Raw genomic sequence first — 57,671 nt, 5'->3', positions numbered from 1 at the left:
TTGGATGGCGGCTTTCTGCTGCATTATATGGATCATCGCATGAACAAACCCGCCGAGGGGGAGACGCGAACGCAATGAGCGACAGCCTGATAGGAAAATCGGCACTTGTCACCGGTGCGGGAACGGGCATCGGCAAAGGTATTGCCATCGAGCTTGCAAGTCGTGGCGTTAAGGTTGCCATTCATTACAATTCCAGCGATGCCGGGGCTCGAGACACGCAGCAGCGAATCGAGGAGCTTGGCGGCCAGTGCATGATCGTGCAAGCTGACGTTGCCGATCAGGGACAGATCATACGAATGGTAGAGACGGCCGCGGATGAGCTTGGCGGCATCGACATTTTGGTCAACAATGCGGCGCTGCAGCTAAACATCCAGTGGTTCGAATATACGGAAGAACAATACGACCGCGTCATGAACATCAATCTTAAGGGGTACTGGCAGTGCACGCAGGCGGTGATCCCTTATATGAAGCAGCGGAATTTCGGCCGTATTATTAATATTTCCTCTGTCCATGGCAAAAGACCGACCGACTTCGACGCTGTCTATTGCATGTCGAAAGGCGGCATCAAAATGCTCGGCAGAGAAAGCGCTCTTGAGCTGGCGCGATATGGCATTACGGTCAATACGATCGCGCCCGGCGCAATCGACGTCGGCAAGTTCAAGGCGTCGCACCGGGAGCCTAACCGCAAGAAATTTCCGCTTGGGCGCGTCGGACTGCCTGCAGATGTTGCAGCACTTGCCTGCTACATCGCATCAGACGAAACCTCGTTTATGACAGGCGCCACTATCCGTCTGGATGGTGCCGGCATGTTGATATAACCGCAAGCCAGAACTCATTCCATCCCATAATCCGCAAAGGAGCAATGCCCGTGACTCAAGTAGAAAACTATGAAAGCACGCTAGCCTACGTCAACACCAACTCCAAGCCTTCGGAGCTTCGCATTACCGATATTCGTTTTGCCGATATTGCAGGTGCTCCGATGCACTGCAGCTTGATCAAGGTGTTCACGAACCAAGGCATCGTTGGTTTCGGCGAAGTACGCGACGGCGCCGACAAACAGTTCGCCCTTCAGCTCAAGAGCAGGCTGCTCGGCGAGAATCCGTGCAATATCGACAAGCTGTTCCGCAGAATCAAGCAATTCGGCGGACATGCTCGGCAAGGCGGCGGCGTGAGCGGCATCGAGATCGCCCTATGGGATATTGCCGGCAAAGCCTACGGCATGCCGATCTATCAAATGCTGGGCGGCAAGTTCCGTGACCGAATCCGCATGTATTGCGACACCGACGTCGACGGTAAAGATACGGGGAAAGCAATGGGCTTAGCGCTTCAGAAAAGGATGGAAAAAGGCTTCACGTTTCTCAAGATGGATCTGGGCATCAATCAAATTATTCATGAGCCCGGAACGTTGAGTGCCCCGCTTGGTTTTCTCGATGAAATGAAAGCGTTGTCCAAAGCTTGGTATTCCCGCAAGCATTCGAACCTTACGGAGCATGAGCTGCGGGATGCGCGCAACCGCCACTACGACATTTATAACATCGCGCATCCGTTTACGGGCATTCATGTTACCGAGAAAGGCCTCGATATGCTGGAGCAATACGTCGCCGACGTTCGTTCGGTCATCGGCTATGAGGTACCTCTGGCCGTAGACCATTTTGGCCATATCGGCTTACAGGATTGCATCAAGCTGGGCCGGCGCATCGACAAATACAATCTCGCTTGGATGGAAGATATGGTTCCGTGGCAGTACACGAAGCAATATGCCCAGCTGGCAAGCAGCGTGACGACTCCGATCTGCACCGGAGAGGACATCTATCTGAAGGAGAACTTCAGGCCGCTGCTCGAATCCGGCGGCGTATCCGTCATCCATCCCGACGTGCTGACGACCGGCGGCATTCTGGAAACGAAAAAAATCGGCGACATGGCTCAGGAATACGGCGTCGCAATGGCCATCCATATGGCGGAGAGCCCGATCGCCTGTATGGCGGCCGTCCATGCCGCAGCTGCCACGGAAAACTTCTTGGCGCTCGAATACCATTCCGTCGATGTGGAATGGTGGGACGATCTGATCGTCAGCAAGCTGTCGAAGCCGCTCGTCCAGAATGGATTCATCCACGTGCCGGATGCGCCGGGCCTTGGCATCGAAGCGCTTAACGACGAGGTTATCGCCCAGCATCTGCACCCGCAAATTCCCGGCCTGTGGCTACCTACTGACGAATGGAACGACTATTACTCCAATGACCGGCTTTGGAGCTAAGCGATAAGTTAAATGGCAAGCGGGATCTACAATCATATAATGCGAGGTGTCCATATATGAAATTTAATCATGCGGAAGATACAGTCCAGCTGTCCCCGTTGTGGCAAGGCGAGCGTTTCCCGGATGGTCGTCCCAAAGTGCCGTCCAGCGTGCTCCAGCGATTAGGCAGAATTACGCTGGAGGAAGCGTGGGGACCGCTCTGGTCGAGAGGTTATCACTATCAATTCGAGGGCGATTTCAAGATCATTCATCCGAACAAAGTGATGGTTGGCCGCGCGGTTACGGCAGTTATGGTGCCTAAACGTCCGGACTTGCATGACACGCTGCTGAAATACGGTCATGAGCAAGAGGATCGTAGAGGCTTCTTCAATCAATGGGTGATCGATTCGCTGGAGGAAGAGGACGTCGTCGTCATCGATATGTTCGATAAAATCTATCAAGGCACGTACGTAGGCGGCAATCTGTCCACGGCTATTTCCACTCGAACCAAAACCGGCGGCGCCGTTATTTGGGGCGGCATTCGGGATAATCAGCAAATTGCGCAGATCGACAATATTAATGTTTACTATCGCGGCAGCGACCCTACTGCTATCGGCGATGTCACAATGGTCGGCATGAACGTTCCCGCCCGCATCGGCCGGGCCATCTGCCTCCCTGGCGATGTTGTGCTCGGCACGCCGGCAGGCGTCATCTTCATCCCCGCCCATTTGGCGGAATTGACCGCAACTCATGCGGAGAAATCGCAGGTACGCGACGTATTCGGCTTCGCCAGACTGAACAGCCAAACATACTCCACGGCGCAGATCGACGCAGCCTGGACGACGGCCATGTGGCAGGATTTCATGGAATGGTTCGATACCGACGCGGCAGCCGCGCCTTATCGGCATTTGACATGGGAGCACGAGCTCGAAGAAGCGCGCCGCAACGAAAGCAGCGGTCCTTCCAGCGATGTCCGGTTGTGAGAAAACCTCTATTGAGGCTATACAGAATCGGCGGTAACAGTTGCCAGTCTTTCATTCCAATGATATAAAAGACATGGATGCTATAAAGTGGAAAAAGGAGCTGCAACGATGGACAAAGCGACATTAGGCCGTACCGGATTGCAAGTCACCAAGCTGAGTTACGGCGCCATGGAAATTCGCGGCCCGCGCGTTTGGAGCGGTAGACCGCTCGAGGATACCGACGCGGATCGTATCTTGAATGCCGTGCTCGATTCAGGCATCAACCTGATCGACACCTCCTACGATTACGGGCGCAGCGAGGAATTGATAGGCCGCTTCATCAGCCATCGCCGGGACGAGTTCATCCTAGCGACCAAATGCGGCTGCTGCGTTACCGACCGCGGCGATCATGACGAGACGTCCCACATTTGGACACGCGATAATTTGCTTCATAATATCGATACAAGCTTGCAGCGTTTGAAAACCGACTACGTCGACGTCTGGCAGCTGCACGGACCAACACCGCAGCAAGCCGAAGAAGGCGCGCTGGTCGACGTGCTGAAGGAAATCCAAGCAACCGGCAAGGTCCGTTACATCGGCGTCTCCTCGTACCTTCCGAACCTTCCTCCGTTCGTGGACTGGGGAACGTTCGATACGTTCCAGTTGCCCTACTCCGCGCTGGAACGCGAGCACGAGGATTGGGTAACCAAGGCTGCGGCTACCGGAGCCGGCATCATCGTCCGCGGCGGCGTCGGCCAAGGCGAGCCCGGCATCGGGCGCGGCTCGGAGGATCGCTGGAACGCGTGGGAGCAAGCGAAGCTGGACGATCTTCTGGAGCATGGCGAGCAGCGAACCGGGTTCCTGCTGCGCTTCACCTTGTCCCACCCTTCCATGACGACAACGATCGTCGGCACGAAGAACCCTGTCCACTTGGCGGAAAATCTCCGCTACGCGGAGCTGGGCCCGCTTCCGAGCGATGTATACGAGGAAGCGAAGAAACGCCTGGACGCGATTGGACGGACGGCGGTTGGGATTTAATGCCTTTGAATGAACGAAACCCAGTACCTTCAAGGCACTGGGTTTCGTTTTATATACATGTATTTATGTTCATACCGTACCAAGCCGCAGCTCATAAAAATATTGAACAGCGGGATGCTTCAACTTAATCTTATCGCTCATGTTCAGAATCCGCTTCTTTCCAACCCGTCGGTCGACCAATGCAAGGATATTTAATAAAATATCATTGCTCTCTAAGCTTTCCTCGATCGAAAGGGAGAGAAACTTATTCGCTGCAACTACAAAGTTTGATTTACTTAATGCGGATTGCGCTGACATAAGTTCTTTCGCATATTCACCTATTTTTCTACCTCTTGCAATGACAACTAAACGATCCTCAGGAACTAGCCCCTTTGTATCTTTTCTGACCGCTTCAACTTCTTCATTCCGGATAGGAATTTGGATCGATGAATCATTCTTGATCTCCAGCTCCGACTCGTACCATCTGATTGACGTCGTTGCATCACTCATATTCAGTACATTTTTTTTATCCACTGCAATATAACAAAGTCCCGCTTTGTCAGGTAAATAACGGTAGCTGGTTGCACGGTATTCAAACCGCCCAACTAATGCAGGACTAAGAAAACTTTCCAGCTGCTGCTTCAATTTGCTCCAGGACAAAATGTAATCCTCCGATGTTCTATAAGATCTCCTTATTAAGGCGGTCATTCTATTATCCATCATACAATATCCAACAATAAAAAAACCAAACGGAATTTCTACCGTTTGGCTTAAGCATTACCATAAAGTTGATTTAACTCTAACCCTATCCTTAGATTAGAGTTCCCCCTACCCTTGGCTCGAATCATTCATGTCATTCGTCTTCATGCCGTCCGGTAAGGGCAGACGGTCGAGCGTCCGATCTACGTACGGCTTGAAATTTTTCGTTCGAATAATGGTGGCTCCTTTAGAAGCGAGCAACCGCCGCTCGGGTACCTGCCAAGTATGCGATCGTCGATTCGAGCGGCGATATGCGGCGAAATTATAAGATGAGGCCGTGTATACTTTGAAGCCTCGCTTCAGGCATCCTAGAACAAAACGCACATCGGACCCAGCAACCACCTTAGTCGAGAAGGCAACGCTTTTGAATACTCTCTTCCGAAACATAATGGTAGAGCCAGCAATTTTTCTGCACCGATTGTATGGCTTTACGGTTGTTTTGCGAAGCAGCAGCAAGGAACGATGAGGGAAGAAGAAATAACAGGATCTTTTGCCGACGACATCAGCTTTCTTCTTATTAAATAGGAGCATCGATTCATTCAGATATTGGGGCGAATAGTAGTCATCGTCATCGAATTTGGCAATATAGTCGTAACGGGCGCGGGCAACCGCGTAATTCAGACATGCGCCAAGATTGTTACGCCCATTCACGCGAAAGACACGCACGTTGTCATATTGCCGTGCAAGCTCCTTATACGGACGCATGGCAATGCCGTTGTTATTGATGATCACAATAAGCTCTTTGACGGGCCATTCCTGACGGTCGTAATTGTCGAACAAATTGCGCATAAGATTTTTTCGAATCGTCGAGGTAATAATCGTTACGCCTGCATCCGTATTCGCAGACATTATTTGTGCCTCCTAGATCAAAGGTCACGACTAGTTTACATAACGGCTGAAATACTTCGTTCTGCGAACAAGCCTGCATTGCGACATGTAGCGGCGCGTCGATTTCTTCTGTGTATGACTGTTGTTGTTTGCTCGTCGAATGCAGACATAGTGCCGCTTGGACAAGGAATAGATGCGGATACCTCTGCGGAAGCAGCGCCCTAGCCAGCCGGAATCGGTACCAACCTTTTTGAACTCGGGAAAAGGGACACGTTTCCAGACCGATTTCCGGAATACCAGCGTGCCTCCTTTGATGCTGCGCGTGTATTTCCATTCGCCACCGCGGCGGAACACCATCAGCGCATGCTTCCCTTTGAAGTAAAGGAAAGCGGCATTTTTACCGACGATGGGCGCTTTGCCTCTTTTGATTGCGCGGGCGGCTTCCCTCAGAAACTTAGGGCCGTAATAATCGTCATCGTCAAACTTGGCGATAAGGCCGTCCTCTGCTGCTTGGATGGCGTAGTTCAGACATTTACCGAGTTTGTATTTCTGAGGAAGCTGGAATACACGGACTTCGTTCTCAGGATATTGACTTGCCCGCTCTTGATAAGCCTCGATGTCCATTTTGTCGTTGTTCAGGACGATGATCATTTGTTTATTCTTCCAGAGCTGCCTGTCGTAATTCTCGAATATGTTATCCATGCAGGAGGATCTCATCGTACAAGCGATCACGGTGATCATCTTAGTTGTCCTCTCCATTTGGCTTAGGTTGAAGCTTGGCTTTGCGTCGGTTCCATAGTGTATTTTTTTTGATTTTGTACAGGTTGTTGTCGAGTACCTTTCGATACAGCTTCAGAAAAGAGTCCGTCATGATGATGTCGGAATAACGGGTTCTGGCATAACGCCGGAGCTTTCGCGCTGTAGGCAGCCGCTTGCGGTTCTTGACCTTCGCCGCCATGCCGGAGGTCGTACGGCACAGCAGCTGCGGCATGCCCCGAAGCACTTCGGCGACACCGCCTTTCCGGAAGCCGAGCACGGGCGTGCCGCTTGCCATCGATTCGACGAGGACAAGACCAAAAGGTTCATTCCAAGTCGAGGTGAACAGAACGCAGCTTGCGTTAGCGAGCAGTTCGCGTTTACGTTCACCGCCGACAGTGCCGACATAGCGGATTTTTTTGCCCAGATGCGGTTTGATTTTGGCGTTGTAATACTTCTTGTCGTTCAGTGTCCCCGCAATAATGAGCCGCTTGCCCGTTTTCTTAGCAACCTTGATGGCTAGGTGAACACCCTTCTCCTTGATCAATCTTCCCAGGAAGAGCATGTAGTTCTGCTTGTCGGTCCTGAACGTGTAATCATCCATACGGATCCCGTTGTATACGGCGTAGCCTCTGCTCTTCCCGTATTTGCGCAGGATGAATTTGCTGACATATACCGGAATCTGAACGCGGCTCTTAATCCCTTTGGAATGGGATTGGCAAATGGTCGGAATCGGCGGATTCGCCTTCGCGACGATACCGTAGTGATCATGAATAATATCAATATCCGGCGGGAGGTTTTTAATAATGAAATCAAGCTGTTCTTTCGGATCGTTGGATTCATATTCAAACGTTTGGGTCGCTTTCGAGGTCGAGCCCTTCTTGGCGAATAGAAATACCTCATGTCCCCGTTTGACCAGTTCTTCTGTCAAGTAATGAACGTCTCGCTGCGTGCCCCCGTAATCCTTCGGCGGGACAGGAATCGTATTCGTCGAAATTTGAGCAATTCTCAAATGTCCCTCAGCTCCTTAGGCCCTTATCCTTCATAGGCATTCTTTGTAGGATATGAGCGGACATCTATGCAGGTCACGGCACATTTATCTATATTCGACGGTATTATTGACACGCTTAGCTTAAGGCCTATACCAAGTGAAAGCTATCTTCATAGAATACTAGTAGTAGATGAAGAGGGGAGAGAGGCTGTTGAAAGGATTGATTCTCTGTGCGGGGAAAGGTAGCCGGTTATATCCGTTTACCTACAATCGGCCGAAAACACTCGTACCTGTTGCAAATACGCCCCTGCTGCAGTTATCGATCGTGAAATTAATGGAGCTTGGCATAGATGAAGTCGGCATTGTCATTCATCCATCCCAAGAAACGAGTATCCGCGAGAAATTTGGTGAAGGACAAGCACTGGGCATATCGATCTCGTACATCTATCAACATGAGTCGAAAGGAATTGCGCACGCGGTCAAGCAAGCGCAGGCCTACATTTCGGACGAACCGTTTCTGCTCCTTCTAGGCGATAATTTGATTTCCGCCTCGTTATCCAGATTGAAAAATGATGTCGAGCTTAACGAGGCACAAGCATCCCTGTTACTTGCCGAAGTCGAGGTTGCGCAGGATTACGGCATCGCGGAAATTCAGGACGAGCGCATCGTCGGCATCGAAGAGAAACCCGTGAATCCCAAGTCCCAATTGGCGGTACTTGGCGCTTACGCGTTCACAAAGGACATATTCAACGCGATTGACGAAATCCGGCCTTCCAAACGGGGAGAATATGAAATCACGGATGCGATTCAACGGTTGATCGATCAACAGAAAATCGTATCGTATCACGTTACCGATCAGTTGAACATTGACGTCGGTACAATGGACAGGTGGCTGAAGGCTAATCAAAAATTGCTCAGCTCGGACGTGTCCATGAATCGGATGCATAGCTCCGTCAGGCTGGAGAACTGTACGATCGTGGAGCCGGTATCGATCGATAAGGACTGCGTATTGAAGGATTGCCAGATCGGCCCTTATGTGTCGATTGGCGAAGGCTCCAAACTGGAAAATTGCCAGATTGAGAACAGCATTATATTAAACGGAGTATATTCCAAAGACTTGCCCTTCCTATTGAAAAATGTCATTATCGGCGATCATTCGATTATCACCAGTGTACAAACCGACGAAGGAGTAAATGAACCTTGAACATTTTAATCATTGGTACGGGTTACGTTGGGGCCACGACCGCTATGGTATTCGCCGAATCTGGCTGGCAAGTCACCGGACTAGATGTTGACGCGGATAAAATCGAGCGGCTGAGGCAGGGACGCCTCCATTTTCACGAGCCCGGCCTCGAAGACTTGATAGCCAAACATGTTCACAGCGGGCGTTTGCTCTTTACAACGGATAAAGAAACTGCCATCGCAGGGCACGATGTCATTTTTATTTGCGTTGGAACGCCTTCGCGCCCGGACGGAAGCGCGGATCTTCGCTATATTCAACAAGTGGCCGAGGACATTGGCTACTTGATGAACGGCTATAAGCTCGTCGTCACCAAAAGCACCGTCCCCGTCGGCACGCAAGAGCAGGTCAAAGCATGGATTGAAGCAGCGCAGCGGCAGCCTCATCCATTCGATGTGGCTTCGAATCCTGAATTTCTCCGGGAAGGCAAGGCTGTGGAGGACGCCTTACAGCCGGACCGTATCGTAATCGGCACCGATAGCGCTAAGGCATCGGAGCAGCTGCTGACGCTTTACCAGTCGTTTCAGTGCCCTAGAATTATAACGACCCCAAGAACTGCGGAGTTAATCAAGTACGCGTCCAACGCCTTTCTCGCCACGAAAATATCGTATATGAATGAGCTTGCAAAACTGTGCGACGAATTCAAAGTGAACGTCAATGAGGTGGCCGATGGAATGGGACTCGATCCTCGGATCGGGCCAAGCTTCCTTCAAGCCGGTCTTGGGTACGGAGGCTCCTGTTTTCCGAAAGACGTCTCGGAGCTGGTCATGACCGCAAGAGCACAAGCAGTGCAGCTTCATATCTTGGAACAGGTCATGGAAGTGAACCGCATTCAGCCTACTTACTTGCTCGACAAGGCCCGGTCGCGCTTGGGAGACTTTGCGAATAAGAACATTGCGATGCTTGGACTTGCGTTCAAGCCGAATACGGACGATATTCGGGAAGCGCCGGCTCTTCGGATGATCCATCAGCTGCTGCTCGAACAGGCCAACGTAAGGTTGTTTGATCCTGTCGCGACATTGCCGGCACACTCTTCTTCCTATGAGGCGGTGACGGTTTGTGCCTCGGTAGAAGAAGCAATACAGAACGCGGATGCGGTCATCCTGTGCACGGAATGGGCAGCGTTTGGACAACTGGATTGGGAAAACCTGAAGGGGCTTCTCAACCAGCTTAATTTCTTTGATGGGCGCAATATGATGGATGCTCGGTGGATGCGCGGAATCGGATTTTATTATCAAGGCATCGGCAATGATTAATAACCATTTATAAGGTGTACAACAAAAGAACTTTATTTTCCCTCGGTCTTCTTGGAGGAGAAATAAAGTTCTTTGACGTGCATGCTTGCTTGCATCATGCTCTGCTAGGCTCTAGCAGCCTTATAGATTCCCATTAATTTCGTTGCAGTTATACTCCAACTGAATCGATGCAAGACGTCTTCTCTGGCACGCTTGGATAAGAGGGCTTTCAGCTCCGAATCCTTCGCGAGCTTGGCAATGTTGTAGGCAAAAGCAGAAGGCTCGCGGAATTCCTCAACGAGTAGGCCATTTCTTCCATGTTGGACGATTTCAGGGATGCCGCCGATCCTTGAAGCAATAACGGGCAGTCCGCTAGCCATCGCTTCTACGTTTACCAAGCCGAATGCTTCATGCTTTTGTGAAGGACATACGAAACAATCACCTGTTCGATAGAACGCCGGCATTCGCTTGCGAGATAAATTTCCCTTGAACTGTACGGGCACACCCAGATTCCGTGCCATCCGTTTCAAATAAGCTTTATAAGCTGGGCTCCTTGTTCCACCCGCTACCGACAACCGAATGGACGGAACGGATTTACGAGCTATTCGAACAGCTTGTAGCAGTGTAGGCACTCCTTTTCTTGGTATAAGCCGGCCTGCAAAAAGAACGTGGAACGATTTTGAAGCCGAATTCATTCTGGGCCGAAAACTGTCCGTATCCACGCCAAGATGGACGAACTTTATTTTTTCTTTGTGAGCAGGAAACCGATTTTTCAAGGACAATTGAAGCGACTTGCTGTTACCGATTATTAAATCGACATTCCTCAAGTCCTCGTTCGCTAGCTTCCTTGTCGTCATCGGGCTGGATACGAAGGTCATCGAATGCATGAAGATGGAGATCGGCGTATTCGGAAATGCTTTTCGAACGGCTGCGGCAAATCGGGGGCGGTTATCAATTTGGATCATATCGAACGACTTCCCCTTTACCAAACGCAGCACATTTTTCAAATAAACCTGCTTCGAGCCTCCGGAAACGCGGAGAATGGTCGTATTGTTCATGACCGATTTGCGAGGCATCTTATTGCGTAACAGACTGACGATCGTAATCTGATGCTCGTTCGACACTTGCCTGGCAATTTGATAGATGCAATTCTCAACGGATCCACCAAATGGAGGCGGTACAGGAATTTGCTCCGGGGCAATGATAAGCAGCTTCATTCCATGCTCCCTTTCGAAAAGTATAAGTTGTACTTCAAACTATTCAACGAACCCCTATTGTTGCTAGGCAGCTATCGATAGGAAGTGCGTATCCATTCCGAGGTTATGCCGCTAAAGTTGATAAATGCGCCGTGCCCTGTACAGGAGTCCATTCATATTCTACAAAAAATACCTAAGTAAGATACTGACCTTAGGATCTGCGGGATGCTTGAGAATTGTCTCCACGACGTTCGAGTTCCACTCGGGCGATTAGATAGACCGATGCTATGCTAAGCTTCAACCTAAGCCAAATGGAGATGACAACTAAGATGATCACCGTGATCGCTTGCACGATGAGATCCTCCTGTATGGATAACGTCTTCGAGAATTATGACCGGCAGCTCTGGAAGAATAAACAAATGATCATCGTTCTGAACAGCGACGAAATGGACATCGAGGCCTACCAGCAGCGGGCAAATCAATATCCGGAGAACGAAGTCCGCGTAATCCAGCTCCCCCAAAAATTTAAACTCGGTAAATGTCTAAACTACGCTATCAAATTAGCAAGGAACGGCCTCATCGCTAAGTTTGACGACGATGATTATTACGGCCCTAAGTTTCTGAGGGAAGCCGCTCGTGCGATCAAAAGAGGCAAAGCGCCCATCGTTGGCAAAAACACTGCTTACCTCTACTTCAAAGCGAAGCAGGCGCTGATGGTGTTCCGCCGCGGCGGCGAATGGAAATACAAGCGCAACGTTAAAGGCGGTACGCTTGTATTCCGCAAATCGGTATGGCGTCGGGTCAAATTTCCGACGAATCGGAAGGCAGGCTCAGATGCTAGATGGCTCTCGAAATGTATTCGCCGAGGCATCCGCGTCTATTCCGTCTCCAAACGGCACTATGTCTGCGTCCGCAGCAAAGACTGGAGCGGTCATACACAGAAAAAAAGCACGCGTCGTTATATGAGGCACTGCAAGCTTGTACGCCGGACGAAGGATTTCACCCGCTACGTTAAATAGTTTTCGATGCGATGTGCTTACAACATGCGGTCAGGGAGAACACTAAAAAGTCGTTGTTTGTTGCCTCAAGCAACAAAACAACGACTTTTTTGTCATTCCGTCATAAACCAATTTTCTCGATGCTTGCCAGTTGGATACAAATGCATAATACATCAATTGATTGCTCTAGTTCTTTCAGAGATGGGAATGTAGGGGCTATGCGTATATTACGGTCGCGCGGGTCTATGCCATAAGGGTAAGTCGCTCCTGCCGCAGTCAATGTAACACCGGCGTCGGTTGCCATTGTAACAACACTCGCGGCACAGCCGTCCAATGTATTCAAACTAATGAAATATCCTCCGTTTGGTTTGTTCCAGGTTGCGACATTCATTCCGCCTAGTTCTGATTCTAGTTTATTCAGGACCAACTCGAATTTGGGTTTAATAATAGCAGCATGTTTAGTCATATGACTTCTTACATGATCCATATCCTTCAAAAATCGGACATGCCTTAACTGGTTGATCTTATCGGGACCAATGGTCTGGACAGCAATCTGTTTCCTCATATATTGGATGTTCTCAACGCTTGCTGCCATTGCAGCAATGCCAGCCCCAGGGAAAGTAATCTTGGACGTAGAACAAAAGATAAACACACGGTCAGGATTTCCCGCTTCTTCGCACGCACTTCGTACATTTTTCAATCGATCAGGTTCTTCAGACAAATGATGTACCGTATAAGCATCATCCCAGATGATTCTAAAATCTCCGGCCTTCGTTGTCATATTGGCAAGTCGGTCAACAACCTCATCTGAATAAGTGATCCCATCCGGATTACTATACTTTGGAACACACCATATCCCTTTAATCGTATCATCCTGACTGACAAGTGCTTCAACCGCATCCATATCCGGGCCATCATGAAGCATATCTACTACGATCATTTCAATATTTAACAGTTCACATATCGCAAAATGTCTGTCGTAGCCTGGGCTAGGGCATATGAATTTAACCGTTGAATGTTTGCCCCAAGGCTGTTCGCTGCCGTAAACACCGTGAAGCATCGCTCGGCTTAGCGTATCGTGCATCATCGTAAGACTTGAGCTGCCACCGATAATAACCTCATTTGAACTTACCCCAAGTATTTGCGCAAAAAGCGCTTTCGCTTCGGGAATCCCATCAACACCGCCATAATTCAGACAATCCGATCCGTCCGACGCTTTGAAACTGTCACTGGATGTGACGATATCAAGCATGCTTGTAGATAATGCAAGCTGCTCAGAACACGGTTTTCCTCTGGACATATCCAATTTCATATTCTGCTTCTTATAGTCTTCATACCTATCTTTAAGTGAGACGTAATGATTGTTTAACTCGGTTATATTCATGTTCACAAGATCAGTTCGATTCCCCATGGACCAACTCTCCCGTCAGTGAAAATATGATAGACATCGAAGGCGATAGTCTGCTCGTTAGCGCTTAACTTAAGCTAATTATATCCAAGGAGATCATATAGATAAAATTAATATTTGTGATGTCAGATATTAATTGAAGTTATGGATGGATGTCACGCACCGGAAGCCCATATTGCCAGTCGAACTGTCCGGTGTATTGGAGCTTCGCGCTGCTACCCGATATCGGTTGCAATACGATTTATGGCATAAATAGGAGCCTCCGCGCATGACCCTGCTCGTTCCCGTTGCAGGTCCTTTTGGGTTACGGAACTCCGAATGTTTGGCAGCAGAAGGGGAGAACCAATCGGAGCACCATTCCCACACGTTGCCGACCATATTGTATAAGCCATAATCGTTTGGGAGATATGATCTTGCCGGTGCTGTGCCAACGTAACCATCAGCAGCAGTATTTTTATACGGGAACTCTCCCTGCCAAATGTTGCATCTATGCTGTCCGTCCGGTTTCAACCGATCTCCCCAAGGATATCTTTTTTGAACCAGGCCGCCACGCGCAGCATATTCCCATTCCGCTTCGGTCGGCAGCCGTTTACCGGCCCATCGACAATAAGCAACAGCATCGTTCCAGGAGATATGAATGACGGGGTGATCCATTCGGTCCTCGACGGTGGACTTTCCACCTTCCGGCCTTCGCCAATCCGCGCCGTTGACGGCCAACCACCACGGGGTTCCAGGAACATTACGGCTATTGTTTTTCTTCACCTCGTCTGTTGCGAGCAAGTGGAACACAAAAGACCAGCCAAATCGCTCTGCTTCCGTCACATAGCCAGTATCCTCGACAAATTCAGCAAACTTTTTGTTTGTGACCGTTTCAATGTCGATGTAGAAAGGCGCGAGCTCAACCTCCCTTACGGTTCCTTCCCCATCTGCTGGGAACCCTTCTTTATCATCGGTCCCCATTAAGAAGACGCCGCCTTCCAAATACACCATGCCATCCTTGCTCTTCAAACCAACTCGAAGCGGCTCGGCACCAAACGTCGTTAGCAGCCTCTGTTCCCTTCCGATACTGCAGCACGAAAGCTTTTGCTCTTGCATCGTTGTCCCTCTCTTTTTATTCAATATTTAAAATAAATTGCACAGACCTATTCAAAAAAATAGACGCAGCTTTCTCATGTAAGAAAGTGCGTCTAAGAGAGCTTTCACTTCGCGTTCCATAATAAGCTGCCATTTAAAACAATAGCTTACTCAAGGAGGTTATTCCGACATAACAGCTTCCGCGAATGAATCTCCAATCTGATTCAACCAACTTCTTAACTCTCTCTCCAGCCCTTCCTGAATCGAATCGTTTCGTGGACTTACGATAATTGTAGGATGAAGCTGATAAGGATCGGCGACGTTATCGTACAGTAAACGGGTAACGGAAGCATTCGTTACAGCGAACTCTCTTATGACAACATAGGTATATCTTATTGTACGAATCCCTCGCCAACCGAAAGCGTTCACGTCCAACCCATATCGGCGGGCCTCCTCATGCTCTCGCAGGCCACCGGGATAGTGACAGATGAAAGCCGATGCCGGCTTCTCTATTCGTTCGTCTTTGAACTCGGTCTTTAGATGATCGGATAGATCTTTCCCTTCCATACACGCCGGTTTGGGAATACCCATTAACCCAAGTAAAGTTGGCGCTTGGTCCACGCTGTTCAAGAGCACATCCTCTCGGCCAATCTTGACTTGACCGGGCCAGCGGATCAGGAAAGGCACACCGATCGCTTCCTCGTACCATATGTTTTTGTGCTCCAACCAACCGTGCGCCCCCATCGTCTCTCCATGATCGGACGTCAGCACGACGATCGTATTCTCTACGATGCCTTCTTCTTCAAGAACGGTGAGAAGACGGCCGAATTGCTCGCTCATTCCCGTCACAGCCGCGTAATAATCGTGAAGATACCGCTTCGCCTGCACCTCCCCTTCTCCGACGACATTCGGGTTCAGTTCGAGCTCAAGGTCCGTGTACAGGGTACGGTAGCGCTCGGGCACCTGCTCGAACGGCTGGTGAGGCGGGTTCCAGGAGACGTACAGGGCGAACGGGCTGCTTTTGTCACGCTCCCGAATAAAGCGGGTCGCCATGTCCGTCTCGTGCTTCAGCGACCATTCGTTCACCTGAATCATATTCGGTGAATCGCTCCAATAATGAGGAGCGTGATGAACGTCGTAAGCACCGTAGGAGTACCAGAAGTCGAAGCCAAGCCTCTGGAGACCTGGAGGCGTATAGGCATCCCAATGCCTAGCGCCAGACTCTGGCTCCGGAACTTTGTTCTGCTCCGGTAGATCGAGGTGCCACTTGCCGATATAACCGGTGGCATATCCCGCTTCCTTCAGCGTGTTACCAATGCTGGTCTCACCTGGCTTAATCGCAACCGGCAATCCCAGTTTGCAATTCGTTGTAACGCCAGTCGTAAGCGGATAGCGTCCAGTCAGCATAGAGGAACGATTCGGCGAGCATAGCGGAAAGCAGCTGAGCGCATTATCGAGCGTCAGGCTTGACTCCGCGAACAAGTCGATTTCTGGCGTCAGCACCGGGTCCTCATTCCGATATCCCGCTGCCTGCCGTCGCCACTGATCGGCGAATACAAACAACAAGTTAGGCTTCATGTTCTCTCTCCTAATATCATTCTTCGCTTACAAGCTTAAACTTCGCATGATAGCTCCGGCCCATGGAGCCATTCACATGAATGATCAACTTCATGCTCGCTGCCAACTGCACGACTTCGATCTGCGGACAATTGCATGTCGCATCCTATCACTCAACCCCTTGTGGATAAAAAATACAACAAACCGTATCAAGCACTCGCCAAGCTGCATGACCCATCGCTACCGCTTGCTTTTGTCATAATAGCGAGAATAGATGTCCAGCAATTCATTGAGGTTCATTTTCTCTAATTCCTTGACATAGCTGTCCCAATCCTCCTGCGTAAAGCCCTTGACGATAAACTGAGCCTGCTTCTTGTCGATGTAGCTGTACAAATCCGTCTTTAAAATATTCAGACGTTCTAAATCTGCCGCGTCAAACACCACTAACGGATAAATCTCTTTCGGCTGATACGGTTTGTAGAAATTCCACAATGCGATTTTGGCTAAGTTTGTTTCGCTTTCATTGATTTTTGCAAACGTCTCTCGCAGAATTGCCCGCGCGGATTGATTGCCCGGGGCCTCAGTATGACGGAATTCCCCATACGATTTCCCTTCAGGAATCGGCGCGTAATCATATCTATCGCCGTTCTTAATCAGATTCACCCCGATAGGTCCCGAGCTCCACTGCAGACTCTCTTCTTCTTCATATTGCGCATCGATCCAGCGAATGGCGACTTCCGGATACTTGCTGGCCGACGTGATGGAGAAACCCGACCTTGTAAAGCTGGAACCATGATACTTATTCCAAAGCTGATTACCGTTCGAATCCTTCAGCGGTGCGAGCGCCACGTAATCAGCGGCTCTCTCGGGTCCCAGTACATTGGCTGCATTCCAGCCAACAAATGCTCCGAGAATAGGGACACCTTCGTTTTTGCCTTTGGCGGTTATAACCTGCGTATCCTGCGTGAAGCTCTCTGGATCGATCAGCCCCTCCTGGTACAGACGGTTGAAATATTCCACTGCTTCCCGATACGCCGGCTTATCGGCAGTAAATACCAATTGGCCGTTCTCGATAACCAGGTGATCAGGGTTGTCCAATCTACCGAAGGAGCCGAACATAGAGTAGATACCGTCCTGACGCGCCCCGCCATAAATAAAGCTGAACGGAATTTCATCAGCGATGTTGTTTCCATTGGGATCCTTCTGCTTAAACGCTTGCAGCACCTGTTCGAATTGTTCCACCGTAGCAGGCAGAGGCAGACCAAGTGTGTCTAACCATTTTTTATTAATAAACAGCGCATCCTCCTGCGTTAGCTGATCCTGCTCATGGATGGTAGGAATCGAATAAATATGGCCGTCCGAAGAAGTCACCCCTTCTTTGTATTCCGGACGCAGCTCAAACAGTCGCTTAATATTCGGGGCGTACGCTTCGATCAGATCCTCAAGCGGAATCAGATACCCTTGATCGCCATACAACGTCACATCGGCATCGTCCAGCGCATTAATTCCATAAAAAGCATCGGGCAAAGATCCGCCGGCAAAAATCAGGTTTTTCTTTTCCTTATAGGATTCGGATGGTACCGCGTCCCAATCGATATGTACGTTTGTTTTCGCCTCAAAATCCTTCACCACCTGAAGATCGGCATATGGCTTTTTCTGCAAAGGAGACATTGTGGTAACGAATTGCAACGAAACCTTCTCCTTCACGATAGGCAGCCCTTCTTTATTGATATTACTGTCTCTCTCCTCCTGCACTGCCGAACTCCCGACTGAATTCGCATTAGCATGACCGGATCCTTCTTCGTTTCCAGCGTTATTCGCATTGCTGCAAGCCGACAATAGTAAGCTTATCGCCATTAATATCGTGATTTTGCCTTTATAGCTTCTCTTATTCATGCTTTAACAACCTTTCTTCCTCATCAATTTTTAATCGAACCGATCATCATACCTTTAACAAAATGCTTCTGAACAAAGGGGTAGATCATCAGCATCGGCAAGCTAGAAACGATAATGACCGCGTTCTTCATTAAACCCGCCAGACGTTGCATATCCGCCAGATCGTCAGCGTCTATAGCTGCCCCTTGCTGCACTTCGTTCATAATCAACATTTCCCGCAAGATTAGCTGCAACGGATATAGAGATCGATCGCGCAGATAGATTAGAGCAGGGAAATAGGAGTTCCATAGCGAGGCGATGCTGAACAAAGCCAATACCGCAATAATTGGTCGCGAAAGCGGCAGGACGATACGTGTAAAAAAACGAAAATCAGAACTCCCCTCTACCTGGGACGCTTCCAATAATTCCTTGGGAATATTGGTCTCAAAGAAAGTCCGTGCAATGATGAGATGGAAGGCCGACACTGCATTGGGAATGATAAGCGCCCACATCGTATTGGTCATTCCCAAATCCTTGACAACGAGATAGGTCGGAATAATGCCTCCGCTGAAAAACATCGTCAATACCACAAACAAACTCAGAATGCTCCTGCCATCCAGGTCATGCCGCGATAATACATAACCTCCGCAAAGCGTTAACGAAGTGCTAAGCAGTGTGCCGATTACCGCATATTGGATCGAATTCAGATATCCAAGCCATAATCCCGCATCCGCGAATAGTCGGATGTATCCCTCAAACGTCACATGGCGTGGTAACAGCAAGACGTTGCCGCTCGAGACCTGATCTGGATTACTGACAGAGGCGATGACAATAAAGTAAAGCGGATAGGCAACACTCAGTAAAATAAGCAGCATAATAAATAGATTGAGAACGTCGAAAATCTTATCCGAACCGACCCGTTGCTTGGCGTTCATAAGTTCACCTTTACCATAAACTTGTTTGTTTGTACTTTTTGGCTACCTGATTGACTGCGGCTAGCAGCATAAAGTTAATGACCGCATTGACCAGTCCGATTGCCGTCGAGTAACTAAACTGCGCGCCAAGCAAGCCCGTCTTGTAGACATAGGTTTGTATCACCTCAGAGGCGTCAAGATTGAGCGCATTTTGCATCAAGTAAATTTTCTCGAAACCGACCGACATGAAGCTGCCGATATTCATAATGAGCAAGATAACAATGATCGGCTGAATGGACGGTAGATCAATTCGCATAATCCGTTGCAGCTTGCTTGCCCCATCCATGACAGCCGCCTCGTGCATGTCAGGATTTACGCCGGACAATGCCGCCACATAAACAATCGAAGACCAACCCATATTTTGCCAAACACCTGAGAATACAAAAATGGATTTAAACCAGCCCTCACTTCCCATAAAAAACACAGGCTCAGCCCCAAACAAGACAAGCAGATGATTGAGCATCCCGGTGCGAGGCGACAGGAAAATATGCAGCATACCTACTACGACTACGATGGAAATAAAATGTGGCGCATACGTGATCGTCTGCACGGTTTTCTTAAATCTTTCATTGCCGATCTGATTCAGCAGCAACGCGAACAGAATCGGAATCGGGAAGGCGACCAGCAGCTCATACACATTGATAAGCACAGTGTTCTTAATAATGATCCAGAACTGTGAAGACTGGTAAAACCGTTCAAAATGCGTCCAGCCTGTCCATGGACTGCCCCCAATGCCACGTATAGCGCTGTACTCTTTGAAAGCTATTTGCAATCCATACATAGGCCAGTAATGAAAGATAACAAAATAAATAAGTACTGGCAGAAAAAGCAGATACAACTGATAGTTCCTTCGCAACCTGTGCAATAATTCGTTCATTCTTGTCGCGGATATTCGTCCATCATCCTTCCACCCCTCTCGTTCGAATTACCACTAAATCTATAGGGATTGTTTGATCAGGACAATGGGCGAAATCTGCTTCGATATGCGAATTAATTGCCGAACACCATCCGCATTGCAGTCACTCCCGACCGGCATGATGTTTGCGATATTCTCCCGGTGTCAAAAAGGTACTTTGCTTGAACTTGCGTATGAAGCTGGAAACGTCATAATAACCGACTTCGCATACGATATCTTTAATTGGCATATCGCTCTCTACCAACAGTTTCTTGGCCTGTTGTATGCGAACCTCATTCAGCTGCTCCGTAATGGTGCATCCGGTGCGTTCCTTGAATATACGCTGTATGTGTGATACAGAGAGTTCGAAATGTGCTGCCATAGAGGGAACAGAAAATTCTGCACTTTGAAAATGTGTCTGAATATATGCCATCCAGCTTGTCACCTGTTGATCGGCTTTTTGCTCGCTATCATCCGCTTGGCGCGCAGCATAACTGCAAAGCTCTTCCATTAATTGAGCAAACTCCTGCATCGTTTCAAATTTGGTCAGTTGCAGCACATCAGGACTGTCCGGCACAATGAGTCTGCCATCCTTTAGAAACAGCGCCTTGATCACGGTATTAATCATGTCGTAGCAAATACATCTGGCGATATAGAGATTCACATGCTGCTCGTTCATTTGATTCAGCACATCGGTTACAATTCGCTTGATGCCTGTCAAATCGCCGCGAAGCACATATGCTTCCAGCTGCTCGATCGCATACTTGGGGTACCAATGCGCCCCTGATTGCTCCAGTCCTAACGCATGAAATGGGATCAATTGATTAAGGCCTTTGATCAAACGGTAGTTGATCGCAGTTGTCGCCTCGATATAAGATTTGCCGATATCGTTCATATCCTCGTACAAATTGCCCATCGCAAGAGCAACTTCGCCATCCGCTACCTTCGCAATCGGTGCAATCAATTGCATGAGGCGATCCTCGATTTCAGCACGAGAGCTGTCTGTCACGCCGATATAGACGAACCCGTCCTTGTCGCTTAAGTCCGCCTTATATGCGGTCAAGAACGCATTCATGATTTGCTCTATCGATTCCACTGCAGCTTGTCTCTTGGCGATAGGCATGTTATTCAACCGATGCACATGGATTAGCATCACATAATAAACAGGGCCTTCCAGCATCAGGCCAACCTCTCGCCCCTGCTCGATAAGGCTCTCCGATGTTCCTCCTCGGCCTTGCAGCAGACTCAAAAGCAAATGCTGTTGAATGGCTGTCCGGCTGCTCTCCAGTTTCTGGCTAAGCTTTTCCCGATCCTCCGATATAACCTCGATGCCATCCGTAATCTGCTGTATCGATGTGAGCACCGTTCCTAATCGGCCGCGTGCAAAAGCAAACAGTTTTACAATTGGCGCGTAGTTGTATCGCATGGAGATATAGATAATGAACAACCCCAGCACCAATACAAGACTTATAACGATCAACGATTGTTTTTGAGCTTGTATTGCCTTGCTCATTACGGCCATATAAGGAGTTGTTGTTACGTATTCCCAGCCAGTCTGCCCGGATTGTACAGTAGCAACCACATAACGTTGTCCATTAATTCGCATAATGGAGCTGCCTGCAGAATCTCCGTTCCTCTGCAGAGCCTGGAACGCCTGGACTGCCCACTCCTCGTTAGCGTTATAGGCCGTAAGCAGTTGCCGCTCCGAATTGACTAGCATGACGGATCCCTCTGAATCCTGTACAGCACCATGCAACAATTGTTGTATCGTGGCATCCTTAATTAAAAACAACACAACGCCGTAAGGCTTTGGACTATTGACCGGGATGGGGATCATATAAGTCAGGATTCGCTCTCCATGAAGCGAAGCATGTGATGAGGATGTATTCTTAATTTTCTCCGCTGGCCTAATGGCCGGCATGCGCAACTGCTCCAGATTGCTTACGAAATTTTCCAGCGTCCAATTTTCATACGGTACGATCTGATTGATGAACATTTTCTTACTATACGTGCTGGTAGACGAATATAAGTAGGAGCTGCCCTTAATATAGAGCAGCACATCCTCCAAAAAACCATTGGTAAGTGTATAATTCAGCTCCTCTTTGGCCGTCATCGCGTCATACATGTCCGATGTTATCCGATGTGGCAGCAGATTTGGATTACTGGATATTTCGACTGCAATACCGTTCATTTCACGTAGTTTGTCATCCAACGTCTGTTGAACGCTTTGCAGAGAATGTTCATTGTTTTGTACAGCTACCTCCTGCAGGATCTGGATAAAATACTGATTAAGAAACAAGGCGATCAACAATAACGGAATAATCAGTACAAACAAATAGGAAAGTAAGTACTTATAAAAAATAGGATTTCGCCAAAAAACTGCTTTTGAATTCACTCCATCACCTTCCATCAACATCTCTGCTCATATCCGATTATTAACATCTGTTTTTAGGGATTATAACAAGACTCTATATAGCTATCAATTGATATCTTTTGAGGCAATAACGAATCAACTTCCCGGTATAAGCCACATTTCTAACCCACATTCAAAATAGCAACTGCTTTTATTTTATTATTCTTATATGTTTAATAGGGTTTATAGCAATATGCGAGTTCTGTTTACCATATGTGAATCACGCCAACTTGCTTATAGCGGCTCTTCGGGGACGTGAACAAATAAAAAAGGCATGCGGTCAACCGCAATGCCTCATGTACTTGCTTTCATTGTCCGGGAATAAGTGCTTCGATTAGCCTTGAATGAACAGGAATCGGCCTTAATATAATACGTTTCATTCAGCCTTCCGTCTTTGAGCACCAGACCATTCAACTGGTATCCGAAAGCGCAGCCCCCGTCTATGCCGATCTTATCTTCGCCTTCCCAAATATCCGGGACGCCATGAATATCCGGCGTAATCGTATGGCCGAATATGACAACCTTCTCCAGATTCGTTTTGTGGTTATAGAACGCTTCTTTGATGTACAACAAATCCTGTAGATCCTGCTCTGATAATGGGCCACCGTTCGGGTTTACACCGGCATGTACATAAATGTAGTCACGATCCTCGTAGTAATAGGGAAGCCCTTTGAGGAATGCGATATGCGACTCGAATTGCCCCATATAGCTTCTTATTTCATCCAGGTGCTCCTGGTTGATCGTTATATCGTTATTACAATAACTACGCAGTGTTTCCAATCCGCCAAAATCGAAAAATCTTGCCGTTTCTTTCTCGGTGGCTTCATTCTCCATAACTCTCACGAAGCGATGGTCATGGTTCCCTTGTAATGCAATTGCGCCATGCTCCTCTACCAGGATCATAACAAGCTGTACGACTTCTCTGCTGCACGGTCCCCTGCTTACATAATCGCCAAGAAGAATAAGCCTGTCGTTGATCGGGTTATATTCCATTCGTTCAAGTAGCTCGACGAACTCCCGATAGCAGCCATGGATATCGCTTATGACTAACGTTCTATTGACTATCATGCTTTTCCCTCCTGAATCCGCTAACACTTATTACATTTATATACCGTGCGATCGTTCCCAACTTGCTCCGTTGAGATTATAAATTATCATTTTCCGATTTGATCTTGAACCAACCAAAGTATATTTTAAATTGTAATAATTTAATAATTTGTAAATACACGTATCTAAATTTGAACATAAAAAGATCCTTTACAATAGATATGGCAGGTATCCCTGTCCATCATCCATTGAAAGGATCCATCGCATAGTCATACATGAGAGAACAAACTGCTGCTTAAAGAGACAGCTTATTCAATGGTCTCACTGCAGCTTACCCTCTTCCGCCAATCGGAGATCAAACCAGAAGACGACGCCACCATTCGTATTGTAGACACCGTACGACGTCCCATGCATATCCATAATACCTTTCACAATGGACAATCCGAGGCCTGTTCTGTTATCGGTGCGTGTTCTGGCTTTATCCGCCCTGTAGAAGCTTTCCCAGATCTGCGGCATTTCGTCTTCGGGTATGCTGTTCCCCGAATTAAATACGGCGACCCTAGCGCTGCCGTTATGCTCCGTCATGGAAACGCTGACAACTCCGGGTTTTAGGGTGAAATAAGCCGCATTCGTCATATAGTTATTGATGACCTGATTGATTTTAGCTTCATCCCCAATAACCCAACCTAGACCCGGCTGAAACTCGAACTCGAATTGAACCTGCTCGGGGCTGTATAGCTTCCTCAACCTTTGAATCGTCTTGAGAATGCTTCCCTCGAGATCGAATGGCTCTGGATAATACGAGGCTTGACCGGCTTCAAGCTGGGAGAGAAGCAGCAGCTCTCGGACAAGCTCGTTCATTTTCCGCGCTTCGTCTATGATGACCTCGCTGTATTCCGTCCGGCTTTCCGCATCGTCGTTTACATTCTGACGCAAGCCTTCGGCGTATCCTTGAATGAGCGCGATCGGGGTTTTCAGTTCATGCGAGACATTAGAGACGAATAGTTTGCGGGTTTGCTCCAGACGGTCCTTGCGTTCGAGCTCAGCCTCCAACTGCTCGTTCTTTTCTTTCAGTTCACGGGTAAAGCTTCCGATAATATCCGACAGCTTATTCATATCTTCGCCCAGCTGTCCAAGCTCGTCTCTCCGATGCTCCTGCCAGCCTCGGCTGAAGTCAAACAAGGTCATCCGGTGAGCAAGCTGCTGCAAGCGTACGATAGGCTTGGAGAAATAGGTCGCAAACCGGATTGCCGTTACCAATGCAACGAGCAGGAATAGTCCACATACGATAAGCAAGAAACGGTTCAGAATCCCTACGCTTTTCTCACTGGCGGCAAGGCCGGTCGTTATAGCGATAATATTACCGTCCGGCAGCTTCCGGTACACCGTCAGGTTTACGGTATTATGTTCGAACTCTTCATGGACCTTGGTTACCGTCCCGCCTTTATCGAGCTGGGACATTTCCTTCGAGCTGAATGGCTCCTTCATTAATCTCCGGCCGTGCCCCATCTCTTCTCCGTCTTCCTTCGAGTTGAATAAACCGTTCCCATTAGTGTCAAAGATGTCGATGCTCGCCTGGTAATGGTATTCGGCTTCTTCTACAAGCGCTCCGAACGCCGTGCCCTCCAAATCGTTTTCTTGCACCAGCTTATTGCTTAATTGTTCGAGCTCGCGAGTCTGCGTCCAGATATAGAAAGGTTTAAGCAGCACCAGATTCCCTGCAGTCATACAGAGAATGAGCAATATCATAAATGATAAAAAGACAAGAATGAATTGGGTTCGAATCGGCTTATTTCTCATCGTTCACCTCGAAGCGGTAGCCTTTGGCGCGGATCGTCTGTATATAGCTTTCATAAGGAGACAGCTTCATCCGCAGTCGGTTAATATGTGTATCCACCGTCCGCAAATCCCCGAAATAATCAAAGCCCCAAACCTTCTCCAGCAGCTGTTCGCGGGACAACACAATGCCTTCATTACGTACAAAAAATACAAGCAGATCGTATTCCCTTGGACTAAGCTCAATCATCGCTCCGTCGATATAGATGCGGCAGGCTGCGAAATGGATCGATAATCCCGCCTTTGTCCATTCACCTCCGCTCTCTTCCTGCTTAGGATAGGAACGCCGAAGCAGCGAGCCGACCCTTGCCACCAGAATAGAAGGATTAAACGGTTTGCCGATATAGTCGTCAGCTCCAAGCTGAAAGCCGAACAGCTCATCGTATTCTTCTCCTTTGGCCGTCAGCATAAGAATCGGGACAGAAGACTTCTCTCGGATCGTCCGGCAGACTTCCCAGCCGTCCATCTTGGGCATCATTACATCCAGGATGATCAAGTGCAGAGGACTTATTTTATGAAACATCTCAATCGCGCCGCAGCCATTGTCAGCTTCGTATACGGTATATTGCTGACGGACAAGAAAGTCCTTTAACAGCTTTCGCATCCGGTCGTCATCATCGGCAATTAGAAGTTGATACATGAATTTCACCTCGAAACAAACATACCGAAGGAAAAGTGCAATAGCAAGGTCTAGTCCCAATGTTTAACCGGCTGTGACAAAACGGTAACATTACGCCTCTACGATGATTCAAGCAACCATTAGTCACAGGAGGAATCATCGGATATGAAACCTATTAACATCGTAAAATACCTACTAGATCTCATCATGGGACTCGCTTTTGTATTTTTGTTTGATACGCGCGGTACCGGCCTTGCCTTTCATGAAATAGCTGGTCTGTTCATGGGAGGAGCTTATCTGACGCATATTGCATTGAACTGGCGCTGGGTGGCGAATGTCACCATGAGAATGTTTGCCCCGAAGCTGACCGCCAAAATCCGAATGGGATATATCCTTAATTGGCTGCTGTTCGCATCTATGACCTTAACGATTGTGAGCGGTATCCTTATTTCCAAGGTTGTCTTGCCGCAGCTTAATATGGGAAATCACGTTTGGTTCAAAATGACCCATACAACGCTTCCGTATTTGCTTCTCATCCTTGTCGGCATTCATATCGGGCTGCATTGGCATTGGGTCATCAGCATGACGAAGCGGTTGTTTAAACGACGCAAAACCTCGGTTTGGGCAAAATGGGCCGCAAGAGCCGTTGTTCTGGCGCTCCTGGCTTATGGCTGCACTACGGTCTATTCCAACAATTTGTTCAGTCGCGCTGCATCCTCCGCTCAAATTATCGGCATTCAGACCAGTTCTCAGGGATCGTTTGAGAAAGGCGATCGTAAAGGCTTCCCTGAAGGCCAAATCTCGGAAGAAGGGGGACAAGCAAGCGGGAACTTCGTTCCGAGTGACGGGGAGAAAGAAGGCTTTGGAGAACGAGGCGGTCATGATGGAGAAGGAGGCGCAACAACCTTCTCAAGCTTTATGAAGGCAGGATGGCTGTTCTTTGGCATGTTAGCTGTATTCGTTATTCTAACTTACTATCTGGATAAATGGACCAACCGTAGAAGACGATCTGTACAGGAAGCGGCAGTGCCTGCTGAGAGCATGCTTGCAGCAACAATTGCTTCGGAAGCGGAAAAGGTTACGGTCGTATGGGCTTCTCAAACGGGCAACGCAGAGAAAGCGGCCAAGCTTGTGGCGAAAGAGCTGATGCAGAGCGGTTTTGCCGTGTCGACAGTCAACATGGATGAAATGACGGTTACTGCCTTATCAGAGTTAAGTCGAGTCGTATTTGCCGTCAGTACGTATGGCGAAGGCGAGCCGCCGGATAACGGCTTATCCTTCTGGCAAGCGCTTTGTTCAACAGAAGCACCACGCCTAAATGAGTTAACGGCTACCGTATTTGCGCTTGGCGATTCCAGCTACTCCCGGTATTGCGGATTTGGCTTTGGATTGGATGCTCGGCTGGAGGAGCTTGGAGCAAAGAGGCTGCTGCCGGTCATGGATTGCGATGGAAGCTTTATGCCTCAGTTGAAAAGCTGGATTCCAGTCTTGTTAACAGCACTGGGTAATAACAAACAGCCGGAACAACCACCGCTTGCAGCAGGGGCTGAGGATGGGTATGAATCGGAGCGGCCGGTTCTGGCCAGACTGAAGGAAAACCGGAAACTGAATCGAAGCGGCTCGGAGAAAGAAACCCGTCATATCGTATTCGAATGGCCAGGGGCGGCTTATGAAGCTGGTGATGCGCTGGGCGTATTTCCTGTCCAATCTCCGCATCTGGTGAAGCAAATATTGAAGGCTGCTAAGCTTAACGGTGAGGAGATCGTTAAGGTAGATGGGCATGGCCAATTGACGTTATTCGATGCCTTGCTTCGGCATTACGAATTAACCAAATGCTCGAGCGGATTGCTCGGGAAGCTTGCCACTATAACAAATAATGAGAAGCTTAGCCTCTTATTGCAGCCGGAGAGGCAGGAAGAGTTAACCGAATGGCTCTACAACAGCCAGCTCATTGATGTATTGCAGGAATTCCCGACTGCGCTGACCTCTCAATCGTTGCTTGCGATGCTTAGACCGCTGCAGGCCAGATTATATTCCATAGCATCCAGCCCGAAGCTCCATTCCAGCGACATTCATCTGACCGTATCTGCGGTCCGGTATGAGCGCAGCGGGGAGCCGAGGGAAGGTGCATGCTCGATCTATTTGGCGGACAGAGCAGAGCTTGGCGCAGAAATTCCAGTCTATATTCACAAAGCACCACACTTCCGGCTTCCTGCTGATTCTTCCCTACCAATCATTATGGTTGGAGCGGGTACAGGCATTGCGCCGTTCCGGGCTTTCCTTCAGGAAAGACAGGCTTCGCGGGCAACAGGGGATAACTGGCTAATCTTTGGCGAACAACGGGAAGCCAGCGACTTCTACTATCGAGATGAGCTGATGGAGCTTCAGAAGACAGGATATCTTCATCGGTTAAGTCTCGCCTTCTCCCGTGATCAGGAGAAGAAAATATACGTCCAGCATAGGATGAGGGAAGAAGGCAAGGAGCTGTGGAGCTGGCTTGAGCGCGGCGCATACTTCTATGTGTGCGGGGATGCGTCAAGAATGGCACACGAGGTCCACTCGGCTCTGAAGGACATCATCCAGGAGCATGGAGGCATGAATGAAGAGCAAAGCGAGTCTTACATTCAGCAGATGATCCGCTCCAAACGTTATAAGCGTGATGTCTACTAAATGTTCATAAATCAAGCCCCGGCCTGTAGGGGGCAAGACTCTTATTAGCTGTAAGAAAACCTCTTTTTTGCGAGCTGGCTCTGATGTGTACCATGGTCAGCTTGTACAACTTTGTTTCGCAGATCTATGGATTGTACTTCCGTTCCTTTTGTTGTTATTACAAAAAACACCCCTTATAGTATTACATCGGCATAAACACTAGGATGTCTTTGCAATGTCCACTATAAGGGGTACTCTACACAGTACGGCCGAGGCTTATTAAATATCTTCTCCTGCTAGGCATGCTGACATTATTAATAGTAGGCTTTCATTTTATGGATATAAAATTCATTCACTACTCACTTCTTCGCCTTATAAAACTCATGATACAGCTTCATCAGCGCCCGCTTCTCAATCCTCGAAACATAGCTCCGCGATCTCCTCTGCGCCCGCTCTTCGCCGCCGTGCTCCAAGCCGAACCTGCCCACGACGACTTCCTTCTCACGGTCATTCAATATCGAGGTTCCGATAAATCTTGCTTTTCTCGATCTTCAGCTATAGCTTCTCGACCACATCGTAAGCCTCCGAGCCGAGGATATCGATCAACGGTTTCCTCTTTTTCCGTTCCAATCAGGTCATGCAGGAAGACATCTTTTTTGGTCTTCTTTAGTGACCACAAATGCATCAGGATCTCGATACACCGCGTGCAGCGAACGTCGCGCGCTTCGTGCCTTTGCCCTGCTGGAAGCTCTAGATTGCCTTGATGAGGCCGATCGTACCGATGGAGATAAGTTCCTCCAGATCCTCACCAGTGTTGTTGAATTTCTTGAGGTTGTGGACACAACCTCAAGAAATAGATAAGCAGCGGTAATATTGTGGCTATATTGAATTTTTATTCAATCAACTTATTACCTACTATTCGGACGTACTCGCTGCTTCTCCTTCTGCTTCCATACCTGATTCTAAATATCTGATGATTCCGATGAACTCCCTAAAAGAACTTAAATGGTCTGTAGAATCAATTCGTTCTATCATTTGAAAAAGAAACTGTGGATTTTGAACTGCTTTTGACCCTTTTCCCTTGGTGTATGAAGCATTCCTTTCCAGAAGCATCTTGCTTAGATAATATTCGTGGTATTGTGCAACAGTTGTTACCTGTGAAACATTGGTATCAATCCCCATTAATTCTGGATCATTTTCTAGAATTGAATAGAATCTGCTACATTCAATAAACTCAGATGTCTGAGGGTTTCTCGAGAACACTTTTTGGTTTCCTAAACACCATGTTTCTATACAGTGATTTTGTACTACTATAAGGATCTTAGCTGGATCAAAACCACAGTTTTGCACCACACTTAGAACTTCTGACTTTCTGTCTTCAACCGCAACATCATCTGAATCTAATACAATCATCAAATAATCAATGTTTGTTCTAGTTTTTATATCAGATATTGCATTTGGAATATCCTTAATAATACTAGGGTATCCATCACAACTAAATAAATAGTAGTTATTCGAAGTAATTAAATCTAAATGTTTTACTTGTACTAGTTGGGGTAACAATTCAGATAACCATTTGGGATAAATATGCTTTTCAGATTTCCCCTCGACTAGGATATATAAATTCACTCTTCTCGCCCCTCGGTGTATGCGTCTAAATTCATCAATTGCTTAAAGGCTTCATGTTTCGAAGCACCCAAATGATAGTCTGAGGCGCTGCGAACAATAATGCCACCGGGAACTCTACTAACAATTTTCCAATTATTCATAGAAATATTATTCACAATATATGGATGATGACTCGTTAATATAAATTGCATATCTGAGTTTTGATTTGAGAACAATAGATCTATACAGTTAATCCCCAGACTATTCTCAAATTCATCTATCAAAATAACACTACTTGATGAACTTAAATATGTCATTGAAATAAATAACAAAGACTTTAACATACCTGAAGAGATATCAGATAAAGATATCCAGTCTGTATCTTCTTCTTTTAATTGTATTACCCAGGCTTCAGAATTATCATTAGATATGTATCTAACATCATTATTAAGTCTTACATCTTCTACAAAATCAAAAATATTTATAAAATCTCTTTTTATTTTTTCGAAAATGTTAGGAAAGTATAATTGAGTAAATAGCAACTTTAAGAAGATAGGCATATTCGTTTCTTTTAATGCAAGCAGTGCGCTTTCATACTGGCTGTCATCAATTGTTTCAAGTATATCAACTCTAGGGTTGTTAGAAACTACTACTTTTCTTTCTTCTTCAAAAATAAAAAAGATCATTTTTTCAAAAGCACTCTGTATTGGTTTAATCGAATCTTCTTCGGAAAAAATATTAATACAACTTTTTGAAGCAGTAACTTTAGGTACTATTCCATCATTTATAAAAGAGACGGTTGATTTATTTCGTTCAAAAATCTGTGTTACGGATATATTATTGTTTTTCGTTGTTTCTAGCTTTTCATAAATGAACTCAATTCCCGGAGTTTCATTCGAATTATTTTTATATAAAGACTCTATATCTCTTTTTATCTCTATTTCTCCGGTCCAAGTATATGTGTCACCGTTTTCTGTGAAAGTAATACTCCAATTCAAAGAGGGAGTATGTTTTTCCAACTCCTTTCCTTCCGATAATCTTTTCAAATTAGATAATGCCTTAAGAATCTTTGTTTTCCCTACACCTGATGCACCAACAAATAAAGATAAATTATCGAATTTGATTTCTGGCAAATTCCAGTTTGTCTCTATTTCTTTATATCTCAATGCTAAAAGCTTCATATTCTCACTACCTTCATATATTTCTTACTTTATGTATTTAATAGTAACAGAAACACTCTATGCGTTCTAGGAGGTAAAGAAAATATTGGCTATCCTCCTAAGACTTCGCGTTGTTATTTTGATGCTTCGTGCCTTTGCCCTACTGAAAGCTCTCAATCGCCTTGATGAGACCAATCGCGCCGATTGAGATCAGATCCTCAATATCCTCTCCGGTGTTATCGAACTTCTTAAGGTTGTAGACACGATGTGATGTCAACACATGATGGACCTTTATGTGAGAGATAAGTTACGTTTACAGTTTACAAAACAAAATTAAACGGCCTCAGTCCAATAGAATCAGGACCCAGGCCGCCTAAACTTAATTTTGGACTTTAACTTTGCTCAAGCTCGTTCTTAAAGATACTCGCTCTGCGATACAATTGTCGCTGACGGCGCGAGACAAACGGCAATGCCTTCATCTTCATCTTCGCTGTCATCCAAGAGCAGCGCATAACTGCCGTTTCGTTTAAACAACAATGTTCGAGGGACGAATCGATTAGAGGCATCGCCATTAGCGTAATCGATCAGCAGCTTTTCTACCGTTGCTAAACGGGCCCGTTTGTTGTCGCCAAAATCAACAAATGCTGTTTCTTGTTCAGCGGTAATGCCGTCTTTCTCAAAATAAGCTGCCGCTTTGACGGTCACGCTATGAACGTTGTTAAACAGGGAAATATCCGTTGCTGCTTTCCAACCGACGTTGAATACAAGTTCACCAAATACCGAATTGTTCATTAGGATTCACCGTTTCCTTTCTTAGCCTCAGATATTCCGCCGCTATGCGTAAAATTGGCATGAATTTCGTTAGGAACCTTCTGCATTGTCTTCATGTCTCTACATTCGTGCCACGTGTAATTATTGTCTTTGCGCCATTGGGCAACCTCTTCCGGCGAACAGCCCTTCTGGTTCGCTAACTCAATATCCGCTTTATCGAAGTTATCGGAGCGTTCGGTAGAGAACGATTCAATCTCGACGTTCCCTTTACTAACTTCACTAAAGTCAGGCTCGCCATCGGTGTAGATAATCCCGTCTTCCAAGCCGTATTTGTTGAGCAGTTCTTCCATTGTTAGGCCGTCGGGGTTAGAGCGAGTTCTACCTTTCACTTCAGGCGGTACATGGTCGGGGGCAGGCACCCATTTGGAGTCGCCGCGCTCACCCTCCCAATGTCCATTACTTCCTTCAATCGGACAGTTTTTGAGATTCTCACACACGAGGCCTATTGGTTTATCATACTCGCTTATCGGTTTGTCGGAGGTCCTGCCTTCCGCCATCCTGCCGAGCGGAGAGTCAGAGAGCCGCTTGTCTACAACCTCCGTTACTTCCTTAAACGCAGTAATACTCATCGTTTCGCCCCAACCTTTCCGACAGCCCGTTCTTTGACATAATCGATCCATTGCATATAAATCCGCTCACGCACTTCCGATTCCTCTTGCTGAACGCTTATGTCCTTCATCAAGCATTGGCTTAATGTTAGGATTACTTCCTCGGAGACATTGGATAAGAAGCGGTTCACAAGTGCAGCAAGCTTGTCGGTGAGCTCCTCATTGCTAACGGAGGTGGAGACGATGTTCTCGACCTGTGCACGAACACCAAGCAAGCCCGTAATACGACGAGAAAGCTTTATAAATTCGGTATCACTCCACAAAGATAAGCGTCCCTCGGATGTATACTCAGCTATTAGCTCCTCGACGAATTCCCTATTCTGGGAAGATAGACGAAGCGCTGCTAAATGACGTTCGATTTCGGTTGTACTGAAGTCCAACCGTTCGCGAACTCTTCCCTGTATAAGCAGCGATATGAGCTGCGTCCATAACTTCTGGACATCTGCAGCCATGTACGGAGCGTTGCTGTCGTACTGCTTCTCACCGATATTGCATTTATTCACTTTCACTAGAACAGGCTCAACCCAGTCGTTCTGGTAAATAGCCGCAACACCACGTTCAAGCTTGGATAGCTCACCAATCTGTTCTTCGTTCAGATTTGCGGCGAAACCGACTAGCTCGCGGTCGCTTCGTTCCGGCAAACGCAAAATAATTTTGGTGTTCGTATTGCGAATGACCGACATATCCAACAGTCCAGGGGACTGATCGGCGATAATAAAGCCTTCTCCATACGTTCGCATCTCAGCGATTGAATTGGCTAGCAGCTCTACTGATTTGCCGAGAAGATTGGCGCTTTCAGCGGACTGCTCTGTCGAGGTGCGTTTTAATAAGACATGCGCTTCTTCAAGCACGGTTATATGCTTAAGCGGACTATTCGTTTGGCCGGAGGTCATCCGGTATTCGTTAAGCTTCATAACGAGCAGCCCCATAATGAGCGATTTTGTATCTATGGCCCCGACACGGCTCAAATCTACAATAACGTTTCTGTCGAATAGCTCGGCATCGGTCAGATCATCACTTGTGAAGATGAGGCCATTCAATCCATTCGTCAGTGAGCGGACGCGGGTACACAAGGCGCCAGCGTAGTCGCCCTTGCTGTCAGCCGAATATTGGGATTCATTAATGACGTTCTCGATCTGCTCCAACAAGTCTGTAAAGTTCGGATATACGTTGCCTTTCGGATTCTCGGAAGTGCTCAAATTCCAGCCTGCCGCAATATACGCTTGTTCCATTGCCTCCTTCAGGATGGCAGGCATCGCAGCATACATCGACCAACATACGTTAAACAATTCGACAAGCCTGTCCAAATGTTCCAGAACGTGAATATCAGGCGGGAAGCGGAACGGATTTATCCGAAGCAAATCCGACTTCTTAGGATTGGTGCCATAAACCGATACATCGGCGAATTGCCCGAACATATTTTTGTATTCACCCTTAGCCGGCTCTACGACCAGGAAAGGAATGCCGTACACGTTCCGCAGTTGGTTGAGTATTTCGTACACCGTGTTGCTTTTGCCGGAGCCGGTGGAGCCTGTTACAAATGTGTGCATCGTCATCGAATCACGATCAAGCCGCACATTTGTAGTCGTTTCGCTTCCCATCGTGAATACATTACCAAGCGTAAACCCGTTGTTGTTATTGCGCTGATTATAGGTGACAACTTCTTTCCCGAAGTCAGCATGTTCAATGACGGGGAACCCGCACACGGACTTGCGGGGAAGACCCATCTGAATCGCAAGCTCGTTGCCGCTTACTAGCGATGAAGCTGTTACGGGCAGCGTGGCCGATTCCGTGCGATACGCGAAGACCGGATGGATAAAATTCGTAATATACTCCCGCAGCATAGGAAGCTGTGCGGCATTGCCACGCCCCCAGAAGTTGATCGCCGACGTCTCAACACCGGATTTCTCGCCTTTCATCAGCGCTTTGTATGTACCCGCCGCCATCTCCGCTGTTTCTTGGCTGTCGGATAAGAAATAGGCAGCGCATTCCCACATGCCGAGACTTTCGCATTCGTCAATACGTTGCAGCTGCTGGTCAATCCGCTCCAGCGTGTTGATTAGCGTCTTATTCTGCATCGTTAGCTGCATATTGTCAGATGTTCCGGAGGTTAAGCCTTTTGTCCGGGTATAGTTATCACTCGTGCTTTCATTCGTGGTGTCTGATTCACCGATCGTTTCGGATGAAGTCTCGGTATTGTTCTCGCTCGTCGATGTTCCTTTGGTTACCGATTTCGGATTGATAGCACCAAGACCAATAGAGCCCGCCATTATTGCCCCTGCAGCGACGATACTTGCACCGCCAGTCATCGGAGCGGTAACAATGCTCGCTACACCAAGTAAAGCTGCGCCGGCGCCTTTGGCGATCATTGCGGCCCTATTGGTCTTCGTCTCGGACTCATTAATCGTAAAGCTCGAGGAACGGCTTGTGCCGGTCTGCGTCGAGTGGTTGGTCGAATGGGAAGAGCCTGTTGTCGTTCCTCTTGAGAAAGCATCTGAAATGTTCAGAGCGGTATTCGTACCATAACTAAGCTGCATATTCGCAAACGGCGAAAGCTGCGTATACACGTTCTCGTATGCACGGCGCGTTTCCGCCAACTGCTCGTTTGGCGTACTCTTCGCCAATATGACAGCTGTATAACGCTGACCCTGCATGGCTAGCACTAGCTTATCGAGTCCTTGAATAAACCGCTCGTTGTCGGTGAATTCTGCATCTTTATTGTTAGCCACGCAAGAAACGGCCGCAATGTTCTTCGACTGAACGCCCGCCAGAACTTGCTCTGCGCCAGAGTCGAGAAGGTCTTCCGTCTTTACGCCGGGGAACTGACCGCGAAGCGCATTTCTTAACGTATCTTTTAGCGATTTCGTTGTCCGCTTGTCGTCGAGTGCGCGAACGCCCATATAAAAGTCGGTTTTGTGACCATTGCTGTCGGCAATAATAAACACACCGCAATTTAGGTTTTGCACCGAATTAAATACAGAAGCAAACTTGTAGGTTGAATATTCGTCATTTTGATAGACCATTTCGGTTATTTTGAACAGACGAATATCGCTAATTTCCTTCAGGCTATCAGGGAGCGGAATAATATCAAGCTCTGTGAGCTTCGTTAAATAATTTTTGAGCACGATGTCGTCAACAAGCAAGCTTGCCTCGGCAAGCTGACTTTGCAGTACTTCATAGCTTGGAACATTACTTATTGGGAGGGCGGAGGTTGTTAACTCGCTCTCGACATTCAATGCCACAGTGCTCTTTCCGCCAGTCAAGTCTACTATGTCACTCATATGACTACCTCCTGTTGGTTGCGGCCCAGACGACGGCTCCGACGATAACCGCTCCTGCAGCGGCGCCTGCGACAAAGGAACCTCCGGCGACAACGGTAGCGGTGCCGACGACGACTCCGCCTGCCACAGCACCGGCTGCGATTCTGGGGATGCGCAATTGATTGTTTCGCGAGACCATCCGTTGTTGGGGGCTGGGGCGCCATGGCTGCGAGGGTCTGCTAGACGATTCGCGAAAGGGATAGTCACCGCTGTTGCTATCATCGATTCTTCTGCTGTCGGCACCTCTGTTGTTGCCGGTTGATACACTTGATTGTGCTCTAAGAGGTACCTGAACTGGGCGTAGATAATTTACAACTTCCTTGAGATGACGAAGTCGTTCGTGTGAGAAGTTCTCGACAACTTGAACCTTTAATTTATTCATATAGTCGTCATCCCAGGCGCTTTTATTTTCAGGGTCTTGTCCATCATGATCATCATAAAGCCCTCGCATGTTTCGAGTGTAACGCTCCATTTCGCTGAACTCAGTAAATGTAGGGTCAACTAGCAGACTGTCTTTCATCATAATACGGATGCCTATGACATTCCCGGTTGCAACTGCGTTTCTGAATGCATTCGTAATCGCCATGATACTGTCCTCCTTTAGATTTCTATGATTGATACCACTTTGGATCTGATCTGCTCCAGCCAGTTCAACTTACGTTCCGATTCCTTAATCCGTTCATCGGCTTTCTCTTTATCGGTGGCATAGCTCTCCAGTTCAGAAAGCTTTGCCTTGAGTACATCGTCCAGCCGCGCGAATTCTTTATTGAAACGTTCTGCGATACGTGTAGACTGCTGAAGCGAATATTTACGAGCAGCCTCACCGTTGTTGTATAAACTTTGTTGTACCGGGCTTAAAAACTCTTGCGCCAGTTCATCGGCTCTAACATAGTGAATCGTTTTGCGAATGTCCCGGTACTTAGTCACATATTCACTCTTAGGCCAGAAAGCAACACTGCTAAACCAACCTCTAGTACGCTCTTTGACTTCATATTCTTCTTGACCGACAACACGTTCTTCTTCACGTACAAGATGCTTTACTGAGTAATCGAGCACTTGTACACTGCCTGACATTATTTTTAGTGGATCAATGGTTACGTCATTAAGATCCTGGGTACCCATTTCATCAATCAACGAGCGGAGTTTATCCCTATATTCTTTTAATAAGGCGTCTCCTGTTTCTTTCAAATCATTTCGAATAAGATCATCAAGATCTTCTTCGAAATCTGGCTCTAACTTCTTTACAAACTTCATCAACCGTTCAACCTCGTCCTCGACTTCTTCAAGTGAAAGTTCATGACCTCGAGAGTCATCGATACGTTTTGTGATCCGGTTTTCGAATTTCTTTTTTATGTCTTGTATCGCTACTTTGGAGGAATTATTTACCCTGACAACTGCATCATTGACGTTGTTCTTAAAGTTCTTCGCATCGTTCGCATTGTCTATTTTTTCACGGATTACATTAATCGATTTGACAATTCGTTTGCTTTCGTTGCGGTTGTGGGCAAGCTCACGCTTCGTTTCCTCGAAGCAACCGACTTCATCTAATTTGTGCATAAAAGTATCGACTATATTTTTGACTTTGGCCGTCTTGGCATATTTCTGCACATACTGACGAATCGCAGCTTCAATAGAAACAACGCCGGTGTGAATTAACGCTTCATTCGCATTATCAATATCTCTGCCATTCCACGTCTCCTTCGCAGCTGCAAGCTGGTCGTTGATTTCACCGCGAAGGCTTGGAGGGAGCGAAGCGTACGTTTCAAGATGCAGGGTTTGATTACGGTTCAACTTCCTGATCTTCATTTCCGTCTCATCAATTGTATCTGTATCCACATCCGCTCCGCTCTCGATTAACCGGATGTTAAGTGCGGGATAGGCTGATGCAGGGAATAGATTCGGATTCGCTATGCCATGGTTTTTCAAATACGAACGTACACGCTCCAGTGTATGGCCTGTATCGCCGTCTTCTGTTTTACGATCGTCCATTTTATTGACAACGAAGATAAACCGATCCTTCGATTGCTTGCCTCCGACGCTCATGCTACTGGCAACGCGTCTGAGCAAGGTATTGTCGTCATCCGTACCAAATTCGCCTGTCATAATATAGAGAACAAGCGCTTTGGATGATCTGCCCAAAAGCTCTTTTTGCACTTCACCGTGTCTGGTATCACGCGAATTGTTCGGCCCAGGCGTATCGATGAGCACAAGCGAAACATCCTCCGACGAAACGAAAGGAATATTGCCCGATACTTTAATTTCCGAAACGTTCTCATTAGCATTCAAACGCTCCATAATCGGATACGTTAATGAGGCGTGCGTCTCTGCTAACTCTTCCTCTTTATTGTAAACTTCCGCCCCGAATGGCACGGTTTCCTGCGTGATGTCCTTGATTCTAGTAATGATTGCGGTGCAGGCCTCTTGCTTGGATGGCATCAGCTTGGTGCCGAGCATTGCGTTAATAAGCGTAGATTTGCCAGCGCTCATCGTTGCGACGACACAAACTTCGAAATCGCTGCTCTTGGCGTGTTCGAATGCGCTCACGATCTCCACATCTCTTAGCTCATCGAAGGGACCTTGTTGAATTTCCCGGAACACCTCGTCGATAAGCGCTTCCTTATCCGATGTTTCTTTGGCAGGTTTTCTTTCAAACGTTGCCGATAATTCGCCTCTTCGTTGTGATTCGGTCAATACATCAACTAAATCCTCGTAATCGGGCAATGTGCCGTGGAACGTGACTTGAAAATCTTTGTCGTTATATTCGCCAATCAGAAGGCTTGGGAGTTCTTCCACCCATTCCTGCAGACGGGAGCCGTCGGCAATTTTCTCGCGAAGCTTGCTGTTCTGGGCTAAATGTTTCCCCTCGACGGTGATCTCTGTTTCAAGCTTGTATGGATTGTACTTCACGAATACTTTTTTCATAGGTCACGTCCTCCGTATAGTAGCGTTTCCAGACCGTAAAGCCCGCATTTTACTGCGAGTGCCAATGGTTCATCTTCAGTTGCCTGTATTGAATCGGCCGATTTATCCAAGTATCGGGACAAATCATATTCGGCTCTGCTGAATTTTTTCACATAGTAGTCATAAGCATCTTGCTCGTCTTCGGATAACCGCTCGCCATTCTGCTTCAATTTCAACAATAGGGCGAAGTAGGCCGACAATGGACAGATGACGGGATCATCGTATCCAAGCTGATGCAGATCGCTGCGAATCCCCTCCATACTTGCGGCAATGCTGTCCTCCGAGCTCTTGAAGTTATCAACTTTATTAAGCACAAATATGACTTTATGCTTAGGCACATGCTCGGAAACGTACTTCAAATATCGGATTTCCTCGTCCGTGCCAAGTTGGTTGGCGTTTAGCACATAGATGAGCTTATCGTACTTCTCCTCCAGCAGTGCTTTGCGAGTCAGGCTGCCATGTTCTTGATTAATCGCAGAATTAACGCCGGGAGTATCGATTAGACAAACTCGCTGCGTCGAATCCGTTTGAACGAATGAACGGAAGTAGGAAGCGATATAACTGCTGCTTGCTTGTCCAGCACTCATCAGCTCGTCGTATGCTGCATTCAGATTAAGCGGAGACGCGAGCAAATGAACCGAATGATCTTCAAACGGTTTGTTAAGCAAATAACTCAGGTTAGCCGTGCAAGCTTCTTGTGATGCTCGGACGAGAGGCTTACCGACGAGGGCATTGATGAGCGTTGATTTGCCTGCACTCATGTTGGCTGTAACCAGAATCCGCATTTCCGGCTGCTCCGCCAATATTCGATTAGCTCTAAACTGTTGAATCCAACTCTCAGCTAGAAGCAGGTCCTGATGGATAGGCACATCTGTTAGGAGAGCAGCTATGAGATCGCCGAGCAATGCCCGTTTCTTCTTGCTAAGGTGCGCGGACATTGCAGCTTGCGCTTGCTCGATCGCACTCTTGTCCGCCATGACAAGCGCGATATCGCACATTAACCAAATATAGTGATTCCGCTTCCAAGGTCTAAGCCAATCATTGACGATCGAACGAATACTACGATCGCGATTGTCATCGGTCAAGGCAACCGTACTCTCGCTACCGACAAGCATCTCGCGATATTGCTTGAGCCGAGCAGCTGTATATTCAGCACGATTAGAAAACTGACCTGCCAAGTATTCGAGCACGGCATAATAGATCAGCTTCGTTTTTTTCCTTGCCCTTACCAGCGGATGCGATTTCATGCTGTGCGAGGCAATAAATTGCGGATAGATTTGTTCATTCTGCATTATAGGACCTCTACTTTCTCACCTTGGCTTCGCAGCCACATATCTATTCCGTCACCATACACTTCGGCCTGGATGATAGCGCCGCCATCTACCTCTGATTCGATTGTTGCGGTTGGCAATCGGTCAAGAACAGCCTCAAGAATACCGCGATAGAGAAATCGGACGGTTCTAAGCTCGCCAGCGTACATGAAAGGCACCCTCTTACGGAACTCCCCATCATTGAACTTGTCCTTATACAGCACACGGAACTTCGTTCCCGTGCTGTGGAATCTGCCGATTCTATCAATCCGGAATATAGTTGGGAAATCGTGACGGTTATCCGCCATAAATGCAATCAGGTAAAAATAGTACTCAGAGAACATGATTGCGGCCGGCTTCACCTCATGCTCTCGTTCCACGTTGTCTTGACGAGCATAAGAAATCCGGATTACTTCGTTGTTCGTTATGTACTGCGACAGCTCCCATATAGCTGTGAGAAGCTTCTTGCCATGCTTCAAAGGAACATAGTAAAACTGTTCGTTCCGAATGATGTCATCGATTTGTTTGCGACCATTGGGCGTTACCTGCGCCAATAGCTTCGCAATAAGCATTTCTAGCTCTTCCTTGCAGAAAGCACGACTCTCAAGAAGGATTTTGCATACAGCTAGAATCTCTTTATTGGTAAGCCATTCCCGATCCATACGAGCGAGATAGTACCCTGCACGGGTTCGATCGTATTGAATGAACACCTCGCCTTCCGCGAAATGAGTGTCCGCGAGGTAGGCTCTTAAGTCGTCAATATCACGCTGTATCGTTTTCTCTGTCACACTATATTTTTGAGAAAGCTCAGTCTTCTTGACGAGCTCGCCTTTATTGAGCAGTTCAAATATATTCAACAGGCGAAAACCTTTATTTCCTTTATAATCAAGGATCACGCTGCCTCTCCTTTCAACGACATTCTTCTTAAACTATATTACGTGTCCGGATGGACACATATTGGGGTTGGGAAAAAATTTGATCGAAATATTCAAATAACGCGTTTTTTCGACCCAACCTCCTAATGATTGGGTGCACCGTCTAATAATATACTACAAAATGCGACTAAAGAACCTCTTTTCTCACAAAAACCAACATCGATATTAGGGTTATAGTATCGTCAGTAAGAAGAGTAGAGATTTTGATAGTTCTTAATACCTATCGTGGTTAGTGCAAAGGAAATTCAAAAGGCGCAGCAGTCATAGATGGAACAGACTTATGCGATTCTTTATTCTATTCCAGACCAATGTGGTCTTAGCAAAATGAAAAAGCCGGCATCGCCGGCTCTTTCATTTAGTTCCTTCAATCTATGAAACAAGAATCATGCGCATGGTCGCCAGTTTGGTTCCACATGCAACCACTATAACAAAAGGGCTGTCGCCGAAAGGTTATCAAAACCTTGGCAACAGCCCTTTTTTCCTTTTCCGCTCAATGGGTGTTTCTACAGCAGCATCACAACTATTGCGCAGCCTTTAACATTAAATAAAATTGCGTATTAAAACGGACTTCATTCGTATATATTTTGTTTAATATACCCATACACTTGTCAAGGATGCCCTTGGAGAACTTTTGGGACATGATGGCTTTATTCGTATATATCCTTACTACCATCCAGTCATTAATAATTTGGTCTAATAACGAGTCAAGGATAGGTTTTGCATTAATATGATCAATGTTGTGCTTATAGAGCGCATTTAACCTATATTTCTCAGAACATTTTCTATAAATAGTGCTGCTTAATGTTTCTATAATCGTTTCATTCGTTACGACAAATTCGAAGTTTTCTGCCAACAACAATATATTATTCAAACTTTCCGTTATTTCATTTTCATACCTGCACATATTTTCAATAAATTTATTGATGTGCGTTTGTGCTAGCTTCTTATCGTTCAAGCTATCATGATCAGCGGGGGACTCTAGTACATATTCCCAAAAATAGTTTGGCATTTTTATATGTTCCGAACTCATACATGAAATTTTAAATTCTGAAAATGGTAAAGAATAATGTCTGTATTCTGCAATATCATCAACCGTATATATTTCATCGTTAGTAAGATTAAATCCATAGACAAAAACAGGATGCAGTCCATGTTTTTGGTTATAGTAAAAGTCCCGCCCGCGTTGATAAAATAAATCAATAAAAATGGAAATTGGATTGCCATTAGTAATAGAGTTTATAATTTCATCTTGTAATGAATCGATTTCAGGAGACTTTCTACGAACAGTGATACCCATTTCCTCAAGTATCTTGTCCCCCTCTTCGAGATCCAACACTTGTAATTTGAAATACCCTCTTGCTTGCATTTTCTGTTTATCAAATTTATAAATAGTAATGACATTATTTAAAATCGGCAGCTCATCTTTTTTAAAATACTTTGCAAGCGTCAATAGCAAATTGTAGTCACAATTAAAATAAGGAAAATTATGATGAGGAAACATTTGTATCATTCCATCGAATGGTTGAAACGTATCCAGAGAAACAATTTCCTCCATACCATTTCTCCTATACTAAATTATAGTCGTTCTTAAAGTTTGTGTTCAAAAAGTCGGGGTTTCAGCACCGAGAAGCTTACGAGAACCTGAAGGAGGAGGAGCGGAGTGTAGGCAAAACCTACATGAGCACCGGACTTCGAAGGTGAACGTAAGATTCGATGTCGAATAAGCTCCTTGAGTTGCTTCGTGATCAAAAGACGACTTTTTGAACAACCTCTTATAGCTGGGTTATCTTACCTCTTAACAAGGTTCATCATACGATATTGCCGCGTACCAGCCTTCATCTCTTCATATTTCTTCGAGCCGGGCAATGCGATGAAATCATGGATATCTCCAATAGTCGTGCTCGCGTTGGCGTTGTTCGCAATCCCTTGTGCGCCGGTACGCTGCTTGGCGTTCTCGTCGCACGACAGAAGAACATTCGAAGTGACATCCTGATTGCGGATCACAGTCAAGCCCGCTTCCTCTAACAGCCTCACGTTCTGCACGACTTCTTCTTCCAGCATCAGTTCTGTATACAGAAATACGCCGCCATATCTCATTATCCGGTAAACTTCTTCATAGAATCGCGTTCGATTCGGATAGGCATGCGCGGATTCCATATTCAATACGACATCGAAGCTCTCGTCTGCAAACGGAATATTCTCGGCATCGCCGACGAGATAGAAAGATTCAGTCAACCGGGGTTTGGCACTGCAATACGCAATATTCGCCGGGCAGATGTCGAGACCAACAATGGACAGAGGCTTGAAATATTTGTGCAAAGCCGCTATATTCCCTCCTCTGCCGCATCCGATATCGATAACTTCCTGCTCCCGGACCGTCGTCCTGCCCACTACCTCGAGCAATAGCTTGACTGAATTTCTATTCCATACATCGTCAGGCTCGATCACCGCATGCTGCTCATTTCCTGTCGAGACGTAACCATAGTTTAGAAATGTCGCGAATCGGCCTATGCCGGACAGCGCAAGGGAATTCGAGATCTCGCTATAATCTCGAATCTCGCCCTCTTTTCGATTCCAATCGGAAGGGCGGTCAACCTGCTCGCGCCGGTCGAGCATCGATACATAACGATTCTCGATCAAATAAGTCGCAAGGCAGCGGTGGCATTGCAGAGAAGTATCCGACTGGGCTAGCTCACCCTTGCAGCTGGAGCATACCAACCTTGCATGCAGATGCTGTACCATGACTACCCCCAACAATCATTTCTTATACCTCATTCACTGCCGGCTGGTGCATTTGATTCAACGCATACACATTATAGTAATTTGGGATGTTCAGATCCTCGTAGTAATCGATCAAGACATTGAAACCGTTAGTTCGGAAGATGTTCTCGAGCCTGCTGATCTGCTCTCCGTCCAGTCCGTGTACCTCCATTACAATTTGCTTGATTTTCCCCCAATCTTCCGGAAGGATGCCTTCCAATACCTCGAACTCGCTCTTCTCCACATCGATTTTGAGCAGATCAATCTCGTTCAGATCGTAATAGCGGATCATTTCGGAGATCGTAGTTAACTTGCATCGATAGATTTGTTCATTCAGGAGCTTCGGCGACATCAGATGATCGACCAGCCGGTTTAGCATTCGCGGGTTGGCAAAATCGTCCTTGTAATGGTTGATTAACCCGTATCGAAGATCTTGATCGTGGTTCTCCCGGTATTTGATCTGGACGGAATCCGTGGACATCGTAGGAAAATAGGCAAACTCCGCTTCCTTGATCTCGTTGGAAAGTCCGACGTTAACCGTCGTTACGTGAGGCAGCGAGCTCGTATTCATCTTCAAGAGGTTAAACGTCGGAGGCAGTGGCTCAAAGGCATATACCTTGCAATTGCTCTTGCTGCTGACATATAGGGTAAACATGCCGATATTAGCCCCGACGTCCATGACCGTGCCGTTATCCGGGAGCGTAATGCCATGCTTGAAATACATCTCCTTGCGGAAAATCTCATTGTAGAGGAACTCGGTCTCGCCTTCGTTGTTTTGATAGATTTCGATCCCGTTGCTCAGCCGTTTCTTTGGGATGGCCTCTGTCTGCGAGGGAAGGCGCTCATGCTCCGTCCTGCTCATTCGAATCACCCTCTCAACAATCTGTTATTGGGTACTTCACTAACTGCTGGCGCTTTCATAACGTTTGACGGCCAGCTTCCAGAACAGCCTGACTACGAGAAGCGATAAAACCGGAGCTGCAAAAATCCAAATAGCGAGGAACAAATCCAATCGCTCAATCAAATAAACCGACGGCATGTTGGTAATGAACAAAATCGGCACGACGTACAGCCCTATTCTCCGCAGCCATTTGGGGTAGATGTACATTGGCATATTGTTCAAATCCCAGCATTTGTCGAGCATATCGAATATCGAACCGGATTTCACCGTCCAGAAGGCAAGAATTTGCGGCAGCAGAAGTACGGAATACATCACGATCGTACTGCTCAAGATCGCGCCGATATATCCGGCCAGGTGGATCAAGCTTGGATCGATGTCAAGACGCTGCCATGCCAGAACGACCATCGTAATCCCGGCGATCAGGTTCGGGATCGGAAATGCGAAGTTGACGTGCCGGAATGAAATCATAAACTGCAGCGACAGCGGCTTCGTCATATACAGGTCCAGCGTTCCGTTGCGGATATGGCCGGCGAATCTATAAAAATTATCCATAAATAGTCCCGTATAAATCGCGATCATAATGGTATAGGTCCCGGTGAAAATCATCATTTGGTCAGGGGAGATCCCATTGATTTCGATCCCAAGCCGGAAAACGAAGATGATATAGATCAGCTTGGATAACAGAAATACGGTCTCCATGATCAAACCGGAGTAGAAATTCGCCTTGTATTCCATGTAACCGAGCAAGCTGTTCTTTGCGAAAATAAAGAACATACGTACATGCTTCCGAAACTCCATTAAACTGATACTCACCGACCTAACCTCCAACGGCTACATATTTCCTCATCCCGGAATCCCACGAGAACTTGGAAATCATCATAAGCGCAATTACCCAAACCGCCTGTACGAGAAGCCCGCGCACGATCTCATGATCCGTCAAGCTCCCATTGATGATGTTAACCGGGAAGAATACGACATATTGAAACGGTAAATAGCTGGAGATTCTAGCAAACGTATCTCCGAAAATAGTAAGCGGGAAGATGGCGCCGCTGAGCAGATAGACGCCTTGGTTGAACGCGATATAAACGCCCCACACCTCTGTAATGATGAACGCGAGAGCGCTAATCGAATAGAAAAGGAGAAAGTTGATGAGCAGTCCGAACAGAATGCTGACCAAGAACATCACGACCTGCACCACGCTAAGATGAAACTCCCAAATCTGGGTAAACACGATCATCAGGATCACGAATAGGATAAGTACGACCCCGGTCTGAACCGTTTTCCCCCCGAAAAAATTGCAAATCCGATAGCTGAAATAATGGATGGGCTGAGCAATAAATTTGCTCAGTCCGCCCGTCTTAATATCATTCGCGATTTCCCCTTCGAAGCCGGCAGAAACCAGCTTGGAGACGACACCGGACAGCACGGAATAAATGATCATCTGTGAATAAGAGTAGCCGTTGATGATCTCATGCGGCGAGCTGCGAAACACGGCCGTCCAGAGGAAGCATTGGACGAGAATAATGAAGCCGCCGCTAATGAGGCTCATCAAGAAATCAGTCCGATACTCCATCGCGTTCTGAAGTGCAAGGATGTACGTCCTCTTATACTTCTGCAAGGCTTTCATGTCGGACCCCATCCTTCTGATACAAGCTTTCGATGCCTTGCTCGATCGGTATATCTTCAATTGTGAAATCGAGGATCGGGAACCGGTCCAGCATCATCTTGGAAAGCCGCTGGAGGTCATTCTTATCGATCTCCATGACGGCATTCATGCCGTCATATTGAATGATAGCCCCATAGTCGATTAGCGCTTGCATCGGCACTTCGTCCGTAAATTGCAGCTTGATGATCTTCTTTGCATGGAACAGCTCGTTCACACGCCGAAGGTCGCCGTCGTATACGCTCTTCCCTTGATTGATGATGATCGTTCGTTTGCATAGATCCTCAATATCCGCCATGTAGTGGCTTGTCAGAATGACCGTTGCTTTTGTCTGCTGGTTATAATACTTCAGGAACTCCCGAATGCGCTTCTGCGAAATCAGATCGAGTCCGATTGTAGGCTCATCCAGGAAAATCACCTTAGGCCGGTGGATGAGCGACGCAATCAGCTCCATTTTCATTCGTTCGCCCAGCGAAAGTCTCCGCACCTGGATGTTAAGCAGGTCCTTGACGTCAAGCATCTCCGTAAGCTCATCCAGGACAAGGTTGTATGGTTTATCCTCGACCTCATAGATGCATTTATTCAGGTACAACGATTCGTTCGCCGGTAAATCCCACCATAACTGCGATTTCTGCCCCATCACGATCGAAAACTGCATCTTGAAATCTTTCTTTCGTTCCCAAGGGACATAGCCAAATACATTCGCCTGGCCGCTTGTCGGATACAAGATGCCGGACAGCATCTTCAGCGTAGTCGTTTTACCGGAACCGTTCGGTCCTAAGAATCCGACCATCTCACCTTGCTCGATTGCAAATGTTATTTCGCTAACCGCTTCTTTGATCAGTGATTTTCGCTTCACCAAATTTTTCAGCGATTTCTTGAAACCCAATTCTTTTTCATAGTAATTGAAGCTTTTGGATAAGCGTTCCACTTGGATGATGCTCACTGGTGCACCTCATTTATGTTGATATAGAATAGCTATACACCATGCAAATGCAAGACGCTGCACTTGGAACATGCCGGTGTCAGTCGTTCGTCCATCATTTCCCTTATCCTTGTGTAGGTCAGGTTATGCCATAACTCTTGTACGGACGCTTCATTTAATTTGCCGATCTCGAATTCCTTGAAAAATTTGCACGCGATAATCGTTCCATCTGGGGTAATGTCCATCCGGTTCGAGAGCGCTAGGCACTTCTTGTTCATTGTGCCTTTGCCCTTCAATTCTTTGCCGAGTACGAAATCTTCGATCTGGTCTTGATCCAGATTCGGCTGATAGCGCAAACGCATCTTCCATATCCGGTTGTTAACCCGGTCCAACTCACTCATCAAAGCAGGGATACGCTCCGGATCGAGCTTGTATTTAAAGGCGTGCCAACTTCTTTCATCCTTGTGCTCGCTAGCCGGAAGGAAGTCGAACTTCTGGTCGAAGTAATCGTCCATTCCCTTTGAGCATTCGTCCGAGATGTACCACGGGAAGCAGACGATGACCAGATCTACGCCGACGCCCTCCAGAAAGTCCAGCAGATCGTAAAGCTTGTCGGTCATGGAATCATTAACGACGGTATGGATAGAAATTTTACCCCTGAAGCGGTTTTCCTTACGCAGCTCGACCAGCTTCCGGATGGCATCTATCGCCTTGTTGAACACCCCTTTGCCGCGAAGCGCATCATTCTCTTCTTCGAATCCATCAAGCGCAATGAGCAGCTCCAGGTTGTCGGAAATTCGCAGCAAGGCGTCCAGTTTTCGCTCGATCAGCATCGCGTTCGTGCAGATCGTCGTTTCGCGAGGATGGGCCTCAAGCAAATCGGCCAAACGGTCGAAATGGCTGTATACGAGCGGCTCGCCGCCCCAAATATAAAGCCTCGACTTGGCTGGCTCCGTCTCGAGGATCAGTTTCTCCAGCAGCCCGTAATCGAGTTGTTCCCGCTGCTGCTCCGGCGTCATGAAGTGATGGTAGCCGGAATCGTTCCATTGATAGCAATGCTTGCAGCGCAAGTTGCATTGGTTCGTAAGTTTAATCCCGACCGACTCCGGCAGCGGTGTCGCGTAACCCGTTATTTTCTCCATATTCCGCTTTGTTTCCACCGTATTCCTGATGGTACGTTTCAATATTTGCAAATCCTTAGGAGAATGCTTAATCTCTGATTTCGGATTCATATCAACACACCCTTCTTAAACGTATGGGGTCACTCGCATGAATCAGTAGATATAATACCTTGAACAAGCCGTACAAATCGGAAGCATGTTTTTTTTCATATACGTGCGATAATCTTTGTACTTGTCACTATTCCAGATCTCTAGCAAATTGTTGTCGTTTACGTTGCCGAAGGTCAAATCATAGAAGGCATGACAAGGCGAAACGTCGCCCCTTGCCGTAATTTCCGCATAAACCCATGGAAGCGAGCACCGGTTTCGTTTATCAGCCATCTGATGGAATTGCCCCGAGAAATAATTGCGCAAATTAGGTTCATCTATCGTCTTCGGATAGGTGATCACATGAATGCGGTTTTTCAAACAATATTCCTTCACATTATTAAGCTGTCTTGTCAATTCCGGAATATCGATCTGGCTGAACGAACTGATGTCCTTCCACACCATTCCCTTGGCATAAGGAGCTTCATGCACATCGAATTCCTCACTAAGTACCTCCACATATTGAGCATACTGTTCTTCCGTTGCATAGAGCTGTACTTCCATGCTGATATGGTCCAACATCGACAAGTCGATATGCTTGAAGAAAAACTCCTCGATATACATATAGTTCAAGGGCGTAATGATAAAGGATACACCCATCTTCGGAAACTGCTGACCCTTGCTTTCCCGAAGCTCATAGAGCTTCTCAATTCCTTTAATTACTTTCTTGAAAACGCCTTTGCCCCTCTGTCGGTCGTTGATTTCCTCGGGGCCGTCGAGTGACATCCAGATCTTATTGGGAGCAGTCTCGACAAGCATCTCGGCATGCTGCTCGAGCAATGTGCCGTTCGTAGGGAAGTCCGCAACGCTTCCATAATGCTTGATCATGGCAAGAATGTCGCTTAGCCAAGGGTACATCAGCGGCTCACCACCAAAGAAATCATAATATGGCTTGCCAGGGCTGCACTCGACGATGATCTTTTTGATCACATCTGGATCCAGCTGCGCTAACGTTTTCTTGCTTTTGTAGGGCCCTTCAAGTCCCCACTCGTAGCACATCTTGCATCGTAAATTGCACTCCTCCAACAGCTGCAAGACAATCCATCTCGGGTAGCTTATCGTTTCCCGGGCAACACTCAATTTGTTTACGCTCATCGCATAACCCCTTTTGCCATTGAGATTTTATCCCTTCGTTAACGCGACTCTCGCACAATAATGATCCACATAATCCGTCCGTTCTCCGGATCTGTTCATGATCGCTTGATGCATCTCTTTAAGAACCTCTACGGAGAAATCCATCTCCCGCCACTTCTCGTAGCGTATTCCGAACCCAAGCGACTCCCACAATTCCAAATTGCTCTGCTCATGACTTCCGAACGGCTCCAGCAGAATAAGAGGGGTAGCGGATGCAAGCGAATCAATCAATGTGCCGGCTCCCGGCTTCGCCACGATAGCCATCGCCTCCGAAGCGACGTCGAATAACCAATGATGATCAGCCTTTGCGTCGTATGCGTTCGTCTCTTCTCCCGTTATTTCGATGTATGGCGGAAACTCGTGCAGGCCGTTCCCACTCTTCACCCATGCACACCATTCCGGATCGTTCATCCAATATCGGTGACCGGGATCGGGCTTCGCTTCCTTCCAATCGTAAGCTACGATATCCAGCCCATAGTTTTTGCCCGCAAGCTCCGGCACTTTACTTTGATAGGTACCCATCCCCCAACCTCCGCCATGAACAACAAGCCGCTGCTTCCTCGAGTCGAAAGGCAGTGGCGTGCTAAGAGAGACCGGGATTTCGCATCGAATCTCCATCTTGTCGGTATCATAGAGACATGCGTTATAGTAATGCTCGTCATAGCGAGGATGGAACTTCTTCAGGCTTTTCCAAGACGGGGCCAGATCTGAATCGACGTAGAGCAGGTCTACATGAATTTGATTCGGCAGCATCTTCTCCCGATACAAATCCAGAATATAGACCCAGTGTCCGGATAACGAAATGAATTCGCGCCGATCTTCCGCTTTCCACGCTTCCAGCAATAGCTCGACTTGGGCATAATCAATGCTGCCCCGGATATCCATCGGCATTCGGGCCGATAAATTCGCAAGTGCGAAATTGTTGTGGTAAGCCTTTCTGCTGTCTGCAATATGATCCATCTTGTCTTGTTCCAAATAACTTTCGAACACAAGCACTTCCGTCGTTATACCCCTTTTGTCGAAAGCGCTTGCAGCTAACAGGCCAGGAATATAGAAGCCCAGACCGAAACCCGAGCATAGGATCGTTACTTTCCGCCTATCCATACACTTTCTTCCTCCATTCATGGTTTCAAGCGCTTCGGACTACATCAGCCAACGATCTTAAAGGATAATGACGACAGCACATCCTTAACCTTAGCGGACAATCGTTCGTTATCCTGCCCCCCCTCAATCAACGAATAATACAATCTGCCTTTCACCTGCTTATGCCGGATTCCTTTGGATTCACTGACGACTTTGTTAATAAGGAGCGTATTCGCGCTTAACGGCAAAATGCCGAACCCTCGATCAGGCTTGTATAGAACACCTTCGCGGTCCAGCTTTTCCAGTAATTCATCGAAAGTCACATCGCATGCAAACTGTACGGTCACATGCGTCATGCTCCCTGAAGCAGAGTGCTTCTCCAGGTAACGGTCTACGTGATGTTTAATCAGGCTCATCGATCTTCTCGCATTCACCTCAACGATTGGAACGATCCTGCCATCTGTCAACAGCATAGAATCGACGCATACGTCGCCGTAATAACCAGCCTGGTAAAGCTCGCGAGCTGCCAGTTTCATCACTTCAAAATACTCCGCTTCCTGCAGCAGATGAAGCAGGCTATCATCGGCCGTAAAGGAGCCTTGGTAAGCAAAATTGTGATTGGCCAGTTTCTGCACCGAGATAGGTCGGTATGTACCGTCCGGATCAATGTGGAATTGGCAGGAGAAATCTAGTTCCTTGTGGAGGAACGGCTCTATAATAAACCGAACCAGTCTTCCCTTGCTGCACTGATCGCCGAGATAGGACGTTACTCGCCGCAATATCGCTTCCGACTCGATCAGCAAATTCCCTTTCCCGGACACGCCAAACTCGTCTTTGATCAGGAAGGGTCCTTGACGAAGCAACGTCAAGCCGCTTGCCAATAGCTCTTCATGTGAATAGACCGTTTGGCTGTCAGACCGAAGACCAAGGCGACGGTTCAAATCGGTTGAATACAGTTTCGAATTTACAGTTTGAACCGTTTCGACATCTGGAAAATCCTGTTCCAACCCATAACGTGAGGCAGCACGATCCGCTCCCGGAATGACGGCAAAGGGTGACAACCGCGCGCCATCCAGCCATTGCGGATCCATGTCGCCCATTCGATCCGCTGATGTGATCAGGTCAAATATATTGGCAGTTCTGCTTGCGCTTCCTCCTTCAGGCCTTTCGAGATCCGTTGAATTGGAACGAAATTCAAACCCGATCGCATGCAAATACGCTTTATGGCAGTCGTTCATACGATAGCGAGTAATGAGCATATCCTGCGCCTCGCAGAACGGGAAGAGCAGCTCATCCATGGCCATCACGACATTCTCCATTTCGGAATCAGGTAATGACGGCAGCCTGGCCAGATTAGGGTCGCGCCAGAAGCGTTCCGCGTCAAACGTTCCGATGATGAGTTCGCACTTGCGTCTATCGTTCATACCGATGCCGTCTTCTGCAGCTCCGAGATGTAACGAGTAAAGGTTGTGACCGATTCCATAAGATCGAAGTCGAATTGTTCAAAATCGATTTCAATGCCGAACCGCTCTTCCACTTTTAATACGAAAGTTATCAGTTGCAGCGAATCCAACCCACCGTCTTCCATGATGTTGGAATGCTCGTTCAAGCTCAGTGCCAGTTGGACGTCGTCCTTGATTTCACATATCATTGCAATGATCTGTTCTTCCATAAGTACCTCCCATTAATGAATATATTGTCCTTGGTAATAATGGATCGTTCTAGCGAGGGCCTCACGCAAACCGATCGTTGGTTCCCAGTCCATAATCGTCCGCGAAATGGTAATATCCGGTTTCCTCCTCCTTGGATCGTCTTCCGGCAGCGGAAGAAACTCGATCTGAGCATTGGACTTCATGAGCTCCTTCAACAATTGGGCGACCTCAAATATGGTGACCTCCTCTGGGTTTCCCAAATTGACGGGCTGCTCGTACGTGGTACTCATCAATCTAATAATCCCTTCCAGCAGATCGTCGATATACTGAAAGCTTCTCGTCTGTCTGCCGTCGCCATAAATCGTGAGGTTTTGCTTTGCCATGATTTGATTAATAAAATTGGTAATAACTCGTCCGTCATTCAAATCCATCTTCGGTCCGAATGTGTTGAAAATCCGAATGACTCTTACCGGTATGCCATATTTCCTGTTCATCCAGTAGGTGATCGCCTCTGCATACCGCTTCGCTTCGTTGTAGCAGCTTCTTGCTCCAACCGAATTCACATTGCCAAAGTAGCTCTCCGGCTGCGGGTGAACGGTTGGGTTTCCGTAGATCTCGCTTGTTGAAGCCAGGAAGAAACCGGCCTGTTTTTCTTTGGCTAGATGCAAGAGATGCATCGTTCCTTCACTATTGACCCTCATCGTTTCGATCGGATAATCCAGATATTTAGGTGGGCTGGCAGGACTTGCAAAATGCATCACCCAATCGACAGGTCCTTCAATTACGAGCGGAAAAATAACGTCATGTTCGATGAATTTGAAATTTGGCGACCGCAAGAGATTGTCCATGTTGACGGTAGACCCGGTCAGAAAATTATCGACACCGATAACGGTATGGCCTTCCCGCAACAGCCTCTCGGCAAGATTCGATCCGATGAATCCTGCGACTCCTGTTAATACAATGAATATTATGATCCCCCCCATTGCTTCGGACTTATGAAACCGCTATCAATTCAAGATACTGAAATTCATACATAACCAAATTTTATATTCTTATACATATATTAGCACAAGATACTTGCATTCAGCACCCCATAAGTTCATAACTATTGCCTTACAAATTATAGGTATTCATTGATCCATATACGCCGGGTCACGCCAAGAGAGATTTTCGAAGTGAGTGGGGTCGATGATGAGATGCTGGGAATAAAGCGAGTGGAGCAATGCAGATCGTTGGAAGACAAGAAGGAAATAAGGCTGTCAGCAAACGGACTAAACCAACATATTAAAGTTACGACAAACGACTTGCACGCACGAAAGCGGACAAGCGTTTAATCCCAGCATCACTCCCTTCATATACTGACGAGATCACCTACTGAACGCAGACCCGCTTCAGCCAGTGATCAAGGAATTTAATTTCTTCATTTTCTATTTTAATTATCATTGTACGTAAGCCTTCTAAAATGCTCAGATCTCTAGTCAGATTATATTTAAGCACTAAATTCATCATAATTTTGGCCTTAACCTCAATTGACAGGAATTCGTCTATATGTTCTTGAACTAATTTACTTAGAAGCCGATTATCGTACAAATACTTTAGTCTTAACGTCATTATCCTCTTATGATCATAAAGTAAGTGAAAGGGTCTAACATCAAGTTTAGACTCATTATCAGAGGTATCTTTCACATAATTTATGAGCGTAGTGTATATTTGCATGCCGAAGTCAAGATTATCCCTGTCGCCCCCATAGTTGAACATTTCCCAATATTCCGGTGTCTTATTAGCGAAATAACACCTTATAGAATTCAACATGGTGTCTATACTGAAATTATCCTGATATGTATCATTGAATTTATACAGATATACCATTTCTCTCAGATAATCATGATTTGTAGTTAAATGATCAGTCGAGAAAGCAAGATCGAAATCTGCAAATGATAGTTCAGCTTGACTGTAAACCCCTTTCTTAAAAAAATCAGAAACATACAATAGCTCTCGATTTAAATCATACCCATAAACAAATATGTCATGGTGCAAATGGAGTCGGTTATATCGTTCGCTTAAAGGTACGTAGAAATAATTCACCATTGTATGGACATAATGATTTGAATTAATATTTTCTATAATAAAATCGATTACGGAGCCCCATTTACTTGTAACCGTATTTCGATGTATCTTTTGAGTCGTAATCCATTTGCATGCATCTGAAGGTCGCAACTCATAAGTCAGAGGGAAATAAAAATCCCCCCAATTATGTTTATAATCTTTATTAATATATAATTGAATATAATTATTGAATATCCATGAATGTGCGCACTCGTAATGAGTAAGTATGGACAAAAGATGCGCATGTTGTGTATATGTTGTAATCATTGGATAACTTATCGGCAATATTTTCCTCCCTAATATTTGAGTTGTATTATTCAATTGCTTCGTTCACCCCTAGTTATCTTATTGTGCTGCTTAAAATGACGAAATCTCCTCATTTGTACTTATTCTATTGTCAACTGATATTTTAAACATTACAAATGTGGAAAAATAGATAGCTCTTGTCGACTTCTTTTATATTTTTTGCATCATTGCATAAATTAGGGTTTAAATTCTCAATAGCATATCTCATTTAGCAATAAGCACTTCGTACTGGCCCTGTCCAGTTTTCCTGTTTTCGTTTTTGGAATTTCATTTATAATCCTCCATTGTCTTGGCACTTTATACGACGATAAATGCAAGTTGCAATGTTTCTTCAGCGCATCTATATCAACCAGACATTCTTCAAACGCTTTCACAAAAGCGATAGGGACTTCGCCTAGTAGATCATCGTGCACACCAACAACTATGACTTCCTCAATTTCTTGTATGCCATACAAAAACTCTTCGATTTCTTCCGGATGGATATTCATACCGCCGGAAATAATGATATTCTTCTTTCTGCCTGTGAGTATGAGACATCCTGCTTCATTCCAATATCCCAAATCTCCTGTCTTTAACCAGCCATCAACAATCGTTTCGTCAGTTAACTCTTTGTTATTGTAATAACCGAGCATCACATTGGGGCCCTTGACCCAAATCTCTCCGATAGCTGCTCCTTCTACCTCATTCTCTTCTTCGTCAACAATTCGAATAGAAACGTCACTGATGGGAGATCCACAGGATAAGCAGCGGTCTCCCCGTTCCATCATGCTCACCCGCGGAGAAGCTTCTGTCAATCCATAGGTTTGAATAATGTCCGCTGTAGGAAATACATTCCGAAGGTTGTCTACTAATTTCGCGGGAACCGCCGCACCGCTAATTACAATAAATTTAATGGAATCAAAGGGACTCCAGTTTTGCGTCTGATGAAACTCCGAAATAAAGTGTATCAATTGCGTAGGCACCGCTGAAAATGCCGTGACCGCCTTATTCTGAAACAGTTTAAACGCTGTGCGCGGCAGCAAAGGCAAGCTGATAAGTATAATTCGGGTTCCATAAAGCATACAAGAGATCAATTGCGTGACAATCGTAGAACTGAAATGAGCGGGCATCGTTACAAGAAACGAGTCTTGATCCGTATAACCTAATTTTTTACCGTGTGCCAACGCATTCGTTAATACATTCCGATGAGATAACATAACGATTTTAGATTTTCCGGTCGTGCCCGATGTAGGCAGCAGAATCGCACATTGATTGGGATCAGACTGATCCATTACTGAGATCGATTCGAACGAAGGCATCGATTCTTGCGATATATCCTGAGCGGTAACCCAAGGGATGTCGCAATTTAAATGTGAAGGCTGCGCAAATTTGCTAATGACCAGCTTGGCGTCGCTAGCATGTAAAATATTTTCAATTTCAGTTTTAGATGCCGAGTAAGGAATCGGTACTAGGACATAACCGCAGAACTGAATGCCAAGCGCCGCAAAAATAAACAAGGGCTCATTGTTTGTGTATACTGCAATATGACTACCGGACTCAAGATCGAAGTTCTTGTTAATATACAAAGCAATCAAATATGCTTCTGTCATCACCTCCGCGTAAGTCCAGTGTTGCTTTATATCCTGAAGAATAATTTGTTCTTTACGATCACAAGCTTCCATAAATAAACGCTCAATGATAGTCATAATCTCCTCCTCTATATGATCTATCTAGCTTCATTGCAGAATTATGCTATCGATTTCGCGGTCAAATAATTAATGATTAGTCCAGCCGTGGAGAAGTTCTCAAACAATAGATCCTCATCAGGGATCGCAATGTTAAATTTCGATTCAATTGAAACAATAAGCTTGATGAAGCCAGCCGAATCGATCCCTTGATCCAACAAATTGGTATTGTGATCATCTGGATACTCGATTTCAATCTCATCAAAAATTTCGTCTCTCAAGATAACTTCAATTGATCTAGACATCATGTTTCCTCCGTTCGATAATCTTTCGAAAGGCTGGTTTGAGAGGATGGCGCACATGGTGATATTCAGTAATGAGCAAGTGAGAGCGTTTATAAAGGAGAACAACCTCATGACGATGGATGATGTGCATTCGCACTGAAGGAGTTGTTTGCAACGATGCTGCAATGGATGCTGGAGGCGGAATTGGATACGACGCAACGAAAGTCCGAGAAGAGCAAAGCCACTAAAGAAAAGAGCATTTTCCCAAGCGACGAAGCGCTGCTGAAAATGCTCTACCTAGCTAAGATGGATGTCACAAAATGAGTTGCCCCTAAAATCCGTAATGTTAATATAAATTACAAATATACCAATTGTCAACAAACTTGAACAAGTCCGTTGATGTCCTCTAGAAGTCCATTCATCATCTGAATGTTTCTCCTCATTTGCGATTTTTTCACCTTGCTAACGCGATGAACCGATGAGGTAATTTGCTATAAAAACAGCCTGTTGAGTATCTTGAACTATGACCCGTAAGAAGGACACTTTTAAAAAAGTGACCCTCTTACGGGTCATTTGTGTTTTAATCAAGGGAAGAGGAGTGGATCGGATTGGGGAAAGTGCAACGGATCA

At 46.6% G+C, this 57,671-nt stretch carries 48 protein-coding genes and 2 pseudogenes (1 of these 50 running past the window's edge); 10 read left to right on the top strand and 40 right to left on the bottom strand.

What is annotated here, in order from left to right; genetic code table 11:
• The 5 genes from DFQ01_RS18240 to DFQ01_RS18220 all read left to right on the top strand — a co-directional run.
• Positions 1–78, top strand: the 3' end of a protein-coding gene (locus DFQ01_RS18240; RefSeq protein WP_110045340.1) for an SDR family NAD(P)-dependent oxidoreductase. The gene continues 720 nt to the left of window position 1, outside the view; the window shows 78 of its 798 coding nt (coding positions 721–798); the start codon falls outside the window, past its left edge; the stop codon is at positions 76–78.
• Positions 75–818 carry an SDR family NAD(P)-dependent oxidoreductase gene (locus DFQ01_RS18235; RefSeq protein WP_110045339.1) on the top strand — a complete coding sequence of 248 codons (744 nt, stop codon included), beginning with the start codon at positions 75–77 and terminating at the stop codon, positions 816–818. Before DFQ01_RS18240 ends, DFQ01_RS18235 begins: the two co-directional genes overlap by 4 nt.
• 50 nt (positions 819–868) lie before the next feature.
• Positions 869–2,254 carry a mandelate racemase/muconate lactonizing enzyme family protein gene (locus DFQ01_RS18230; protein WP_245946779.1) on the top strand — a complete coding sequence of 462 codons (1,386 nt, stop codon included), beginning with the start codon at positions 869–871 and terminating at the stop codon, positions 2,252–2,254.
• A 56-nt stretch (positions 2,255–2,310) separates the two neighbouring features.
• Entirely contained in the window at positions 2,311–3,216 is a 906-nt protein-coding gene (locus tag DFQ01_RS18225; protein ID WP_110045337.1) for an RraA family protein, read from the top strand.
• 108 nt (positions 3,217–3,324) lie between these two features.
• Complete coding sequence (locus DFQ01_RS18220; RefSeq protein WP_110045336.1) at positions 3,325–4,233, top strand: aldo/keto reductase; 909 nt, start codon at positions 3,325–3,327, stop codon at positions 4,231–4,233.
• 69 nt (positions 4,234–4,302) lie between these two features.
• On the opposite strand, the gene DFQ01_RS18215 is transcribed toward DFQ01_RS18220, so the two are convergent.
• From DFQ01_RS18215 to DFQ01_RS18200, 4 genes are all read right to left on the bottom strand, one after another.
• Entirely contained in the window at positions 4,303–4,872 is a 570-nt protein-coding gene (locus DFQ01_RS18215) for an SF0329 family protein (RefSeq protein WP_110045335.1), read from the bottom strand.
• Positions 4,873–5,040: 168 nt separating this feature from the next.
• Positions 5,041–5,820 (bottom strand): glycosyltransferase family 2 protein, encoded by a 780-nt coding sequence (locus DFQ01_RS18210; RefSeq protein ID WP_110045334.1) that lies wholly within the window; start codon positions 5,818–5,820, stop codon positions 5,041–5,043.
• A gap of 30 nt (positions 5,821–5,850) precedes the next feature.
• The gene (locus tag DFQ01_RS18205) at positions 5,851–6,501 is read right to left on the bottom strand and encodes a glycosyltransferase family 2 protein (protein WP_174812629.1); all 651 of its coding nucleotides are present in this window, start codon (positions 6,499–6,501) and stop codon (positions 5,851–5,853) included.
• A 40-nt stretch (positions 6,502–6,541) separates the two neighbouring features.
• Positions 6,542–7,567: a glycosyltransferase family 4 protein gene (locus tag DFQ01_RS18200; protein ID WP_110045332.1), complete on the bottom strand. Its 1,026-nt coding sequence runs from the start codon at positions 7,565–7,567 to the stop codon at positions 6,542–6,544.
• Between the two features lie 190 nt (positions 7,568–7,757).
• Here DFQ01_RS18200 and DFQ01_RS18195 point away from each other — a divergent pair, with 190 nt between their 5' ends.
• Together DFQ01_RS18195 and DFQ01_RS18190 are read left to right on the top strand one after the other, a co-directional pair.
• On the top strand, positions 7,758–8,750 hold the full coding sequence (locus DFQ01_RS18195) for a sugar phosphate nucleotidyltransferase (protein ID WP_174812628.1): 993 nt from the start codon (positions 7,758–7,760) through the stop codon (positions 8,748–8,750).
• On the top strand, positions 8,747–10,042 hold the full coding sequence (locus tag DFQ01_RS18190) for a UDP-glucose dehydrogenase family protein (RefSeq protein WP_110045330.1): 1,296 nt from the start codon (positions 8,747–8,749) through the stop codon (positions 10,040–10,042). Before DFQ01_RS18195 ends, DFQ01_RS18190 begins: the two co-directional genes overlap by 4 nt.
• 104 nt (positions 10,043–10,146) lie before the next feature.
• Here DFQ01_RS18190 and DFQ01_RS18185 read toward each other — a convergent pair whose 3' ends face one another.
• Positions 10,147–11,238, bottom strand: a complete 1,092-nt coding sequence (locus DFQ01_RS18185) for a glycosyltransferase family 4 protein (protein WP_110045329.1) — start codon at positions 11,236–11,238, stop codon at positions 10,147–10,149.
• Between the two features lie 266 nt (positions 11,239–11,504).
• On the opposite strand from DFQ01_RS18185, the gene DFQ01_RS18180 reads away from it, so the two are divergent.
• The gene (locus DFQ01_RS18180) at positions 11,505–12,236 is read left to right on the top strand and encodes a glycosyltransferase family 2 protein (RefSeq protein WP_110045328.1); all 732 of its coding nucleotides are present in this window, start codon (positions 11,505–11,507) and stop codon (positions 12,234–12,236) included.
• A 100-nt stretch (positions 12,237–12,336) separates the two neighbouring features.
• Here the strand turns inward: DFQ01_RS18180 and DFQ01_RS18175 are convergent, their stop codons facing one another.
• The 10 genes from DFQ01_RS18175 to DFQ01_RS18130 form a co-directional block, all read right to left on the bottom strand.
• Complete coding sequence (locus tag DFQ01_RS18175) at positions 12,337–13,626, bottom strand: aspartate aminotransferase type Ic (protein ID WP_110045327.1); 1,290 nt, start codon at positions 13,624–13,626, stop codon at positions 12,337–12,339.
• A 129-nt stretch (positions 13,627–13,755) separates the two neighbouring features.
• A complete protein-coding gene (locus tag DFQ01_RS18170) occupies positions 13,756–14,718 on the bottom strand; it encodes a formylglycine-generating enzyme family protein (protein ID WP_110045326.1) in 963 nt (320 codons plus the stop codon).
• A gap of 159 nt (positions 14,719–14,877) precedes the next feature.
• A complete protein-coding gene (locus DFQ01_RS18165; RefSeq protein WP_110045325.1) occupies positions 14,878–16,275 on the bottom strand; it encodes a sulfatase family protein in 1,398 nt (465 codons plus the stop codon).
• Between the two features lie 219 nt (positions 16,276–16,494).
• Positions 16,495–18,150, bottom strand: a complete 1,656-nt coding sequence (locus DFQ01_RS18160; protein WP_110045324.1) for an extracellular solute-binding protein — start codon at positions 18,148–18,150, stop codon at positions 16,495–16,497.
• A gap of 23 nt (positions 18,151–18,173) precedes the next feature.
• Positions 18,174–19,064: a carbohydrate ABC transporter permease gene (locus tag DFQ01_RS18155; protein ID WP_110045323.1), complete on the bottom strand. Its 891-nt coding sequence runs from the start codon at positions 19,062–19,064 to the stop codon at positions 18,174–18,176.
• Between the two features lie 10 nt (positions 19,065–19,074).
• Positions 19,075–19,941, bottom strand: coding sequence for an ABC transporter permease (locus DFQ01_RS18150; RefSeq protein ID WP_342770000.1), 867 nt, complete (start codon positions 19,939–19,941; stop codon positions 19,075–19,077).
• 181 nt (positions 19,942–20,122) lie between these two features.
• The gene (locus tag DFQ01_RS18145; RefSeq protein WP_219993705.1) at positions 20,123–22,210 is read right to left on the bottom strand and encodes a helix-turn-helix domain-containing protein; all 2,088 of its coding nucleotides are present in this window, start codon (positions 22,208–22,210) and stop codon (positions 20,123–20,125) included.
• A gap of 495 nt (positions 22,211–22,705) precedes the next feature.
• On the bottom strand, positions 22,706–23,479 hold the full coding sequence (locus DFQ01_RS18140) for a metallophosphoesterase (protein ID WP_110045320.1): 774 nt from the start codon (positions 23,477–23,479) through the stop codon (positions 22,706–22,708).
• 300 nt (positions 23,480–23,779) lie between these two features.
• The gene (locus tag DFQ01_RS18135; RefSeq protein ID WP_174812625.1) at positions 23,780–25,168 is read right to left on the bottom strand and encodes a sensor histidine kinase; all 1,389 of its coding nucleotides are present in this window, start codon (positions 25,166–25,168) and stop codon (positions 23,780–23,782) included.
• Between the two features lie 79 nt (positions 25,169–25,247).
• A complete protein-coding gene (locus DFQ01_RS18130) occupies positions 25,248–25,934 on the bottom strand; it encodes a response regulator transcription factor (protein ID WP_110045318.1) in 687 nt (228 codons plus the stop codon).
• Between the two features lie 144 nt (positions 25,935–26,078).
• Here DFQ01_RS18130 and DFQ01_RS18125 point away from each other — a divergent pair, with 144 nt between their 5' ends.
• Entirely contained in the window at positions 26,079–28,583 is a 2,505-nt protein-coding gene (locus DFQ01_RS18125; RefSeq protein WP_110045317.1) for a flavodoxin domain-containing protein, read from the top strand.
• A 338-nt stretch (positions 28,584–28,921) separates the two neighbouring features.
• On the opposite strand, the pseudogene DFQ01_RS18120 reads toward DFQ01_RS18125, so the two are convergent.
• The 25 genes and pseudogenes from DFQ01_RS18120 to DFQ01_RS17995 form a co-directional block, all read right to left on the bottom strand.
• Positions 28,922–29,399: pseudogene (locus DFQ01_RS18120) on the bottom strand (sigma factor-like helix-turn-helix DNA-binding protein); the annotation flags it as partial.
• Between the two features lie 78 nt (positions 29,400–29,477).
• Positions 29,478–30,191: a hypothetical protein gene (locus DFQ01_RS18115; RefSeq protein WP_110045316.1), complete on the bottom strand. Its 714-nt coding sequence runs from the start codon at positions 30,189–30,191 to the stop codon at positions 29,478–29,480.
• The gene (locus DFQ01_RS18110; RefSeq protein WP_110045315.1) at positions 30,188–31,351 is read right to left on the bottom strand and encodes an AAA family ATPase; all 1,164 of its coding nucleotides are present in this window, start codon (positions 31,349–31,351) and stop codon (positions 30,188–30,190) included. Before DFQ01_RS18110 ends, DFQ01_RS18115 begins: the two co-directional genes overlap by 4 nt.
• A gap of 142 nt (positions 31,352–31,493) precedes the next feature.
• A pseudogene (locus tag DFQ01_RS18105) lies at positions 31,494–31,634 on the bottom strand (flagellar biosynthesis protein FliA); the annotation flags it as partial.
• A gap of 110 nt (positions 31,635–31,744) precedes the next feature.
• Positions 31,745–32,122, bottom strand: coding sequence for a hypothetical protein (locus tag DFQ01_RS18100; protein ID WP_110045314.1), 378 nt, complete (start codon positions 32,120–32,122; stop codon positions 31,745–31,747).
• The gene (locus DFQ01_RS18095; protein WP_174812624.1) at positions 32,122–32,730 is read right to left on the bottom strand and encodes an HNH endonuclease signature motif containing protein; all 609 of its coding nucleotides are present in this window, start codon (positions 32,728–32,730) and stop codon (positions 32,122–32,124) included. The genes DFQ01_RS18100 and DFQ01_RS18095 overlap by 1 nt, the downstream gene beginning before the upstream one ends.
• Entirely contained in the window at positions 32,727–36,050 is a 3,324-nt protein-coding gene (locus DFQ01_RS18090) for an ATP-binding protein (protein WP_110045312.1), read from the bottom strand. Before DFQ01_RS18090 ends, DFQ01_RS18095 begins: the two co-directional genes overlap by 4 nt.
• A 4-nt stretch (positions 36,051–36,054) precedes the next feature.
• The gene (locus tag DFQ01_RS18085) at positions 36,055–36,675 is read right to left on the bottom strand and encodes a hypothetical protein (protein ID WP_110045311.1); all 621 of its coding nucleotides are present in this window, start codon (positions 36,673–36,675) and stop codon (positions 36,055–36,057) included.
• A gap of 14 nt (positions 36,676–36,689) precedes the next feature.
• Positions 36,690–39,011, bottom strand: a complete 2,322-nt coding sequence (locus tag DFQ01_RS18080; RefSeq protein WP_110045310.1) for a dynamin family protein — start codon at positions 39,009–39,011, stop codon at positions 36,690–36,692.
• A complete protein-coding gene (locus DFQ01_RS18075) occupies positions 39,008–40,342 on the bottom strand; it encodes a dynamin family protein (RefSeq protein WP_110045309.1) in 1,335 nt (444 codons plus the stop codon). The genes DFQ01_RS18080 and DFQ01_RS18075 overlap by 4 nt, the downstream gene beginning before the upstream one ends.
• Entirely contained in the window at positions 40,342–41,256 is a 915-nt protein-coding gene (locus DFQ01_RS18070) for a helix-turn-helix transcriptional regulator (RefSeq protein ID WP_110045308.1), read from the bottom strand. The genes DFQ01_RS18075 and DFQ01_RS18070 overlap by 1 nt, the downstream gene beginning before the upstream one ends.
• A gap of 559 nt (positions 41,257–41,815) precedes the next feature.
• Positions 41,816–42,850 carry a hypothetical protein gene (locus tag DFQ01_RS18065; RefSeq protein WP_110045307.1) on the bottom strand — a complete coding sequence of 345 codons (1,035 nt, stop codon included), beginning with the start codon at positions 42,848–42,850 and terminating at the stop codon, positions 41,816–41,818.
• A gap of 233 nt (positions 42,851–43,083) precedes the next feature.
• On the bottom strand, positions 43,084–44,037 hold the full coding sequence (locus DFQ01_RS18060) for a class I SAM-dependent methyltransferase (RefSeq protein WP_110045306.1): 954 nt from the start codon (positions 44,035–44,037) through the stop codon (positions 43,084–43,086).
• Positions 44,038–44,059: 22 nt separating this feature from the next.
• On the bottom strand, positions 44,060–44,917 hold the full coding sequence (locus DFQ01_RS18055; protein WP_110045305.1) for an FkbM family methyltransferase: 858 nt from the start codon (positions 44,915–44,917) through the stop codon (positions 44,060–44,062).
• A 39-nt stretch (positions 44,918–44,956) separates the two neighbouring features.
• A complete protein-coding gene (locus DFQ01_RS18050) occupies positions 44,957–45,769 on the bottom strand; it encodes an ABC transporter permease (RefSeq protein WP_110045304.1) in 813 nt (270 codons plus the stop codon).
• A 4-nt stretch (positions 45,770–45,773) separates the two neighbouring features.
• Positions 45,774–46,583: an ABC transporter permease gene (locus DFQ01_RS18045; RefSeq protein WP_174812623.1), complete on the bottom strand. Its 810-nt coding sequence runs from the start codon at positions 46,581–46,583 to the stop codon at positions 45,774–45,776.
• Complete coding sequence (locus DFQ01_RS18040) at positions 46,561–47,565, bottom strand: ABC transporter ATP-binding protein (protein ID WP_110045302.1); 1,005 nt, start codon at positions 47,563–47,565, stop codon at positions 46,561–46,563. The genes DFQ01_RS18045 and DFQ01_RS18040 overlap by 23 nt, the downstream gene beginning before the upstream one ends.
• Positions 47,566–47,597: 32 nt before the next feature.
• Positions 47,598–48,776: a radical SAM/SPASM domain-containing protein gene (locus DFQ01_RS18035; protein ID WP_110045301.1), complete on the bottom strand. Its 1,179-nt coding sequence runs from the start codon at positions 48,774–48,776 to the stop codon at positions 47,598–47,600.
• A 42-nt stretch (positions 48,777–48,818) separates the two neighbouring features.
• Entirely contained in the window at positions 48,819–49,907 is a 1,089-nt protein-coding gene (locus DFQ01_RS18030; RefSeq protein WP_110045300.1) for a radical SAM protein, read from the bottom strand.
• 27 nt (positions 49,908–49,934) lie between these two features.
• A complete protein-coding gene (locus tag DFQ01_RS18025; protein WP_110045299.1) occupies positions 49,935–51,050 on the bottom strand; it encodes a UDP-glucuronosyltransferase in 1,116 nt (371 codons plus the stop codon).
• A 44-nt stretch (positions 51,051–51,094) separates the two neighbouring features.
• Positions 51,095–52,453 (bottom strand): ATP-grasp domain-containing protein, encoded by a 1,359-nt coding sequence (locus DFQ01_RS18020; RefSeq protein ID WP_110045298.1) that lies wholly within the window; start codon positions 52,451–52,453, stop codon positions 51,095–51,097.
• The gene (locus DFQ01_RS18015; protein WP_110045297.1) at positions 52,450–52,701 is read right to left on the bottom strand and encodes an acyl carrier protein; all 252 of its coding nucleotides are present in this window, start codon (positions 52,699–52,701) and stop codon (positions 52,450–52,452) included. The genes DFQ01_RS18020 and DFQ01_RS18015 overlap by 4 nt, the downstream gene beginning before the upstream one ends.
• 12 nt (positions 52,702–52,713) lie before the next feature.
• A complete protein-coding gene (locus DFQ01_RS18010) occupies positions 52,714–53,664 on the bottom strand; it encodes an NAD-dependent epimerase/dehydratase family protein (RefSeq protein WP_110045296.1) in 951 nt (316 codons plus the stop codon).
• 1,620 nt (positions 53,665–55,284) lie between these two features.
• Positions 55,285–56,778 (bottom strand): class I adenylate-forming enzyme family protein, encoded by a 1,494-nt coding sequence (locus tag DFQ01_RS18000; protein WP_110045294.1) that lies wholly within the window; start codon positions 56,776–56,778, stop codon positions 55,285–55,287.
• A 41-nt stretch (positions 56,779–56,819) separates the two neighbouring features.
• Complete coding sequence (locus DFQ01_RS17995; RefSeq protein ID WP_174812622.1) at positions 56,820–57,065, bottom strand: phosphopantetheine-binding protein; 246 nt, start codon at positions 57,063–57,065, stop codon at positions 56,820–56,822.
• A gap of 153 nt (positions 57,066–57,218) precedes the next feature.
• Here DFQ01_RS17995 and DFQ01_RS31170 point away from each other — a divergent pair, with 153 nt between their 5' ends.
• A complete protein-coding gene (locus DFQ01_RS31170) occupies positions 57,219–57,365 on the top strand; it encodes a hypothetical protein (RefSeq protein ID WP_174812467.1) in 147 nt (48 codons plus the stop codon).
• Positions 57,366–57,671 lie beyond the last annotated feature (306 nt).

The sequence above is a fragment of the Paenibacillus cellulosilyticus genome, assembly GCF_003182255.1.
GTDB classification, from domain to species: domain Bacteria; phylum Bacillota; class Bacilli; order Paenibacillales; family Paenibacillaceae; genus Paenibacillus_T; species Paenibacillus_T cellulosilyticus.
Note: the sequence above shows the minus strand (reverse complement) of the source record. Positions and strands in the feature narration are given on the sequence as shown.

Excerpts from the sequence above, each read along its gene's own strand:
- DFQ01_RS18010 (WP_110045296.1), bottom strand. The coding sequence starts at position 53,664 with ATGGGGGGGATCATAATATTCATTGTATTAACAGGAGTCGCAGGATTC.
- DFQ01_RS18090 (WP_110045312.1), bottom strand. The coding sequence starts at position 36,050 with ATGAGTGACATAGTAGACTTGACTGGCGGAAAGAGCACTGTGGCATTG.
- DFQ01_RS18220 (WP_110045336.1), top strand. The coding sequence starts at position 3,325 with ATGGACAAAGCGACATTAGGCCGTACCGGATTGCAAGTCACCAAGCTG.
- DFQ01_RS18185 (WP_110045329.1), bottom strand. The coding sequence starts at position 11,238 with ATGAAGCTGCTTATCATTGCCCCGGAGCAAATTCCTGTACCGCCTCCA.
- DFQ01_RS18170 (WP_110045326.1), bottom strand. The coding sequence starts at position 14,718 with ATGCAAGAGCAAAAGCTTTCGTGCTGCAGTATCGGAAGGGAACAGAGG.
- DFQ01_RS18205 (WP_174812629.1), bottom strand. The coding sequence starts at position 6,501 with ATGGATAACATATTCGAGAATTACGACAGGCAGCTCTGGAAGAATAAA.
- DFQ01_RS18160 (WP_110045324.1), bottom strand. The coding sequence starts at position 18,150 with ATGAATAAGAGAAGCTATAAAGGCAAAATCACGATATTAATGGCGATA.
- DFQ01_RS18155 (WP_110045323.1), bottom strand. The coding sequence starts at position 19,064 with ATGAACGCCAAGCAACGGGTCGGTTCGGATAAGATTTTCGACGTTCTC.
- DFQ01_RS18125 (WP_110045317.1), top strand. The coding sequence starts at position 26,079 with ATGAAACCTATTAACATCGTAAAATACCTACTAGATCTCATCATGGGA.
- DFQ01_RS18175 (WP_110045327.1), bottom strand. The coding sequence starts at position 13,626 with ATGGGGAATCGAACTGATCTTGTGAACATGAATATAACCGAGTTAAAC.
- DFQ01_RS18225 (WP_110045337.1), top strand. The coding sequence starts at position 2,311 with ATGAAATTTAATCATGCGGAAGATACAGTCCAGCTGTCCCCGTTGTGG.
- DFQ01_RS18035 (WP_110045301.1), bottom strand. The coding sequence starts at position 48,776 with ATGAATCCGAAATCAGAGATTAAGCATTCTCCTAAGGATTTGCAAATA.
- DFQ01_RS18075 (WP_110045309.1), bottom strand. The coding sequence starts at position 40,342 with ATGCAGAATGAACAAATCTATCCGCAATTTATTGCCTCGCACAGCATG.
- DFQ01_RS18015 (WP_110045297.1), bottom strand. The coding sequence starts at position 52,701 with ATGGAAGAACAGATCATTGCAATGATATGTGAAATCAAGGACGACGTC.
- DFQ01_RS18020 (WP_110045298.1), bottom strand. The coding sequence starts at position 52,453 with ATGAACGATAGACGCAAGTGCGAACTCATCATCGGAACGTTTGACGCG.
- DFQ01_RS18210 (WP_110045334.1), bottom strand. The coding sequence starts at position 5,820 with ATGTCTGCGAATACGGATGCAGGCGTAACGATTATTACCTCGACGATT.
- DFQ01_RS18045 (WP_174812623.1), bottom strand. The coding sequence starts at position 46,583 with ATGAAAGCCTTGCAGAAGTATAAGAGGACGTACATCCTTGCACTTCAG.
- DFQ01_RS18130 (WP_110045318.1), bottom strand. The coding sequence starts at position 25,934 with ATGTATCAACTTCTAATTGCCGATGATGACGACCGGATGCGAAAGCTG.
- DFQ01_RS18085 (WP_110045311.1), bottom strand. The coding sequence starts at position 36,675 with ATGGCGATTACGAATGCATTCAGAAACGCAGTTGCAACCGGGAATGTC.
- DFQ01_RS18235 (WP_110045339.1), top strand. The coding sequence starts at position 75 with ATGAGCGACAGCCTGATAGGAAAATCGGCACTTGTCACCGGTGCGGGA.
- DFQ01_RS18140 (WP_110045320.1), bottom strand. The coding sequence starts at position 23,479 with ATGATAGTCAATAGAACGTTAGTCATAAGCGATATCCATGGCTGCTAT.
- DFQ01_RS18055 (WP_110045305.1), bottom strand. The coding sequence starts at position 44,917 with ATGAGCAGGACGGAGCATGAGCGCCTTCCCTCGCAGACAGAGGCCATC.
- DFQ01_RS18025 (WP_110045299.1), bottom strand. The coding sequence starts at position 51,050 with ATGGATAGGCGGAAAGTAACGATCCTATGCTCGGGTTTCGGTCTGGGC.
- DFQ01_RS18000 (WP_110045294.1), bottom strand. The coding sequence starts at position 56,778 with ATGACTATCATTGAGCGTTTATTTATGGAAGCTTGTGATCGTAAAGAA.
- DFQ01_RS18060 (WP_110045306.1), bottom strand. The coding sequence starts at position 44,037 with ATGGTACAGCATCTGCATGCAAGGTTGGTATGCTCCAGCTGCAAGGGT.
- DFQ01_RS18065 (WP_110045307.1), bottom strand. The coding sequence starts at position 42,850 with ATGGAGGAAATTGTTTCTCTGGATACGTTTCAACCATTCGATGGAATG.
- DFQ01_RS18180 (WP_110045328.1), top strand. The coding sequence starts at position 11,505 with ATGCTAAGCTTCAACCTAAGCCAAATGGAGATGACAACTAAGATGATC.
- DFQ01_RS18080 (WP_110045310.1), bottom strand. The coding sequence starts at position 39,011 with ATGAAAAAAGTATTCGTGAAGTACAATCCATACAAGCTTGAAACAGAG.
- DFQ01_RS18100 (WP_110045314.1), bottom strand. The coding sequence starts at position 32,122 with ATGAACAATTCGGTATTTGGTGAACTTGTATTCAACGTCGGTTGGAAA.
- DFQ01_RS18095 (WP_174812624.1), bottom strand. The coding sequence starts at position 32,730 with ATGAGTATTACTGCGTTTAAGGAAGTAACGGAGGTTGTAGACAAGCGG.
- DFQ01_RS18110 (WP_110045315.1), bottom strand. The coding sequence starts at position 31,351 with ATGAAGCTTTTAGCATTGAGATATAAAGAAATAGAGACAAACTGGAAT.
- DFQ01_RS17995 (WP_174812622.1), bottom strand. The coding sequence starts at position 57,065 with ATGATGTCTAGATCAATTGAAGTTATCTTGAGAGACGAAATTTTTGAT.
- DFQ01_RS31170 (WP_174812467.1), top strand. The coding sequence starts at position 57,219 with ATGCTGCAATGGATGCTGGAGGCGGAATTGGATACGACGCAACGAAAG.
- DFQ01_RS18030 (WP_110045300.1), bottom strand. The coding sequence starts at position 49,907 with ATGAGCGTAAACAAATTGAGTGTTGCCCGGGAAACGATAAGCTACCCG.
- DFQ01_RS18165 (WP_110045325.1), bottom strand. The coding sequence starts at position 16,275 with ATGAAGCCTAACTTGTTGTTTGTATTCGCCGATCAGTGGCGACGGCAG.